Source organism: uncultured Dysosmobacter sp. (assembly GCF_947631165.1).
Classification (GTDB): Bacteria; Bacillota; Clostridia; order Oscillospirales; family Oscillospiraceae; genus Oscillibacter.
On the sequence record NZ_CANRKH010000006.1, the window covers coordinates 1 to 55,774 of the forward strand.

Below are 55,774 nucleotides of genomic sequence, written 5' to 3' on the forward strand. Positions count from 1 at the left end.
TGGGGTGGGAGATGGGACTCGAACCCACGACACCCGGAACCACAATCCGGTGCTCTAACCAACTGAGCTACACCCACCACATATCAACATCGTGGAAAGTCCGCTGACGCTCGCTCCAAGAGAGAGCTGGTACGCCAGAAGGGACTCGAACCCCTGGCCTACTGCTTAGAAGGCAGTTGCTCTATCCAGCTGAGCTACTGGCGCGAATAAAATGGAGCAGGTGACGGGAATCGAACCCGCATCCCCAGCTTGGAAGGCTGGTGCCCTGACCATTGTGCTACACCTGCGCATGCCCTCCGGGGGAACTTGTCAGCTTTGATATGATAGCATGGAAAGGCAGCTATGTCAAGCATTTGACAGAAAGTTTTTCTTGTATTTTAAAAGATTTCTTTACTTGGTAAACTATTAGCTAAACTTATTCCGATGGAAATTGTTATAAGCTGCTGATCAGCTTTTGGGCGCAAGTGTTTGTCAAGATGGCTTTTGGAAGCCTGACACTGTACTTCGACGCCCTCACCACACTGATAAAGCCCATACTCTTTGATAAGGACTGCTTGACGGGAAATACAACTTAAAACAACTTGTCACCGCTTAAAGGAAGTTCACATTTTGCGGGCCTCTCAGCCTGCAAGATGTTCCGGCACTATGTTTGTACCGGTCATTCTTTCTGAAAAATAGAAAAGAAGATTATCCAGTGCCCAGACAGACCGCCAAAAATGCTTCAAAAAGCCGATCTCCGGTCGGACGCAGCCGCTCGGGGTGCCACTGAACGCCCCATATCGGAAGCGCACGGTGGCGAAGTGCCTCCACCGTGCCGTCGCCCGTCCATTGCAGCGCTTCCAGGCCGCTGCCCAATCGGTCCACCGCCTGGTGGTGGGCGCTGTTCACCATGCATCGTTCACCGTAAAGGTCTCGCAGGAAGCTGGACGCCGTTCGAACCTCATGGCGCCGGTCCTTACCATCTACCGCATTGTGTCCCGGCAGATCCTGGAGCAGGGTGCCTCCGAAAAAGACGTTGAGGACCTGATGCCCCCGGCAGATGCCCAGCACAGGCTTTTCGACTGCTGTGAATGCGTCCACCAGCTCCAGCTCCAGATGGTCCCGCTCTGGCTCCAGATCTCGGGAAGCGGTGTTTACTTGGCCGTAGCGCCACGGCTCCATGTCTCCGCCGCCAGGCAGCAGCAGGCCGCCGCAGGCCAGCGGATCACCGTCAAATCGGGCTTCACCCCCGGCGGCGGCTATGGCTCGCCGGTAATTTTCATGACGCCGCGGATCTCCGCAGATGTAGATGTCCGTCATCTGATCGCCTCCCGCATCATTTTATGCCGCCGGATACGGGTTTGCTCTTGCATCAGGGGAAAAAATGTGGCATAATGTTGTCTCGGAAAAATACACATGGAGATGTACCCAAGCGGTTGAAGGGTCCGCACTCGAAATGCGGTAGGCGCCTCAAAAGCGCGCGAGAGTTCGAATCTCTCCATCTCCGCCACGTCGGAGCAAGCGACATATCGCTTGCTCCGACTTTTTATAAAAGTCAGAGCGCGCTCATTCTGCTGCTCCTCCTCTCCAAACCGAACCCGCTGCGCTGGGCTTCGGTTTGGTTCTGGCAAGTCCTTTGGCTGGAAAAGTATTTTTATTGCCTTGATACATCATCCTGCAGTGCTTTGCGCTGCAGGATTTTCTTTTGCCCGTTGGAACAATGACCCCATTACCACAGCAGATTCTTCTTGAGCAGAATAGTCCAATAGTTGGGGCGAAGGGGCTGTCCACACTGGTCGACACAGATTGAATCAAGATAATCTTTACAGTATGACTTTTTGAAGAGCCTGTGGAACAACTCTTGTTTTTCCTCCAGCAGGAGCTTTTCAACCGCCGGGATAAGTGGCAGAGTCCGAAAACTGGATTTGGTTTTTAAGAAACCGGTGATTCAGTTGTGACACACATATTGACGGTATATTTTCTGCTTGGACTTAGTCAGAAACTGTTTTGATTGGCTCCTGGCGGTGGCTCCGTGGAAACCATTGAAATCCGCCAGGATTCCTGTATTTTTCCCCTGCCAAGCAAAAAATCTGTCTGCTAATCTGCACATCCTGATTGAATTAGGGATTCCTAAAAAGGCGGATATCATCTGGGAATAGAGCGAAGGAGCGTTCGAAAGCGGGAAAAGGACATTCGTGACATGTTGTAGAACAGCAAGAGCCACATAGTGGCCAGCTATCAAAGACAAGGAAAGAACTGAAAAAGTAGTATGCCCCGGTGGAATGGAACAGCACCTCCATTTGTTATTCCAGTATACCATACTGTCTAACGAAAGGGGGTGCTGTTCAGGCTGGCTGTACTTTTTATGGTTGTTGTACGGTACTGTCTTGACTGTATTCTGTCCACCCAAATGATCATTGAAAATTTCAGATTCAATGATCAGCAGAAAAACTCAACGGCTGATGACCTGAGTCAGAACATTAACAGAGGTGGCAACGCCGGCCTCTGTACTCATGGTGAGATCTTCCATTTCAAGGGAAACATCACCATCATAGCCCATCATATGGACAACGGAGAAGAATTCCTTCCACCAATTCAGGTCATGGCCGCAGCCCACAGCCACATAATTCCAAACACGCTCTGCGCTGTCAGTGACAGGCCGCGGCTCCAGGATGCCGTCCACATCGGAGAGCAGACGTTCAATGCGGGCATCCTTTCCATGAACGTGATAGATACAGCCCTTCAATGCCCGGGCAGCCGCAATGGGATCCGCGCCTAAAATCATCATATGAATGATACTATTTGATATTCCGTCACTGGGAACCCCTGTATACTGCTTGTGGTGTTCAGCATTCATAACCTTGATATCCAGAAGTGCAAGATCTACATGCGGGAAAACCAAATCGACAACATCTCTCGAAGCAAACCCGCACGATTCTACAGCTGTGTGGAAACCTTTTTCATGTGCGCCGCGCAGAAGTTCTGCAGTAAACGCTGGATGATACAGGCATTCACCACCGCTTACTGTAACTCCGCCGCCAGAGGACTCAAGAAACATGCGATCACGTTCGACCTGGTTGAGGACTTCTTGAACGCACATGACCTTACCAGAGATTTCGCGGGCCTTTCTTTTACAGACTGCAACACACGCTCCACAGGTTGTACAACGTGTACGGTTCGTTACCGATAGGACTTTGCCACTCTGCTCTTGCATACAGATCGCATTAGCATTGCAGGATGGAATGCAGTGACCGCAGCCGATGCATAAGCTGGAATATGTCATAAGCTGCGGAGAAGGGAAATTGGATTCTGGATTTGCACACCAAACACAGCGCAATGGGCATCCCTTTTCAAAAACAGTTGTCCGGATCCCCGGACCGTCATGGATAGAATAGCTTTGGATGTTGAAGATTGGAGCAGTTAGATCTGGGTTGTGTATCGCCCTCCCTATGTTGCAGTTTGCCTTTCGCAGTAATGCTGAATAATGATATTTTTTACAGTCTTAGCTTGCAAGCTGAGCCTTTGTTTTTTGCGCCAGTAAATTTTTAAAACAGCAGGGGGGCTACCGCACAGCCTACAGATTCCAACTTCAGGAGGAATCTTTTCCTGCGTCATGCGCTTGGGGACAACTGCGCAGCATATTCCGGTGTTGACAGCTTGCATGAGATCATTGGCAGAGGTTGCTTCGAATATGATTTTCGGAGAAAAACCAACCGCTTCACATGAGCGTTCAAAGATTCCGCGAATGATATCTTTTTCCGGATACCCAGCGAATATCTCATTAGAAAGCTCGGAAATTGACACAGTTTTGCGTCCATAGAAGCAACTATCTGCATGTACAGCCAGGACGAACTCGTCACGGTCAACTATGTCACTGTAGCATTCCACAATGGAAGGTTCCTGAGCTTGAATCAGGAAGTCAGCCTCCCCATTATAAAAACGGGAAAGGGCGGTTACATCAATAATCCGGCTGATTTGGAGAGAAATCTGACAGTCAGAGGCAGCAATTTTTTTTATAATGTCGGATGTAATTACATGAGGCGGAGAGACGATCTCTACTACGGGCTTACTTTGCGCTCTGCACGAACGGATGATTCTCTGAAGTTCCTGCTGTTCGGCAAGAACGCGTCTGACGCTGTCATAGACCGTTTTTCCTTCTTTTGTCAGAACGATGCTCCTGCCCTTGCGGGTGAACAAAGGAAAACCGCACTCATCCTCAATGCGCCGTATGGTTGCTGTCAGGGTTGGCTGGGAGATAAACAGTTCTTTTGCAGCGTTGGAGATATGCCCTGGCTCTGCAACTTTGCAAAAATACTGCATCTGTGTTTCGTTCATGCCTTTGACCGCCTTTATATTTTCTATACGAATACTATATCAGTTGTTTTCGGGAAAATAAAGAACCAGCTCTGACTATTCATGTATGGCATGCTGGAAAAACCAACATGCCATACATGAAGACATTATACAACGGCAGCGCTAGCCATGAACAGGTTGCACAGAAGAGGAATCAGAATCGTTAGAATGATGACGCTTGCAGCAGATACGATTAGGCCCTGTTTGACATAATCCTGTGCCTCAAAATGACCATAGGAATGCCCCATCGCAGGCAACGCATCAATTGGCAGAATTGGCGCCCAGTCACACCAGAATGTGCCAATCATGAGTCCGATGGCGGGATTGATATCAAGTGAGACACACAGGGAAGTAAACGGAATGATCACAAGCGTAAGAACAGGCAGGCCATTCGGAATCAGGGCATGAAGGACGGCGGCGATAATGGACATAAAGATGATTGCAACAATGGGCGAGAAACCGCCGACCGAATCCAACATAAGTCCGACCAGCCAATCAGATGCGCCGGTAGACTGAACGAAAGAGACAATACCGAGAATTGCACCACACATCAGGACACAGTCCCATCCGATGGTGTCATTGAACTCTTTCCAGGAGAAAACTTCAATACCAGGCATCATGAACAGCGCGGTGCCGATGAGAGCAACGGCTGCCGTGTTGCACCAGGAAATCCAAGAACCCGCAAACCAGCCGGCTAGCATCAGAGCGAGAATACAAAGAGTCTTGGTCTCACGGGCATCGAGATTTCCAAGATCATGGCTGTTAATATTTGCAAGGTTACCGGTGATGGGGGGGGAAAAGAAGCATTAGGACGCCCCAGGTCAAAATGACGGTGACAAACATCACTGGGTAACCTACGGCGGTCCATTGCGCAAAGTTGACACTTTTCCCGGTAGCGCTTTCCATCATACTGATAGCGGACATATTAGAGGCAACGCCGATGGGGGTACCAAAACCGCCCACACCAGCACCGGCAGCAATCATAATCATCAGATCACGTGCCGGGTTAGATTTATCACCCTTCTTGACACCCTGCGCTTCAATGACCTTCAGCACGACACCAACGAAGATGCCCATAAGGGCGTGGCTGTGTAAGAAGTATTTTTCTTTCCTTGGCCCTTGGCACCAGAAAAGCGACAGGCCAAAACCTGTCGCTTTTCTGGCCTTTGGCACAGAGGAGCGTATCTCATGGCCTGCCGGCTTAAAACATTGGATCTCCGCCGTTATTTAAAAGTGCGCCTCAAACAACGGAGGACTGAGGCGGAGATGGCGGCTGTTTATCCCTGTTTCTCTGCGAAGGGCGATCCATGCTCCGGCAGCTCCCGCAGGGAGGCAAAGGTGAAGCCCATTTCTTCCCAGCGGGTCAGCAGATCATCCAGAATCTCCGCATTGGTGCGGGAGGTGGAGTGCAGCAGCACAATGGCCCCGTTGTGGATGCGGGGCAGCAGCTTGGCATAGGCCTGTTCCGCTGTGGGCTGGTCGTCCACATACCAGTCTACATAGGCCAGGCTCCAGAATACCGTCCGATAGCCCAGCGCCTGAGCCTGCCGCAGATTCTCCTGGCTGTACTTTCCCTGAGGCGGGCGATAGAACATGGGCAGCGCCTGACCGGTGGTCTCTTGATACAGGTTTGAGAGGCTGTCCAGTTCCTTCTGAAAGGCTGCCTGATCGGATATGGCAGACATATCCGGGTGGTGATAGGTGTGATTGCCCACGATATGGCCCTCTGCCGCCATGCGGCGGATAACGTCCGGAGCGGTCTCGATCATGTTGCCCACCACAAAGAAGGCCGCCGGAGCGTTGTGCTTTTTCAGGGCGTCCAGGATCGTTTCCGTGTAGCCGTTCTCATAGCCGCAGTCAAAGGTGAGGTAGATGACCTTTTTTTCGGTATCGCCCAGATAATAGGCATCATACTGTGCCAGCTCCTCCACGGTGGCGTTGCCCACAGGGGAAGCGCCCTCGGTGGGGAAAGACAGCCCCCAGTTCCCGGCGGAGGCCGGAACAGCGGCGAGAGCGGCGGCGGGCTGGGAGCGTTGGCCCTGGAGCCAGAGCATCCCGGCCAGGAACAGGCAGGGAGCGGCCAGCAGCAAAAGCGCGCGGGATCGGTGAGACATGGATAGGACCTCCTGTCAGCAGTGATGGCCCTAGTTTTGCCCACCGGCGGCAAAATCATGCGGGCGTTGAAAAAAATGGGAAAGGCTGGTATAATCAAACAGAAAACGATGTTTCACGTCGGAAGGAGGGAGCTTATGATCGTTGCGGTCTGTATCGGCGAGGACGGCGGGATGCTGTTCAACCGCCGCCGGGTCAGCCGGGACCGTGCCCAGCGGGCGGACCTGCTGGCTCTCTGCGGCGGAAAGGCGCTGCGAATGAACGATTATTCTGCGGCCCTGTTCCGGGATGCGGCTGACCAGATCATCGTGGACAAGGCTTTTTTGGAAACGGCGGGACCGGGGGATGTTTGTTTTGTAGAGGACCGGCCGCTGTCGCCATGGATGGCGGAGATCGAGGCGGTGGTGCTGTACCGCTGGAACCGGGCCTATCCGGCGGACGTCCGGTTGGATCTGGATCTGTCCGCCTTTGAGCGGGTCCGGCAGACGGAATTTCCCGGCAGCTCCCACGAGCGCGTGACCCGGGAGATCTATCGCGGAAAAGAGAGGTGACCATGAAGAGGCGAAGAAGGAAAAAGAAGAAGCATGTGTTCCGGACGCTGCTCCTGCTGGCGGCCGGCGCGGTGATGGCCCTGGCAGGATGGTATCTGACTCCCACGACGGCGCTGGAAGATATCCCTGTCTATCAGGGGACGGCCTATGTGGAGTTGGACCGCAACCAGCCCGATTTTTCGGCGGAGGAAAAAATCGCCGGGGCCTTTGAGGATTACGCGCCCCTGGACTATCTGGGGCGCTGCGGCGCGGCTTACGCCAATGTGTGCCAGGAGCTGATGCCGACATCCCCCCGGGAGGATATCAGCGCCGTGAAGCCCAGCGGCTGGAAACAGCATTTTTACGATTTTGTGGACGGCGGGGCGCTGTGGAACCGCTGTCATCTCATCGGCTTTCAGCTGACGGGGGAGAATGCCAATGAGCGCAACCTTATCACCGGGACCCGTTACATGAACACGGAGGGGATGCTGCCTTTTGAGAATATGGTGGCGGACTACGTGCGGGAGACCGGCAACCATGTGCTTTACCGGGTCACGCCCCTTTTTGCTGGCATGGAGCTGGTGGCCCGAGGCGTGCAGATGGAGGCTTGGTCGGTGGAGGACGGCGGCGACGGTATATGCTTCAACGTATTCGTATTCAATGTGCAGCCGGGGATCGAGATCGACTACGCCACCGGTGAAAACTGGCTGGCAGAGGAGGGCGCGGCATGATGGAAGCGATTTGGCGGCAATTTGACCGCGTCGTGATCTTTGACACGGAGACCACCGGCATCGAATTCAGCAGAGACCGGATCATCGAATTGGGAGCTGTGGCCCTGGAGAACGGCAGGGAGACGAACAGCCTTGACGTGCTGGTCCGCCTGCCGGAGGGAAAGGTATTGCCGCCCTTCATCACTGAGTTGACCGGGATCACCGATGCGCAGCTTTTGGCGGAGGGTGTGCCGGAGGCGGAGGCGGCGGAAGATTTCTGCCGCCTGCTGAATGGTTCAGAGCGCCCGCTTCTGGCGGCATATAACGCCCAGTTCGATTTGAATTTTCTTTACTGGTTCCTGCGGCCCCACGGGCGGGCCGGGGCGCTGCAAAAGCCGCATTTTCTGGACGCGCTGACAGTTTACCGGGATCGGAGGGACTATCCCCACAAGCTGTGTAATGCTATCGACGCATATGGCCTGACTGGCGCGGCGGTGAACAGCCACCGGGCGGTAGACGATGCCCGGGCCACGGTGCTGCTGCTGGAGGCCATGGCGGCGGAGCGGGATGACCTGGACCGGTACATCGACCTGTTCGGGACCCATCCCAAATACGGCCTGTCAGGGCGGCGGATCGCCTCCGTTACCTACCGCCCCCAGCCCTACCAGCGGACTGTACCGTTGTATGAGTTGACATAATACATACATGCCTCCACGGCGAGAAGGGCAGCTCCTGGGATGGAGACTGCCCGAGGCGGCGCTGGGGCGCACTGTTTTCGTGTGGCCATGGAACAGATATTTCCTGCCGGAGCGGGCAGTCCTTACAAGGACTGCCCGCTTTTTGCGCTATCGGAATCTTGCGAAACTGTAAGATCATCGAAAGATTTTTGAAAGATTCATCTGTTAGGATGGTATTTACAGCGGAAAGCACCTTGGATCTTTGATCGCCGCCTGAAATTTTTCTTGACCTTCCATCAAGTGGAAGGTGTAGTCTTGCGGCAGCGGTGAAAAAAATTACAACTTTCATCTTGACAAATTGTATATATGTGCTATTGTATTAGGAGCTTAGTATAATAGAACGCAAAAGAGTTTACGGCTTGAAGAAATCCCGCTGTTCATTTCGTAATAGGCTTATCAAGGAAAGACAAGGAGAGATGCGTTATGCAGGAGACGATCATTCACGAGGAACTGGCCCCGGCGCAGCCGCCCAAGAAGAGAAAGCTGCCCCACCTGGGAAAAAAGGGCCGGATCATCACCGGCGTTCTGATTTTGGCGGTGCTGGCCGCCGCCGTGCTGCCCCGGCTGGGAGGAAACGCCGTGGCGGCGGTACCTTATCAGGCGGTCCCGGTGGCCCGGCAGGACCTGAGCGTCACCGTCAGCGGCTCCGCGACACTGGAGCCGGCGGACTCCTATCAGGTTCGGACGCTGATCTCCGGCGGCATTCAGGAAGCGCCCTTTGAGGAGGACGACACCGTGGAACAGGGAGCGCTGCTGTACGTCCTGGACAGCAGCGCAGCCCAGGACTCCGTGGAGCGGGCGGGTATTTCTGCCCAACAGGCGCAGCTGAGCTATCAGCAGGCGCGGGAGGCGTTGCACCCCACGGCGCCCATCAGCGGCACCATCAGCGACGTGCTGGTCCACAACGGCGACGATGTGACCGCCGGGACGGCCATGGCCAAGATCGTGGCCGGCACGGAGCTGACCATTGACTTCCTGTTTCCCTATGTGGATGCGGGACAGTTTTACGTGGGGCAGCCCGCCTCTGTGTTCATCGGCAATTTTGAAGGCGCTGTGCAGGGCAGCGTGTCCGCTGTGTCCGACGGGGACAGCGTCACCAGCAACGGCCTGACTGTCAGCAGCGTCCGGGTCAAGCTGAACAACCCCGGCATCGTGTCTGAGACTTACACGGCTTCCGCCGTCATCGGCAGCTATTGCAGCTATGGCCAGGCGTCCATCAACATCCCCGGCTCCGCTACGGTGTATGCCGCCGGAAGCGGCACGGTCAGCAATTTTGACAAGCTGGTGGGCAGCACCGTGAAAAAAGGGGAGATCCTCTGTACCGTGGACTCCGAGGCCATCCGGAACCAGCTGGAGAGCGCCCGTCTGAGTGTGGAGAGCGCCCAGCTGTCCGCTTCCTCCGCGTCAGGGGACCTGGAGGACTATCGCATTACCTCCCCGATCTCCGGCACCGTTATTGAAAAGAATTTCAAGGCCGGGGACAAGGTGGACGGCGCCAGTTCCGGCGCGCTGGCTACAATTTTTGATCTGAGCTGCCTGAAGATGGAAATGAGTGTGGATGAGCTGAACATCGGCAAGGTCAAGGCGGGACAGACGGTGACCGTCACCGCCAGCGCCCTGCCGGGGCAGATCTTCACCGGCACCGTGGAGCGGGTCAGCGTCAACGGCACCACCACCAACGGCTTCACCACCTATCCGGTGACCATCGTGCTGCGGGAATACGGGGACTTGAAGCCCGGCATGAACGTTTCCGCCGAGATCCAGGGGGAGACGGCGGCGGGTGCTCTGTGTGTGCCGGTATCCGCTGTCAGTCGAGGCAACACGGTGCAGGTGGCCCTGCCCGGCGCTCTGGGTGAGGACGGCGTCACCGTGGTGGACCCCACGCAGGTGGAGGAGCGGCCGGTGATGCTGGGCATCAACGACAGCGCGTACATCGAGGTCACCTCCGGCCTGGAGGAGGGCGAGACCGTGCTGCTGCCTATACAGACCGGGAATATGGAGGGCTGAGCCTGGTGGAGCATTTGATCGAACTGCGGGATATCTATAAGATCTATCCCATGGGGACGGAGGCGGTCCACGCCCTGGACGGCGTCAGCCTGACCATCGACCGGGGGGAGTTTGTGGCCATTGTGGGCCAGTCCGGCTCCGGCAAGTCCACCGCCATGAACATCATTGGCTGCCTGGACGTTCCTACCTCCGGCAGCTACCGCCTGGGGGGCGTGGATGTGTCCACCATGGATGATGACCGGCAGGCGGAGATCCGCAACAAAATGCTTGGCTTCATCTTCCAGCAGTACAATCTGATCCCCAAGCTGACAGTGCTGGAAAATGTGGAGCTGCCCCTGCTGTACGGCGGCGTTGCTCCAGAGGAACGGCGGGAGCGGGCCGTCCGCTCCCTGGAGCGGGTGGGCCTTGCTGACAAGCAGAAAAATCTGCCCAGCCAGCTCTCCGGCGGCCAGCAGCAGCGGGTATCTATTGCCCGGGCGCTGGCGGGGGAGCCGTCGGTGATCCTGGCCGACGAACCTACCGGCGCCCTGGATTCCCGGACGGGCCGGGAGGTGCTGAGCTTTTTGCAGAAGCTGAACGCCGAGGGGGACACGGTGGTTTTGATAACCCATGACAACTCCATCGCCGTGCGGGCAAAGCGCATCGTCCGGCTCCAGGACGGCCGGGTCATCTACGACGGCGACGCGAAAGATCCCCAGGCGGTGGTCCGGCCTGCGGAGAGCGGAGAGGAGGCGGCTTCCCTATGAATTTCACCCAATCCTTCAAGCTGGCCATCAACTCCCTGCGGACCAGCAAGATGCGGGCATTTTTGACCATGCTGGGCATCATCATCGGCGTGGGGGCTGTCATCGTCATCATCTCTCTGGGCAACGGCCTTACCGGCATGGTGGAGCAGCAGGTGGAGAAGGTGGGGGTCACCCAGATCTATGCCTACACCTGGGGGCGAGGCGACGGCACCACCAGCAACATCACGCCCGACGAGATGTATGCCTTTGTGGACGCGCATCCTGACCTGTTCAACGGCATCAGTCCCTGGGTCAGCGGCGGCAGCGGTATCCGCAGCGGCAGCGAGGAGTATAAAAAGACCAGTATTTTCGGCGTCAGCGAGGCCATGTACGATCCACACACCGGCAACACCCTGGACGGCGACCGGCTGGTCAAGGGCCGCTACCTCCAATATGTGGATATCGTGACCCGGAACAATGTGTGCGTGGTGGGGGCCTATGTGGAGCAAGTGATCCTGGGGGGTGACGCGGTAGGCAAGACCATCTCCATCGGCGGCGTGCCTTATACCGTGGTGGGCGTGCTGGACCAGGCGCTGGAGGAGCTGCGGGAGGGGGCCAACGACGACCAGGTGTTCATCCCTTATCCCAACGCCATGCGCCTCTCCGGCACCAGCTACGTTTCCCTGTACCAGCTCACCGCCACATCTCGAGATACGGTGACGGAGGCACAGGCGATGCTGCTGAGATTTCTCCAGGACTTCTATCAGGACGAGACCGGTGAGTACAATTACCAATACTATCACACGGAGTCCATGCTGGACCAGGTGAACATGATCAACGCCATGATGGGTGTCGCTATGGCGGTGCTGGTAGCCATCGCCGCCATCAGCCTGCTGGTAGGCGGCATCGGCATCATGAACATCATGCTGGTCTCCGTTACGGAGCGGACCCGGGAGATCGGCATCCGCAAATCTCTGGGGGCCAAGCGGCGGGACATCCGGCGGCAGTTCATCATTGAGGCGGGCACTACCTCCGCCATCGGCGGATTGCTGGGCATCGCCTTCGGCTGTTTGCTTGCCGTGGGCATCGGGACCCTATTCGGCGGGATGTTGGTGAGCAGCCTGGGGGCCAGCGGCATCACCTTCAACGCCACACCGACCCTGGGCGCTATTCTGGTGAGCTTCGGCGTGTCCGTGGGCATCGGCATCCTGTTCGGGTATCTCCCCGCCAACAAGGCGGCCAAGCTGAATCCCATCGACGCTCTGCGATACGATTGACGGATATTCCGAAAAAAATCCCGGCAAATTTTTGCCGGGATTTTTTCGGCGTATGCAAACTTTTTTCAAGTTCGTACCGTCTAATAGACAGAATGCATTCAGCCCTTTGTTCACTGAGGGTAGGAAAGGACCATACAGATGCCGCAGATCAGGGAAGAGCGATTGACTTCATTTCTCATAGAAGAACAGGCGAGGGCATACCGCCTGGCATACAGCTATCTGAACGACCGGGAGGAAGCGCTGGACGCGGTGCAGACCGCCGTCTGCCGCGCCCTGGAGAAGCGGGACGGCCTGCGGGAGCCGGATGCCGTCCGTACTTGGTTTTTCCGTATCCTGGTCAATGTGTGCACAGACCAGCTGCGCCAGCGGAAGCGGGTGACTTTCGTACCGCCCGAGATCCTGGACCAGGGGACTTACGAGGACCCGCTGCCATTTGACGGGACCCTGGCGGAGCGGGTGGACGCCCTGCCGGCGGAGGTGGCTTCCATCATCCGGCTGCGCTTTTACGAGGAGCTGTCCCTGAAGGAGATCAGCCAGATCCAGGGCCTTCCCCTGAGCACGGTAAAGACCCGCCTGTATGGGGGCTTGAAAAAATTACGGGTATCGCTGGAAGGAGCGGAATGTTTATGAACGAGTTTGAACAGGCAAAGAGAGAGTATCTGGATATGGAGGTGCCAGCCGAGCTGAGTAGCCGGGTGGAGGCAGGCGTCCGCCAGGGAAAAGCCAATTATCACCGGAACAGACTGCGCCGGACCCTGCGGCGGAGCGCCGGTACAGTGGCTGCCTGTTTCGTGGTGATGGCGGGCGTTTTGAACCTGTCGCCCACCGTGGCGGCGGCCGCCGCCGAAGTACCGGTGCTGGGCGGATTGTTCCGGGTCATGACCCTTATCAGCTACAACGCCTCTGACGGCGGCATCAACTATGCCGTCTCCGTTCCCCGGTTGGAGACAGCGGGCGGCAGCGGCTTGGCCCAGCAGGTGAACGCGGTGATCCAGGAAAAGGTGGACATCCATCTGAAAAAGGCCCAGCAGGACTGGAAAGACTATCAGGACGCGTTTTTTGCCACCGGCGGCACGCAGGAGGAGTGGGGCGACCGGGATATGGATGTTTTTGTGAACTATGAGATCAAGAGCCAGACCGGCGACCGGGTCTCCTTTACGGTGACGCTGGCCGAGGGCTGGGTGACAGCCACGGAGGAGATTTATTGCTACAACCTGGACTTGGCGGTGGACCGGGACATCATCTTAGCGGATCTGCTGGGCGAGGACTGGAAAGCCGTTTGCGACGGGGCAGTCAGGGCATATATCCAGGCCAACACCGACGCGGATGGCTTCAGCTACTTCTTTAGCCCCGAAGAGGGAGGCTTCACCGGCGTGGATGAGGCCACGGCCTTCTATATCAGCGAGGCCGGCACGCCTGTGCTGGTGTTCCCCGAATATACCATCGCCGCCGGCGCGGCAGGCATCGTCGAGATCCCTGTTCAGTAAAAGAATCCGGGCCGGAAATCTTCGTTTCCGGCCCGGATTTTTATGGATGTAACGGAAATGCGGCAGGGGGAAATCAAAAATTTCGCCCTGCTGCCATAAATGTCAAAAAAGTTAGCAAGGCGCACCTTGAAATTGCGGCGCTTTTCTGACATGTAAACAAAAGAGGACGGGGAGCAACTGCTTGTTGCCCCCTGTCCGTTTTCAAATAGGAGATGTGGTTTCCCTTGGAGATCAGATCAGGCCCTGGGCCAGCATGACGTCGGCCACCTTCTTGAAGCCCGCGATATTGGCGCCCACCACCAGGTCGCCGGGCGCGCCGCACTCCACGGAGGCGTCGTAGGCGTTGTGGAAGATGTTCACCATGATACCCTTCAGCCGTGCGTCCACTTCCTCAAAGGTCCAGGAGTAGCGCATGGAGTTCTGGCTCATTTCCAGGCCGCTGGTGGCCACGCCGCCGGCATTGGCCGCCTTGGCAGGGGCGAACAGCAGCCCGGCCTCCTGGAACTCCCGGATGGCCTCGGGACGGCAGGGCATGTTGGCACCCTCGGATACGGCGATGGCGCCGTTCTTCACAATGATCTTGGCGATGTCGCCGTCGATCTCATTCTGAGTCGCGCAGGGCAGGGCGATGTCGCAGGGAGTGTTCCAGATATTTCGGAAGCCCTCGGTGTAAACGCTGCCGGGCACCTCGGCGGCATACTCCTTGATGCGGCCCCGGCGGTTCAGCTTGATATCCTTCACCACATCCAGCTTGATGCCGTCAGGATCGTAAACATAGCCGTTGGAGTCGCTCATGGCCACCACCTTGCCGCCCAGCTCGGTGGCCTTCTGGCAGGCGAAGATAGCCACGTTGCCGGAGCCGGAGATCACGATGGTCTTGCCCTGGAAGCTGTCGTTCTTCATGCATTTCAGCATTTCTTCAGTAAGGTAGCACAGGCCGTAGCCGGTGGCCTCGGTGCGGACCAGGGAGCCGCCGAATTCCAGACCCTTGCCGGTGAGGACGCCGGCGTCATAGCTGCCGCGGATGCGGCGGTATTGGCCGAACAGATAGCCGATCTCCCGGCCGCCCACACCGATGTCGCCGGCGGGTACGTCCACGAACTGGCCGATGTGGCGGTTCAGCTCCGTCATGAAGCTCTGGCAGAAGCGCATGACCTCGGCGTCGCTCTTGCCCTTGGGGTCGAAGTCGCTGCCGCCCTTGGCACCGCCCATGGGCAGGCCGGTGAGACTGTTCTTCAAGATCTGCTCAAAGCCTAGGAACTTCAGAATGGACAGGTTGACGGTGGGATGGAACCGCAGGCCGCCCTTGTAAGGACCGATGGCAGAACTGAACTGGATGCGGTATCCCCGGTTGACGTGGACCTTGCCCTTGTCATCGACCCAGGGGACCCGGAAGCAGATCATGCGCTCCGGCTCCACAAAGGTTTCAATGATGCCCTTCTTTTCGTATTCGGGATGCTGATCCACAATGAGATCCAGGCTTTCCAGGACCTCCAGGACCGCCTGATGGAATTCCTTTTGGTCCGGGTCCCTGGTGACTACCTGGGTGTAAACACGCTGCAGGTATTCGCTCTTCAACATGGTATGATAGCCTCTTTTCTTTGCAAGTTTACAGTGCTAAATTTCTTGCTTTTAGAATATAGGAAAAAACACATTTCACACAAGATAGAAATTCCCTAAAATATAAAAGTCATGAACAAACGTTTTTCTGCAATTTTTACAAAAAAATCAGCACCTTTTCCGTATGCGGACAAAGGCGCTGATTTTTGTTTTTGAGAGAGATACTACCTTTTGGCGGGTTCCATGGCCTGGCGCAGGGTGTCGGTGACGGCTCCCTCGAAAATGCGGGTTCCGTGGCCGTGGAGGGTTTCCAGTCCGGCGGCGGCCAGAGTGCAGGGGGTATTGCCGCTCATAGACAGGTCCAGGTCGAGGATGAATTTGACCTCCGGGTCCTGGGCCCCGCCCTTGCTCTGGATCCGGCCCGGTCCGGCGTGGATCTTGGCCTGACAGCTGGAATCCAGCTTCAGCAGCAGATCACAGCCGCAGTTGAGACAGTCCTCCTCCCGTACGTCCGGCTCCTGGAGCGGGCCGGTGTAGGCAGGGGCGAACAGTTCCGCCCAGGAAGCACCTTCCAGCCCCAGGCGCTGACGGGAGAAAATATTTACATAACGCAGGCCGACCCGTTGGAAGTAGGCGGGCTTATACAGCTGGATGAAGGCAGCCAGCGGTTTGTCCAGCTGCCGGGCGAAGGCGCCCCAACCGGGGTAGCGGAGGGTCGACAGGGCGATGAAGTCCTTGGTCAGGTTCAGCTTCCAAGCGCCGTCGGCGGAGAGAAAGTGGTAGTTAGTGACAGGCGGCTGCCGCTCCACCTGGACGTTGGGCCCGCCCAGGCCGGAGAGCCTGGGGGCGGGCACATCCTGCCGTCGGGCGTACTGGGGAAACTCCTCCCGAATAGCCTCCTGAAAGTCGGCCGGCTCCACATTGTTGATGGTGAGGATGGTGGGAAAGCGGAGCTGGCAGATGACCTCATGGGCGGGCGCGTTTTGATAGTGGGCTCTGGGACGATCAGAAAACAGCATAGAAATGCTCCTTTGCAAGTTCATCTGCCCTTATTCTAGCCATCCGCCGGGAAAAAGTCAACAGAGAGACTGCCGGGAAAGAGTGGAGATTGGAGATCAAAGCGATCTCTGCCCCGCCTTATCTTCACTCTTCACGCTCTCACAGGTAGAATCTGTGGCACCCGATGGTCTGGGAATACGTCCGGTTGGCGTTGATCCATACCCCCTGAGACAGGGCGGGAGCGTAAAAATATAGTGCTTTTCCAATAACGTTCTCGCCGTCCAGCGCCCGCTGAGCGGCGTCCACCGATTGGGCTGTAGGCGTCCGGTACACAGTCCCGTTTTCCACCGGCTCAAACTGGACAGCGTGACGCTGATCGAAGATGACCTCCGGGATGGTATCGGGGAATTCGTCGCTGCGGACTCGGTTCAGCACCACATTGCCCACGGCAATCTGGCCCCGCAGAGGTTCGCCGCCGCTCTCAGCACTGATGATCCGGGCCATCCAGTACAGATCCGCCGCGTCATAGTCCGCTCCGGCAGAGGTCACCGCCGCGCCGCCCAAGTAGGGGTCCCACTCCGCCGCGCCGCCCAGGGCCTCTGCCACCAGCCGCAGGGGAACATAGGTCCGGCCCTCCGTCACCGTGATCCGGCCGGAGATGGTTTTGCCGTCCACTGTCACGGTGTTGGCGGCGGGGCTGGCTGTCAGGCGGGCGGAGCCGGAGGCGGCCACTGCCGCCTTGGCCTGGCTGTCCCAGTGGATCTCCCAGCCGCCCAGGGCGTTCAGCAGGTGCCGGAGCGGCACGTATGTAACGCCGTCCTCCAGGTAGGAGGTGCCGGACAGCAGCTTTCCGTCCACCTGAACAGGCACCGTTCTGGCTGCCTGTGCGTTGATGGAGAGGGCGGCGGCAGTCAGCAGGCCGCACAGCGCCGCTTTTCCGGTCCTCCGTCTCACGGACTGAAGGCCGCGGGACCGCAGCCTGTTTGCAGGTCGTTTCATGTTGATTCTTCCTTTCTGTGGTGATTACTCCTAAAAATCATACAGGAAACCAACGGGAGGAAGCAACCCTCAAAACCTGACAGAACAGGAGGAAATTCCCTTTCCCGCAAATATGTATTGACAATATCGTAAAACGATATTATAGTGTAGACATAGAATATCGTGTTTCGATATTGGAAGGTGGAGCATATGGCGAAGGAAGCTTTGAAGATCCTGACGGAGAGCATGTTTTACGTGCTGCTGAGCCTGCTGCGGCAGGAGCGCTGCGGCACGGAGATCGTGCAGTTCGTGGATGACATGACGGCGGGCCGGGTCCCCCTGGGGCCGGGGACGCTGTATACCATTCTGGCCAAGTTCCAGGAGGAGGGGCTGATCCGGGAGACGGCGGTGGAGGGCCGCAAGCGGACCTACGCCATTACGGATCGGGGCAGGGCGCTGTTCCGCCAGGAGCTGAGCCGGCTGAAGCTGTGCGTCGCCGACGGCGACAGGGAGGAGCAGATATGAAAAAGAAGTGGACGCCGCGGCCCTATGAGCTGTGGGACAGCGCGCTGGTGGAACGCTGGCTGGAGGACGAGGCCGCCAAGGGCTGGTGGATCACAGGCTGCAACAACTGGTGGTACGCTTCCTTCCGGCGGACGGAGCCGGCCGTCTGCCGGGTCCGTATCCGGCCTCAGGAGCCGGAGGCCCGGGAGGCCCGCCGGGAGCGGGGAGAGCTGTATCGGGAATTTGGCTGGGAGCTTGGCGCGGTGATCACCGACGGCGGCTGCGACTATGAGGTGTGGTACTGTTCGGACCCGGAGGCCCGGGAGCTGGACACCGACCCGGTGGCTATGGGCTGGGCATGGGAGAAGAGTCTGCGCCATGCGTGGATCGTGGGCTGGCTGATGCTGACGCTGATCCCAGCCATTTGGACGGGACTGTTTTTTGTTTTTCCCGACGGGCCATTGGAGATGATTTTGGATTTCAACCTCTTTCACATCCTGTTCAGCGTCGTGATCCTGCCGCTGTTCATAGTCTGGCAGGTATGGAGGCTGTGGAAGATCCAAAAGGCCCGCCGCAGGGTCCGGGCGGGGATCGCTCCGGCCTCCGGGGGAGACTGGCGGCGGCGGAAACGGGGCTGGACGGTCCTGTGGCTGCTGGTCATCCTGCTCTGGATATCCCTGATGGTCAACAACGCCGGTTTTCGGATGGACTGGGGAACGGGAGAGATGCCGCCCAGCATCCAGGCGAAGGAACTGGCCCCTGAGGAGACCTGGGAGCCGGAGCTGCCCTTTGTGGACAAGAGCAGCCCTCTGCGGCCCTGCCGCCGGATGTGGCGGATGCGGGGAAGCGGGGGAGAGCTGGTGGAGAACAGCTATGACCGGGTCCGCTTTGCCTGCTTCACGGAGCCGCTGTATGAAAAGCGGCTGGCGGCTTACCGGGAGGCCATGCCCGGCGCTGAGATGACGGTTCTGGACCGGGAGGGCTTCGACAGGGCCGTGCTGCTGCGGGACAGGGATGGAACCGCCCTGGCAGTGTGCCGGGGGCGGGCCGTGTACGTGCTGTGGACAGACCTGCCGGTGGAACTGACGGACTATTTGGACCGGGCCGCCGCCGTGCTGGCGCAGCAGCCGTGAAAGGAGAGGCTTATGCGGATCGCGCCCATTTCGATCTATGATGTGCCCGCCCAGCAGGCGTGGCTGGAGGATATGGCTGCCAGGGGCCGCTTCCTCTCGGCGTATTGGAGCGGCATCTTTGCCCTGGCATGGTTTACCAAAGGCGAGCCGAAGGCCATCCGCTACCGGCTGGAGCCGATGGCGGTCAAGGCTGAGTACCCGGACGCGGCACAAAGAGAGGTGTACCGCTCCCTGGGATGGGAGTATGTGACCACCGCCGGAAAGACCATGTACGTCTGGCGGTGCGATGACCCCGCCGCCCCGGAGCTGCACACGGAGCCGGAGACTGAGGCCAGGGCCTATGACCGGCTGCGCCGCGCACTGCGGCGGGTCAATATTCTGGCGCTTCTGGTCTCTCTGGCGCTCCTGGTGCTGCTGGCGGCCCTGCCGCTGCTGAGCGGCCCGGACTACTTCCGGCAGCAGGTGGAGAGCTGGAGGCCCGCCGCCATCACGGCGGCAGTCGGATTCGCCTTTTTCTTCCTCCTGTGGCAGACATTCCGGCAGGCGTGGGCGCTGCGGCGGTTCCTTCGCACACTGCGGGCAGGGGTCCCGGTGGAGCACCGGGGGCCGTATCGGTTTTCCAGGGCCTTGAGCTGCGTCATGGCGGTGAGCTACATATGCTTTTTGGCGGCACAGATCGCCGACATCGCCCAGCCCAATTCCTGGACGCCGCAGCCGCTGGACAGCTTCGCGGAGCCGGTACCCTGCGTGGCGCTGCTGGAGCCAGAGGATATGCGGGCCATCCGCTGGAAGAACTGGCTGACGGCGGAGCAGTGGTGGACTTTTGAGGATGGGAGGTATTCCCAGGAGGTACTGGAAGCGGCGGAGATGGAGGAGTACCCCTTCAGCGAGGGGCGGTATTACCGCCTGCGGCTGCCCTGGCACGCCCCGCGGCTGGTGGACAGCATCCTGGCAGGCTACCGGGACCAGGGCTGGGCCGTCACCATGCTGGAAGCGCCGGACCTGGATGGGTGCTGGCTGACGGACACCGGGGACGGATGGCAGCTATTGACGCTGCGGCTGGGTCCCCAGGTGTGGGATATCTCCGCCCGGAACTGCGGGGACCTGCGGGACCGTGTGGCGGAATACGCCGCCGTGCTGGCGGAGTTTCAATAGGGAGGCAAGAGACCATGGACGAACTGTTTGAGATCACCGAGTGCAAAGAGGTCTGGCCCGTCAACACCTACGACGTGGCCGCCAACGAGACCTGGCTGGAGGACATGGCCCGTGAGGGCTGGTTCCTCACCGGCTCCACCGGCTGGAAAGGCTGCTTCAAAAAGGGGGAACCCCGAGAGTGCCGCTACCGCATGGAGCCTATGCCCCGCAGGGAAAAGAAGCCAACCCCGGAGCGGATCGAGGCCTACGCCGCCCTGGGCTGGGACTATGTGACGACCTGCGCTGACATCTTCTGCGTCTGGCGGTGCGACGACCCTGCCGCCCCGGAGCTGGACACGGACCCGGTGGTCCAGGCGGAGGGCTGGCGCTGTGTCCGGCGGCGGATGGGCCGCAGCTTTTTGGGATCGCTGGCGCTTCTGGCGGTGCTGATCGGCCTTCTGCTGTGGGGCAACTCCGTGGACCGCACGCCGCTGCTGGATACGATAGCCCGGCGTGCGCCGGGAGAAGGGCTCCTCTATATCTTGCTGTTTCTGGGTTCGGCGGTTTTGGCGGTTCAGGAATGGCGGACCATGCGCCGCCTGCTCCACCGCCTGCGGACCGGCATCCCCCTGGAGCGGCCCGCGCCCTACCGGGCCCAGCGGCGGCTGGGGCAGGTCATGTTTGCCATGGTGGTCTGCCTGATCGTGATCTGGATTTTCGGCGGCCTCTTCGGCTGGGATGAGGGCAGGGACATCCAAAAGCACAGCGATTCCGTCAGGTCCGATGTGGTCTATGTGGACCTGCGGGAGACGGAGGGGGCGGCGGACACGGAGTTCTGGGGCTGCCGCACCAAGATCCACGAGCTGTGCCCCCGGATGTATGAGACCCGGCAGCTAGCCCTTGGACCGTGGCGGGGAAGCTCCCGGGATGTGGAGGCCGGGATGGTGACCACCTATTACCGGATGCTGACCCAGGGCTTGGCCCGGCAGCTGGCGAAGGAACTGGTCCAGGGCCGGTCCGGTTCCCTGGGGGTCTCCCCCTATGGGGCCATGGAACAGGTGCCGTCTGAGGCGCTGGATGGATTCTGGTGGGTCCGGGAGGACTACGAGACCCAATACGCCGTGGCCCGCCTGGGCCGGGAGGTGCTGCTCTTGCAGTACGAGGGTCCCACGGACCTGCGGAACCATGCGGAGGCATACGCCGCCGTGCTGGCGGCGCGGCCATGAAAGGAGGGTGCGTATGCGGCGCAGAGACGACCCGGTCAGAGAAGCCGAATATAAGGAGATGCAGCCCGTCGGGATTTATGATGCGGCGGTCATCGAGAGCTGGCTGGAAACGCGGGGCCGGGAGGGCTACCGCCTGGTGGGCTTCCGGGGACATTACGGGCACTTCGACAGGGAAGCGCCGTCCCCCGGGGTCCGCTACCGGCTGAAGCCCCTGCTGAAGCGGGAAAAAGCGCCGGACCAGGAGTGGGTCCAGATCTATCACGACCTGGGCTGGGAGTATGTGACCACGCTGGGGAAGCTCTACCACGTCTGGCGGTGCGACGACCCATCGGCCCCGGAGCTGGAAACGGACCCGATCGTCCAGGGAGAGGGCTGTCGTTATCTGAAGCGGCGTATGCTTGTGGAAGCGTTGGTTATCCTGATGCTCGTGCTGCTTGCGGCGGTCGTGCTGACTCGTGAGGAGTGGAACTCGCTGTGGGAGACGCTGGCAATACGGCCGGCGCTGATGCTGCTGACCGTCTGCCTGCTGTATCTTCTGGCCCTGGCCGTAGAGGTACTGGACATCCACGCTGCGTGGATACAGCTGCGGGCCCTGAAAACCGGGATACCGGTGAAGCGGTCCCGGCGCTTCCTTTGGAAGAAGCGGATGAGCCAGGTCATTTGCGGCCTGTTCGCGGCTTGGATGCTTATGAGACTTATCTGCATCATTGCCTGGGGCAGCGTATTCATAGGGACCGACCCCGTTTTTGCATGGAGTGCGTGCGGCGAGGACGGCGTTCCCAAGCCGGGGGTGGTCTATGTGGACCTGCGGGCCTTGGACGGTGTTCCTGAGGAGCGCGTGGAGTATATAACGGTCAAGACCAAGATCCACGAGCTGGCGCCCCGGATGTACTGGTGTACCCAGATATCGGAACCTCTGGCCGGCTCACAGGAGGAGAGCTATGCGGAGACCGCTTATTTTCGCCTGCTGGTCCCCGGGCTGGCTCCTGTTCTGGAGCGGGACATGCTGGAGTGGTGCGGACACTTGGGCAAGACAGAGACGGATGTGAAAACGCCGATGACGGAGCAGGCGTCGGATGTGCTGGACAGCTTCTGGCTGCGGCAGGCTGAGGATGGCTGGCAGACCGTCATAGCGGTCCGGGGGCGGTGCGTTCTATATCTGAAATACAGCGGCCCCACGGACCTGCGGACGGCGGAGGGGTATCTGGCGTCTTTGCTGGGAAAATAAAAGCTCCCCCAGCCTCATAGAGTGGAAGGAGGGGGGGAGATGCCATGGACGCCATCGAGTGGACTACCGGCGTACACGCCGCCGCAGTGGCCATAGCCCAGAGTTTGACTCCGGAGGAGTTGAATCGAGTGGCTCTGCTCTTCACCCAGCTGGGAACCACGCTGTCGGTGATCTCGGCCCTTCAGAACCTGGACCAGAATACCGCCGCTGGTGATGCGGCCGCCGCTGACCTGACGGCTCTTTAGGGGGAGAGTGAAGCGTGGAGCGCGAAAATCGCGCAATCCACGGAGCGTTTGTTGCGGGATAGGGGCGGTTTTGGTATACTGCTTCCCGGGTGATGCGAAATGAACAGAGAAAAGACGGGCGGATTGATCGCCTCCGCTCGAAGGGAAAAGGGGCTGACCCAGAAGGAGCTGGCCCGGGCGCTCCACGTGTCTGACCGGGCGGTGAGCAAGTGGGAGCGTGGCGCGGGCTTTCCCGATGTGAGTTTGCTGGAGCCTCTGGCGGACGCGCTGGGCCTGACGGTTTTGGACCTGCTGCGGGGCGAGCGAAGGCCGGAGGAGGATACCGACACAGCCGTGCGGGAGGCGCTGGACGCCTTCCAGGAGAAACAGAGGCTGAATCAAAAAGAGGAACGGCAGGCGAAATGGCTGCTCTGCGGATTGCTTGCCGTAATGGTCGCCGTCCTGTTTCTCGTGGGCTTTCTGCGGATCCCGATCAAGCACACGGCGTTGGCCGGCATCTATGAAAACGGCGTGCAGACTTCCGCCACGGAGGTCCAGGTGGAGGGCAGCATCCGCCTCAGCCTGTCCGGTCCATCCTATTGGGGAAAATTTCATCTTCCGCTGGACAGGATCTCCATGGAGCCGGAACGGAGACTGCGGTTCAAGATCCCCATCACGTCCGAAGGACTGGCCCATGCCGCGTCGAGAAGATGGACGGACAATATTTTTAAAACGGACCGGCCTTTCATCGGCAATAATTTTTGCCTGACGTTTTTCATGAGGGAATTTGCGTTCAATATGACGGATGGCCGGATCGTCGCAACATCGCCGGCCATGTATGAGCGGTATGTGGAGACGTATGATGGCACGCCGCTCCCAAACGCAAAATAGCCGAAACCGCCCTGCATGGGGACCGCTCTGAGATGCTTTTTTAGGGAGATCAACGATGGATAGAGAAAAGACAGGCGAATTGATCGCTTCCGCCCGAAGGGAAAAGGGGCTGACCCAGAAGGAGCTGGCCCGGACGCTCCATGTGTCTGACCGGGCCGTCTCAAAATGGGAGCGTGGCGCGGGCTTTCCCGATGTGAGCCTGCTGGAGCCTCTGGCGGACGCGCTGGGCCTGACGGTTTTGAACCTGCTGCGGGGAGAGGAGCAGGAGACGGCGGAGCCGGAGCTGACCGTGCGAAGGGCGGTCGCCCTGCTGGCCCGGCAGGCCAGGGAAAAGACCCGCCGGCGGTGGGGGCAGATCCTTGGGACCCTGACAGCCCTGGCGCTGGCCGGATTTGTGCTGTTCGGCATCCTGGACCGAGCCGGAGTATTTCTGCGTCCGGTCTCCCTGACGATGACAGCCACGGTCTATACCCCAGAGGGCGAACCGGCGGGGGAGACCGAGATCACCATCGACGGTACCCGGCAGATCCTGGGAGACAAGTCCTTCGTGGGCCGGTTCGCCATCGGCTGTGTGGAAGCCACCTGCCGGGAAAGGGTGGAGGCCCGCATCCGCTGGGATGCCATGGAGGTTGGGGGCTATCAGGATATTCTGTATTACCGGCCGGGGGAATTCTGTGCCTTAGGCGTGGAGCGGATGCTCTACATCACGGAGAGCATGCAGTCCTTTGGTCTGCGGCTGGAGGACGGTACCGTCATCGCCACTGATGCAGCCTATGTGCCGCTGCTGCTGTCTGGCTATTACTATTCCATCCGCCCGGTGTTCTCCAACCAATTTTGAAAGAAAGAGGCCGCGCATCCTTGGGATGCGCGGCCTCTTTGGTTTTCATATGGGTCATGCCAGTTTATCGGCCAGCCTTTCGGCGATGGCATCCAAAAATTCCTCACTGTCCACGCCGGTGGCCCGGAAGCCCGGTTCCACCAGGCCGACGAGGTCCTTGGTCATTACGCCGCTCTCCAGGGTTTCCAGCGACGCTGCCTCCAGGGCCTGGCCGAATTTCACCAGGTCCGGAAGGCCGTCCAGCTCCCCCCGGCGCTTGAGGGCGCCGGACCAGGCGAAGATGGTGGCGATGGGATTGGTGGAGGTCTTTTCGCCCTTTTGCCAGCGGTAATAGTGGCGGGTTACGGTGCCGTGGCTGGCCTCGAACTCCATGGTGCCGTCGGGGGACACCAGCACGCTGGTCATCATGGCAAGACTGCCGAAGGCCGTGGCCACCATGTCGCTCATCACGTCGCCGTCATAGTTTTTCAGCGCCCAGATGAAGCCGCCTTTGGAGCGGATGACGCGGGCCACCGCGTCATCGATGAGGGTGTAGAAATAGGTGATGCCCAGCTTTTCAAATTCCGGTTTGTAGGTTGTCTCGTATTCCGCCTCAAAGATCCGCTTGAACTCCCCGTCATAGACCTTGGAGATGGTATCCTTGGTGGAGAACCACAGGTCCTGCTTCGTATCGATGGCGTACTGGAAGCAGCTCTTGGCAAAGGCCCGAATGCTGGACTCCTTGTTGTGCTGGCCCTGCCACACGGCGGGGCCGTCCACGGTCTGGACCGTCAGCGTTTTTTCGGCGCCGCTCTCGCCCTGGAAGGTGAGAGTGGCCGTTCCCGGCTCCTCCGTGGTCATGTCCACGGCCTTGTACATGTCGCCGTAGGCGTGGCGGGCGATGGTGATGGGGGCCTCCCAGTTTTTCACTACCGGCTTGATACAGCTGAGGACGATGGGCGCCCGGAAAGCGGTGCCGTCCAGAATGGCCCGGATGGTGCCGTTGGGGGACTTCCACATCTCTGTCAGCTCCGGATACTCCTCCATTCGCTGCCGGTTTGGTGTGATGGTGGCGCACTTTACAGCAACGCCCAGCCGCTTCGTGGCGTTGGCCGCGTCGATGGTCACCTGGTCTTTTGTTTCATTGCGGTGGAGCAGCCCTAGGTCGTAGTACTCCGTTTTCAGGTCCACGAAGGGGAGGATCAGCTTTTCCTTGATCCAGCCCCACAGGACCCGGGTCATCTCGTCGCCGTCCATCTCGACAAGCGGCGTGGTCATGCGAATTTTTTCCATCATAAAACCTCGTTTTCAGATTGGAGACATCATATTAAGAACGCTTTGCATAATAGTTCATCAGGCAGCCGTCCAGGATGATCTCCTTTTCGTCCGCTGTCAGACCCTTGACATGGAGCAGGATGTCCTCCATGGTGCCGTCCGTCCGAATGACCTTGGCCGGGATGTCCTCTGTGCCGGTCTCAATGGCGGTGCGGATGTTGGGGACAAACACGCAGTCACCGGGAACATATGTAAAGGAAACTTCCTTGTCAATAGTGAAGGGCAGGATGCCCCAGTTGATGCAGTTGGAGCGGTAGCGCTTCGTAGCGTATTCGTAGCAGATATTGGCGAAGCCGCCCAGCACCTTCTGGCAGGAGGCGGCCTGCTCCCGGGCGGAGCCGTCACCGGGCTTGTTGGCAAACACGCAGGAGCCGAACTGGGTGCTGCCCAGCAGCGCGTCCGCGTCACCGACCTTGGAAAGCACAGCCTTCAGCTTTTCCGGAGCCTGGCCCGCCAGCCGCTCTGCCTCCATGGCGGCCACGGCCTTGGCCCTGCCCACATAGGCCGGTTCCCGGCGGGAGAGGGTGAACTCCGCCAGCCGCAGGGGATTGGAGCGGTAGCTGGAGGTCTCGCCGGAGGGAATCAGCTCGTCGGTGGTGGTGACGGGATCGTGGAGCACCGCCGCCAGCTCCACCAGCAGGTTTTCCGCCAGGGGCCGCATCTTCGGCCAGTCAGTGATGTTGGGCCCCATGATCAGCTCTTCCTCCGGGTGGGGGCTGCCGAAGCCGTTGTAGACCCGCCGGTCATATACGCTCCTGTCGTAGTGATAGGGACACCGGGCGGCCTCATAGCCCAGCTCATCGGCAGGGGTGATCCTGCCCCCGTTGGCGGCGGTAGCGGCAATGGACCGGGCGTCCATCAGGCACACGGCGGCAAACTGGCCCTCGCCGGGCTTGGAGCCCTCCCGGTTGGGGAAGTTGCGGGTGGTGTGCCGCAGGGAGAGGCCATTGTGGGCGGGCACGTCCCCCGCACCGAAGCAGGGGCCGCAGAAGCTGGGCTTGATGATGGCGCCGCTTCGCAGAAGATCCTCCGTGGCTCCGATCTTCGTCAGCTCCAGGCTGACGGGCACGCTGGTGGGGTACACATCCAAAGTAAAGTAACCATTGCCGCAGCTCTGGCAGCGGAGAATGTCCGCCGCCTCGACGATGTTGTCAAAAAGCCCCCCGGCGCATCCGGCGATGACGCCCTGGTCCGCCCAGACGCCGCCGTCGCGGATCTTCTGTGTCAGATGGACGTCCGCCTTGGGATAGCGGTTCCGGGCGTCGGCTTCCACCTTCGCCAGCAGCTCCGGGGCATTGTCCAAAAACTCCCGGATGGTCCAGGCGTTGGAGGGGTGGAAGGGCAGGGCGATCATCGGCTCTACCTGAGAGAGGTCGATCTCGATGTACTTATCATACCAGGCGCCGTCGCCGGGATGCAGTTCCTTATAGTCATCCGGGCGCCGATGGGCGTCGTAAAAGCCCTTCGTCTCACCATCGGTCTCCCAAATGGAGGAGAGGCAGGTGGTCTCAGTGGTCATCACGTCAATGCCGTTCCGGAAGTCGATGGGCAGGTTCGCGATGCCGGGACCGGCGAACTCCAGCACGCAGTTGTTGACGAAACCGCCGGCGAAGGTGGCCTTCACCAGAGCGATGGCCACGTCGTGAGGACCCACGCCCTGGCGGGGAGTCCCGGTGAGATACACCAGCACCACCTTGGGATAGTTCACATCCCAGGTGTTTTTCAAAAGCTGCTTGGCCAGCTCCGGACCGCCCTCTCCAACGGCCATGGTGCCAAGAGCCCCGTACCGAGTATGGGAGTCAGAGCCTAAGATCATCTTTCCGCAGCCCGCCATCTGCTCTCTTGCATAGGAGTGGATGACGCTCTGGTTGGCGGGGACGTAAATGCCGCCGTACTTCCTGGCGGCGGAGAGGCCGAATACATGGTCGTCTTCGTTGATAGTGCCGCCCACGGCGCAGAGGCTGTTGTGGCAGTTTGTCAGGGCATAGGGGATGGGGAACTCCTTCATGCCGGAGGCCCGGGCCTGCTGGATGATGCCCACATAGGTGATGTCGTGGGACACCATGGCGTCAAAGCGGATCTTCAGCCGCGCCGGGTCTCCGCTGGTGTTATGGGCCTGAAGAATGGACCAGGCCATGGTCTGGCGGCGGCCTTCCTCTGGGGGGATGGGGGCTTCGGCGCAGGGGACACCGTTGGTCAGAAAGACACTGTGGTCATGCAGAGCGATCATGAAAGTTCCTCCTGTGTGGCGCGGGGACGCCCGCGATTCTTGCAGTTTAATATAGCATACCACGAAAGAATTGAAAAGCAATTTTGCAAGAAAAGAAATATGAACTTGCAGATTTGGCGGACTGAACAAGAAAACACCAAAAAATCAGCAAGTTTTTGCACATGCGCTGTCATGTAAACGGAGCGTTGCTTGCGAAAGAGGAAAAGTTGGGATACACTGTGGGAGAGGTGAGCGATATGGACAACAGACAGACCGGCGCGCTGCTCCGCGCCCTGCGCCAGGAGCGGCGGCTGACCCAGGCCCAAGCGGCGGAGGCGCTGGGGGTCAGCCCTCAGGCGGTGAGCAAGTGGGAGCGGGGACTGGGCGGCCCGGAGGTCAGCCTGCTGCCCGTGCTGGCCCGATTTTTCGGGGTCAGTTTGACGCGGCTGCTGGCCGGAGATCTGATGCCGGACCCTCTGGAGGCTGGAAATATGAAACGACTGAAATTTTATGTGTGTCCGGACTGCGGCAATCTTTTGACCGCGTCCGGCGGCGGAGAGCTGCACTGCTGCGGCCGAAAGCTGGAGCCGCTGGCGGCAAAGCCAGCGGACAAGGACCACGCAGTGCGGGTGACGGAGGTGGAAGAGGACTGGTATATTACCTTTGACCACCCCATGGAAAAAGACCACTTTATCCGCTTCGCAGCCTGTATGACCTTAGACCGTGTTCTTTTGGCGCGGCTGTATCCGGAGCAGGGCGGGGAGCTTCGGATCCCCCAGCTGCGGGGCGGCGGAAAGCTGTATCTATGCTGCAGCCGGGACGGGCTGTTCGAGGTGAAGCTGTGAATGACAAAACGCCTTCGCTGGCATAGCCAGCGAAGGCGTTTTGTCCGGATCACCGCAGCAGGGGCAGGCTGCCGGTCAGCTTGTTGACCTGCTTTTTGCCGCCGCAGATGGCCAGACCCAGATAGCGGAGGTCCGACTCCGGCACGGCCCGCAGGCCGCCGGTGAATTCGTCATAGGTCTTGCAGACCTGGGCGAAATCGGAGAAGTCCGCCACGGTCAAGCCGGCGTAGACCGGGTCATAGAGCCTTTCCCGCAGCGCCTTGATCTGCGCCGCACTGCCCCGCAGGATGGGAACGGGGAAGGCGATGATGCCCAGGTGGCTGTGGCCGCTGCCATCCCGCACGTCGGCTCCCACGGCCTCCGGCAGGTGCTTTCCCAGGGTGATGCCCAGGATGGCGGCGGTGTTGGCGACGAGGCCCAGGGGCAGGGCCTCGTCCAGGATCATGACGCATTTTTCACTCTGAACGTCCATGCTGTTCTCCTTTTCCGCCGCGTTTGCAGATGTCCCGGTACACGCCGGGGGACACGCCGATGGCGGCGGTGAAATGGTTGGTAAAATGGCTTTGGTCGGAAAAGCCTGTTTCCAGGGCGGCTTCCAGAGGAGATGTGCCCTGCTCCAGCAGGCGCTTGGCGGCGTTGACGCGGACGGCCTCCAGATAGCGGTAGGGCGTGATGCCCTGGTCCCGGGTCATGGCCCGCAGCAGGGTCGATCTGCTGAGACTGGCGTGACGGCAGACCTGGTCCAGGGTGACCCGTTCCGCGAAATGCCGGTCCATGTATGCGCAGGCCCGCTGGATCTCCCGGCGGCACTCCGGAGACGGCGGGGGTGAGAGCCGGCCATGCTTTTCCAGCAGCTGGCCCGCCAGCAGCAACAGGGACTCTTCCTTTTCAAATCTGCCGCCGCCGGAGAGCAGGAGTTGGTGAAAGGCCCGGAATTGGCAGGCCAGCTCCGGATCGTTCGCCACGGGCTCGGGAAAGACTGGCAGGATGTGGGTCCCGGCCAGCTCCTTCACCAGATCGGTCATGGTCTCGATGGGGATGGTGACACTGCGGTAGTCCAGGGGCTCGTCACCGCATTGGGCGCAGGCGTGGCTGTCGCCGGGATTCAGTAGGAACAGCTGGCCGGGATGCAGCACTGTCTTTTGTCCCTTGCAGGTGAGGTCCCGTATGCCCCGTTCCACCAGGCCCAGCACATAGTGGGCGTGGAAATGGAGGGAGAATGGCTGGGACAGGCCCTGAAAGCGGTAGGCTTCGATGCGCAGGTCATGGTCCGCCACCACGGCCTTTTCGGCTTTTTCCATGGGATTTTCCTCCTTGCTGTGGGTATATGATGCCACGGAAGCGGGGCGAAAGTCTTGTACAATAACTTCAAAATATCCTTTGTCCACTGAGGGTAGGATGAGCGCGGCATAGAGAGAAAGGACAGACGCGGCGCGTCCGTCCCTTCGGGATATCATGCTTTTTCACGGCGGGCCATGACGAAGATCAGGGCTGCCACGACGGCGCAGACGCCGATCCGCCAGGCTATGCTGCGCAGTCCCAGCACCAGGATGGCCAGGATCAGGATGGGCAGCACGAACTGGAAATAGGGCTTGAAGGCCCGGGGCATTTTCAGGCCGCTGCCGGTGTTGGCCTCTTCCAGATACCGGTCAAAGCCCCAGCCCCATTTGGTCACGCAGAACAGCAGGTAGATGAGGGAGCCCAGAGGCAGCAGCAGATTGCTGACCAGGAAATCCTCGATGTCCAGCACCTGGCCCACGCCGCCGTGGGGCAGCGGCAGCTCAAAGTACCACAGGTTGTAGCCCAGCACGCAGGGGATGCTGGCAATAAGGATCAGCACCAGATTGACGGCCGCCGCCTTTTTCCGGGACCAGCCAAAGTTGTCGATACAGCTGGCCAGCAGGTTCTCGAACACAGCGATGACGGTGGAGAAACTGGCGAAGGTCATGAACAGGAAGAACAGCGTGCCCCACAGCCGTCCCCCGGCCATGTTGACGAATACCTTGGGCAGGGTTATGAAGATCAGCGAGGGGCCGGAGTCCGGCTGCACGCCGAAGCTGAAACAGGCGGGGAAGATGATGAGGCCGCTCATGAGGGCCACGAAGGTGTCCAGCGAGCAGATGCGGATGGCCTCGCCGGTGAGGGTGTTGTCCCGGGACATGTAGCTGCCGAAGATCTCCATGGCGGCGATGCCCAGGCTCAGGGTAAAGAAGGCCTGGTTCATGGCGGCGGTGATGACCTTTCCCAGCCCCATTCCGGCGGCCCGGTCAAAGTCCGGCAGCAGATAGAAGCGGACGCCCTCTGCTGCGCCGGGCAGCAGCAGGCTGTGGACCGCCAGCACCACGATCAATCCAAGCAGGCCCAGCATCATCACCTTGGTGATGCGCTCCAAACCGTTTTGCAGGCCGAAACTGCACACCAGGATGCCCGCCACCACCGTGACCACCATCCACAGGGCCATTTCGCCCGGGTCCCCCAGGGTCGAGAGAAAGAACATGTTGTCGATGGCTTCGCCCTCCAGACCGTTGAAGGACCCTGCGGCAAATTTGAAGAAGTAGCCCAGCATCCAGCCGGAGACGGTGGTGTAGAACATCATCAGCAGGTAGCAGCCGATGACGCAGAACCAGCCGTGGAGGTGCCAGCGGCTGCCCTTTGGCTCCAGGGCCTCGTAGCCCAGCACGGCGCTTTTCCGGCTGGCCCGTCCCACCGCCAGCTCCATGGTCAGCACCGGCACGCCCATGGCGATGAGGAACAGCAGGTAGAACAGCACGAACACGCCGCCGCCGCTCTGCCCGGCGACATAGGGGAACTTCCATACATTGCCGATGCCGATGGCGCACCCGGCGCTCACCAGCAGAAAGCCCAGCCGGGACTTAAAATTTTCACGCTTCATGAAATGTCCTCTCTTTTTTCAAACCGTTCGGGGGATAAAAAGGAGGAACGAACCGTTCCCCCTTCTCAGCTGCCGGACCTTTTCATGGTAACGGAGGCCGGCGGGGAAGTCAACACATTTTCCCCAAAAAGATTGCGTTTTACAGCAGAATATGCGATACTAGTATAAGAAAAAATGATGGAGGTGATTTTCATGGATATTCTGATCGTGGTGGATATGCAGAACGACTTTGTCAGCGGCGCGCTGGGTACGGCGGAGGCCCGGAAGATCGTGCCCTATGTGGTGGGCCGGGTAGTGGATGGACTCAACAGCGGTGAGAAGGTCCTTTTCACCCGGGACACCCACGGGGCGGATTACCTGGATACCCAGGAGGGCCGGAAGCTGCCGGTGGCCCACTGCGTCCAGGGGACCGAGGGCTGGGAGATCATTGAGCAGCTCCGGGAGTACGGGGCGCATCCCATCGACAAGCCCACCTTCGGCAGCCGGTATCTGGGGGCGCTGCTGAAGGCCCAGGACGAGGACCTGAAAAAACAGGGGAAACCTGGCGTGGAAAAGGTGACGCTGGTGGGCCTGTGCACGGATATCTGCGTGATCTCCAATGCCTTGCTCATCAAGGCATTCCTGCCGGAGGCAGAGATCGCGGTGGACGCCGCCTGCTGCGCGGGCGTGAGCCCCGAGAGTCACCGAACCGCGCTGGAAGCCATGAAAATGTGCCAGATCACTGTGGAAAACGAGTGAAACGCTGAAGTTTTGTAACCCATTGTCATGGAATTGTCACTGGTTTGTAACGATTTTTCAGCCGCCGCCTGTTACTATTTAGATAGCAAGGGTATCAAACAGGATCGAAGGAGGCTGAACGATGAAAAAACACAAAATCACGGCACTTTTGGCGGTGGTCTGCCTGCTGGGGCTGCTGGGCGGCTGCGGGCAGACGGGACCGGCGTCTGCGGAACCGGAGGGTCCAGCCACTGTGGAAGGCCCCAACGCCTTGACGGCGGAGGAGATCGAGCGGGTCAATGAGGCATTTGCAGATTTTGTCACCACGGTGGATGGGGTGGAAGTGACCAATTCCCTGCTCTGCCTGCTGTCCTGTTACTATGCAGCCCCAGAGGATATCGACCTGTCTGCCTTTCTGGCCTACTGCTTCGTGACGGAGGAGGTCAGTATGGGACAGGAGCTGGAGCCAGTGGGCCAGACGGAGTTTGAAGCCCTGAAACAGCAGGCGGACTGGCCTTTTCAGAGCGCGTGGGCGGTAGATGAAATGATCGTTCCCATCCACCGCTACCCTCGGGTGGAGGTGGATGCTTTTTTGGAGCGGCATACCGGCGTTGCCACAGCAGATCTGGCCGGACAGTGGGCGGAGAAGCTGTTTTATGTGCCGGAATATGATGCCTATTACAATTACACCAGTGATTTCGGCCCTGGGCGGTTTGAATGTCAGGAGGGCGTCCGGGAGGGGAGCGTTGTCCGGCTGACTGGAAAAGGCAGGCCAGTGCATTATGTTCCGCCTATGGGGACCGCCGGTGTCAGGGTAGAAGCCCAGTTGACAGTGGAGGAGCAGCCCGATGGAACCTGGCGGTTCGTGTCCTACTTGCCTCTGGATGAAACAGGCGCGGTGACCGTGCCGGAGCGTGCGGACCCCAATGCCCTGACAGCGGAGGAGATCCAGCAGGTGAACGAGGCGTTCGCGGCCACTTATACGGTGGATCGTGTGACTTACGCGACCCAGATCAGCTGTTTCTTCACCTCCTATTACGAGAGGCCGGAGGACATCGATTTCCGGGAGTTCATGTATCTCTTTTCGCCAGGGGAGGTCCTGCCCGACGATTCGGAGGAGCTGCAGGCCCTGTCCCGGCTGGAGGACTGGCCCCATACGGGCTATTTTGAGCCTGATGCGCTTCCGTGTCCGACTCACAAATTCAGGCGGGCGGATGTGGATGCGGCGCTGCAAAAATACATGGGCATCACCACGGCGGACCTGACCCATGTGAACGACAACGGCCCGACGCTGCTTTATCTTGAGGAGTACGACGCCTATTACAACTTCACCAGCGACTTTGGGCCGGGGACCTTCCGCTGCGTTTCCGGCCGCAGGGACGGAGACCGGGTGATCCTCACCGGAGACTGGTCAGAGCTGACTTTGGAGCAGCAGCCGGACGGGAGCTGGTATTTTGTCTCCCACCTGCCCCTGGAAAAGGAACAATAAACGGAAGCGGGCCATGGAACTTCCACGGCCCGCTTTACACGAAAGCAAAAACCACCCGTCAGGGTGGTTTTTTATAGTTCAACAGATCGATAAAAGTCGGAGGGCAGGTCACGTTCCGTGACATTCAGAATTGTGCAGAGACAGGCCAGCTCGTAATCTGTGACGAGCCGCTGGTTGTGCTCGATCTTGCTGATCATCTGCTGGTCGATATTCACGTTCATCGTTTGCAGCTTGGCGGCCAGCTGCTCCTGACTGAGCCCACGCAGCTCCCGATAGTGCCGCAGCTGCCGGTGGATGATATTCTTGTTGTCATTGTAGGACAGCTTTTTCATGGGCGACCTTTACGTTAAGACGTATTTGACTTTACTGTGGACACTCAACATCAAGCGTTTCATAAAAGTCGGCGAGCAGATCCCGTTCCGTGACGCTCAGCACCCTGCAAAAACAGACCAGCTCAAAATCCTTCACGAAACGCTCGTTGCGCTCAATCTTACTAATGAGCCGCTGGTTGATGTCCACGCCCAAGAGCTGCATTTGCGCGGCCAGGGCTTCCTGGGACATGCCGCGCTCCCTGCGCAGACGCCGCAGGTTCTGGGAAATCAGATTGGATTGGTCATAAAAATAGGACTTGTTCATGTTTTACTCCAACACGAAGTATTTTCTTGACTTTATCATGAATTGTGTCCTACAATTAGTTCGTCTTAAACTAAAATGGAGGAGCAGATATGGAAACGAACTTGACAATATTGGCCAAGCTGTTGATCGACAACGGCGCCCAGGTGACCATCAGCGGTGGGGGAGAGATGCTGGAGCGGATGATGCGGGAGCGGTGCTGTCAGGCGCTGGGGGAAATTCGGGAGGTCCTGGACGACTGCACCCTGGATGACCCGTCCTGCTTCCAGCGGATCGAACGGATCGTGGAGGTCTATGAAAGGCTGGGGTCGAACGGCGGTTCCCGTCATGATTTCTAAAGAAAGCGGGCCGTGGAACTTCCACGGCCCGGTCTTTTTCTCAGTTGTCACACATAGCTCTGGCTGGTCACGTCGAACACGCCTCTTGTAGTGATGCGAAGAGAGGGGATCACCGGCAGGGCCATGAAGCTCAGGGTCATAAAGGGGTCGATGCCCTGGCCCACACCTAGGCTGTGGGCCACCTCCTTGGCAGTTTCCAGCTTTTCATTGACGGTCACCAGCGGCTCGTCGCTCATGATGCCGGCGATGGCCAGGGGGACCTCCGCCGCAGCCTTGCCGCCGTCCCACACAACGATGCCGCCGTTCAGCGCCACCACCCGGTTCACAGCGGCGGCCATGTCGGCCTCGTTGGTGCCCACTACGATGATGTTGTGGGAGTCGTGGGAGATGGAGGTGGCCACCGCGCCGGACTTCAATCCGTAGCCCTGGATAAAGCCCACGCCGATGTGATGGGTGTTCTTGTGGCGCTCCACTACGGCGATCTTCAGAATGTCATACTCCACGTCGATGCGGTCGGAGTACCCGGCATCCACCGTGGTGATCTCACCGTCCACCATGCCGATGATGCCCCGGGGGCGGTGATCGGTGAAATCCTCGGCGGTGAGGGTCCCCACATGGAAGGTGTCATGGGCGCGGTCAGTGAGGTACTGCTCGATCTGGGGGACAGGGAATTCCTTCACCACGCCGTTTTCCACCAGAAGCTGGCCCTTTTTATAGACCTTCTCGATGTGGAAGTCCTGGAAATTGTCGATGACCACAAAGTCTCCCAGATAGCCCGGCGCGATAGCGCCCCGGTTGTTCAGCAGGAAGTACCGGGCGGCGTTGTGGCAGGCTACCTTCACGGCGGTGATGGGGTCTACGCCCAGACTGATGGCCTTCTTTACGATATAGTCGATGTGGCCTTTTTCCAGCAGGTCATTGGGGTGCTTGTCGTCGGTGCAGAACATGCAGCGCTCAGCATACTTGTCGCACAGCAGGGGGGTCAGGGCCTCCAGGTTCCGGGCGGCGGTACCCTCCCGGATCATGATGAACTGGCCGCGCTCCAGCTTGGCGATGGCGTCGTTCAAGTCATGGCACTCGTGGTCGGAGTAGACACCGGCGGCGATATAGGCGTTCAGGTCGTTGTCCACCAGATCCGGGGCGTGTCCGTCGATCTTCTTGTGGTGGGCCTGGGCCGCCACGATCTTTTCCACCGGCTGGTCGTCTCCGGCGATGATGCCCACGAAGTTCATCATCTCAGCAAGGCCCTGGACCCGGGGATGGTCATAGAAGCTGTCGATGGCCCGGTAATCCAGCACGGCGCCGGACTCGTCCAGGGGCGTAGCCGGGACGCAGGAGGGCAGCATGAACCGCACGTCCACCGGCAGGTCCTCGGTGGCCTGAAGCATGTACTCAATGCCGTCGGTTCCCATGACGTTGGCAATCTCGTGGGGGTCGGTGATGACGGTGGTGGTGCCGTGGGGCAGGACGGCTTTCACAAACTCCGTGGGGGAGACCAGGGAGCTCTCCAGATGGATGTGAGCGTCCAGGAAGCCGGGGAGGACGATCTTTCCGGCGCAGTCGTGCTCCACCTTGCCGGAATACCGGCCCATGCCCACGATGAGCCCCTCTGCCACGGCGATGTCGGCGTGACAGATCTCGTTGGAGAACACATTCACATAGGCGGCATTTTTCAGGACCAGGTCCGCCGGCTCCCGGCCGGCGGCGGCGTTGATGATGCGCCGCTTTTTCAGCAGCTTTCGGTTGATCTTGCCCGCGTAGCTCTCAGACATGGGATCATTCCTCCTTCATTATTTTGACTTATGACAAGCATAAATAAAATTGATAACTTCGTTAGAGCAAGTATACGCTAAAAGCGGGCGTTTGTCTATGGGGAAGGAAAGAAAATTTTGGGAAGCGCCGTTTTCCGCGCAAAGGGCTGCATATGAGTTGACAAAGCCGGGAAAAACGTGTATAGTATGTCTACAAGTTCATGAGTCCGGTAGGTAAGGCTACCACAGGGATATGGATCACTGCCGCAAAATGATGGAGACATCATGCGCTGGTTTGAGCAGGCGATATCGAAACGAAGGTATCATCTAATGTGATTTCACCGCCTTGTGATGCTAAAGCTTGAACGGTGCAGCGCCAGGGCGTTTGGATGTCCGTACTGTCGTTTGAGCGGCGGTACGGGCTTTTTGTTTGGATCATTGAAGGAGGTGAGGGGAATGGATACTGACAGCAGCGCGGCGGGCCGAAGACGGTGGGGAACGGTATCCGTTCCCAATGCCGGCAGATAGATGCGGCCCATTGCGCCTTGCTCCCATAACAAATTTTAGAAATGGAGGAAGGACCAATGACCAACAACATGTTGCTGAATCAGATCTTGAGCACCCTGAAGGAGGAGAAAAAATATCACGCCCTGCGGGATGTGCTGGCGGCGGTAAAACCGGCGGACCTGGCGGAGCTGCTGGAACAGGTGCCGGAGAATCAGATACCCATCCTGTTTCGCCTGCTGGGGCGGGAACAGGCGGCTGAGGTATTTGTGGAGCTGGACAGCCATGGACAGGAGAGGCTGATCCGGGGTCTCAGCGACAAGGAACTGAAAGCTGTGGTGGATGAGCTGGCCGCCGACGATGCGGCGGATCTGGTGGAAGAGATGCCCGCCCCGGTGGTGACGAGGATCCTGCGCCAGGCGGACCCGGAGATCCGCCGGACCATCAACGAGCTGCTGCGCTACCCTGAGGACAGCGCTGGCAGCATCATGACCGTGGAATACATGGCCCTGGGTCCGGAGATGACGGCGGCGGAGGCCATCGACGCCATCCGGGCCACCGGGGTGGGAAAGGAGACAGTGGACCCCTGCTACGTGGTGGATGGGAAGGGGAGGCTGCTGGGCAGCGTGGCGGTCCGGGAGCTGATCGTGTCTCCGGCGGACCGGCCGGTGGCCGCCATGATGGAAGCGGACGGAGTGACCGTTCTGCCCCAGACGGACCAGGAGGCCGTGGCCCAGATGTTCGGCAAATACGACCTGCTGAGCCTGCCGGTGACGGACGGAGACCGGCGGCTCATGGGTATCATCACTGTGGACGATGTGTTGGATGTGCTCCAGGCGGAGGCTACCGAGGACATGGAGAAGATGGCGGCTATTACGCCGTCGGAGCAGCCCTATCTGCACACATCCGTATGGACCCTGTGGAAAAACCGCATCCCATGGCTGCTGCTGTTGATGGTATCGGCCACCTTTACGGGGATGATCATAACCCGGTTCGAGTCGGCCTTGGCGGCCTGTGTCGTGCTGACCGCCTATATCCCCATGCTGATGGATACCGGCGGCAACTGCGGCAGCCAAGCCTCCGTCACGGTGATCCGGGCGCTGTCCCTGGGACAGGTGCAGTTCCGGGACACTCTGCGGGTCGCGTGGAAGGAGATGCGGGTCGCCCTGCTGTGCGGCTTGACGCTGGCGGTGGTGAATATGGGAAAACTCCTGCTTCTGGAGCGTGTGGAGATTCCGGTGGCGCTGGCGGTGAGCTTGACGCTGGTGGTGACAGTGTTTGCGGCAAAGCTGGTGGGATGTACGCTGCCCATCGCAGCCAAGCGGTTAGGATTTGACCCGGCGGTGATGGCCAGCCCCTTTATCACCACCATCGTGGACGCCCTGTCTCTGCTGATCTATTTCCGTTTTGCCGCGCTGTTGCTCCAGCTGTGATCCGTCAGAACAGGCGCTGTGAAAGGTGCACTTCAAAAAGACTTTGTGAAAATGCATACGGGGCAGCTGTCCGCAATGGACAGCTGCCCCGTATGCTGTAAAAGCCCTCCTCAGTTTCTAACAGCGGAAGGGAGCGGGAATATGCGGCTTCCGTGCTTGAAAAACAGCATCCGCCATGATATAATAAACCGCTATGGCAGCGTTTTCCCATTCGGGCTGACTGCCATGATGTGAGAGCCGATCCGCGGGCGGGGGGAAACCCGTTCTGAAGATCGGGCAGCACAGTACATCAAAGAAAAGAGGAGCGCTGTATGTACCTGAAAGCATTGGAGATCCAGGGATTCAAGTCCTTTCCGGATAAGACGGTCCTGAACTTCGGCGAAGACATCACCGCCATTGTAGGTCCCAACGGCTCCGGAAAGTCCAATATCTCCGATGCCATTCGATGGGTCATGGGTGAGCAGAGCGCCAAGGGCCTCCGAGGCGCCAAGATGGAGGACGTCATCTTCGGCGGCACTGAGAAACGGAACCAGGTGGGCTTTGCCCAGGTGACATTGGTGATCGACAACACGGAGCACATCTTCCCCAGCATGGAGGAGAGCGAGGTGGCCGTGACCCGCCGCTATTACCGCAGCGGCGAATCTGAGTACTACATCAACCGTCAGTCCGTCCGCCTGCGGGACGTGACGGAGCTGTTCATGGACACTGGTATGGGCAGGGAGGGCTACTCCATCATCGGCCAGGGCAAGATCGACGAGATCCTGTCCGCCAAGAGCGGCGAGCGGCGGGAGATCTTCGAGGAGGCGGCCGGCATCTCCAAGTTCCGCCACCGGAAGGAGGAGTCCGAGCGGAAGCTGGAGCGTACGGAGGAGAACCTGGTCCGCATCAACGATAAGATCGGAGAGCTGGAGCTGCAGGTGGAGCCGCTGCGGGAGCAGTCCGAAAAGGCGAAAAAATATCTGGTCCTGCGGGATGAGCTGCGTCTGCTGGAAATTTCCGTGTGGCTGGAAAACCTGGACAATCTGAAGGTGGGAGCCAGAAAGCTGGAAGCCGACTTCCACGCCGCCGAGAGCCAGCGGGATGAAGCCCGCGCCGCCCTGGACGCGCTGTATGCTGAGGGCGAACAGTACGGCGAAAAAATGCGGGAGAAGGACATGGAGGCCGAGCGCATCCGGGCCGAGGCCGCGGAGCTGGACGGCCAGGTGAAGGATCAGGAGTCCGCCATCGCCGTGCTGGAGAGCGGTATCGCCCACAATGAGGAGAATATTGCCCGTGCACAGGCGGAGCTGGAGGAGACCGACAGCCGTGCCGGCGGATTGGAAAAACAGGCGGCGGAGCAGGAGCGCCGCGCCGCGGAGATCGACGAGGAGCTTGCCGGGGTGGACGCCGCTCTGAACGGCCTGCTGGAACAGGCCCGCGCCGCCGCCGAGCAGGCGGGCGGCGCCCAGAGTGAGGCGGAGGCCCTGCGGGGCCAGGAGGCCATTGCCGTGGCAGCCGCCGCCGACGCCCGGGCGGAGGCTGCCGCCATCGCGGCGGAGGACGGCCAGATCCAGAAGCGCAAGACCGCCGTGGAGGCCGACCGGGCCGCCGCAGAGGAACAGTTGGCTTCTGCGGAGCGGGAGGCCAAGGCCAACCGCCGCGCGCTGGAGGATGCCCGGGACGAGGCCACCGCCGCAGCCAATATCATCGCGGGCCACAGCCTGCGGATGGAGGAGCGGAAGAAGAAGGCCGCCGCCGCGTCGGAGCAGCGGGTGAAGCTGACCATGGACGTGGGAGCGCTGGACGACCGTATCCGCCTGCTGACGGAGATGAAGAAGGACTACGAGGGCTTCTCCAAGGCCGTGAAGGTGGTGATGCAGGCGAAAAACAGCCTGCGGGGCATCCACGGGCCTGTGGCGGACCTGATGAAAACGGAGCAGAAGTATTCCCTGGCCATCGAGATCGCTTTGGGCGCGGGCCTTCAGAACGTCGTGGTGGACCGGGAAGAGGACGCCAAAAGCGCCATCAATTTCTTGAAGCAGCGGGACGGCGGCCGCGCTACCTTTCTGCCGCTCACCGCCATCCGGGGCGACGAGCTGCGGGAAAAAGGCATAGAGAACGAGTTCGGCTTTGTGGGCGTAGCCTCCCGGCTGGTGCGGTTCGACCAGCGGTATCAAAGCATTTTCAACAGCCTGCTGGGCCGCACCGTGGTGGTGGAGGATCTGGACTGCGGCATCGCCATGGCCCGGAAGTATCATAATGCCTTCCGCATCGTGACCCTGGACGGTCAGGTCATCAACCGGGGCGGCTCTATGACCGGCGGCTCCACCAGCCGGGGGACCGGTGTGCTGAGCCGTGCCGCCGAGCTGGAAAAGCTCAACAGCCAGGCCGCCGCCATGCATGAAAAGCTGGCCGCCGCCCAGAACGCGGAAGAGGCTGCGAACCGGGAGCTGAACGCCGCCCAGTATGAATTGGAGACCGCAGAGAGCCAGCGCCGTCAGGCCGAGGACGAGGTTTTGCGGCTGGAGGGCGCCAAGAGCCACTTCGATATCCTGCTGCGCTCCCTGCGGGAAAACCTGGAAAACCTGGCGGGAGAGCATGAGAGCCTGTCCGGCCGCCTGGATGACAACGCCCAGCGGTCCGCCGCCGCACGGAAGCGGATGGAGGAGCAGGAGAAGCTGGCGGAGGAATACCGGACCAGGGCCGAGGCGGCTCTCTCCGGGCAGTCGGAGCTGCTGGCTCAGTCCGGCGCTTTGACAGAGGAAATCACCGACAAAAAGAGCCGGCTGGCCTCGCTCAGCGCTCAGCGGGAGGCCGCTGCCCGCCGGTCCGCCGACCTGCGGCAGCTGGCGGCGGACCTGACCGGCGACCGCGCTCAAAAGGAGGAGACCATCCGGACATATCAACGGAACATCGACACGGCCCGGGAGGACATCCATCAGCGCCGGGCGGCCTTGGAGACCCTGTCCGCCCAGGGCGAGACCTTCCAGGCCCGCCTGAAGGCCCTCAGCGAGGAGAAGATCGCGCTGGAGGCGGAGCGCACCGCCAAAAACCGGGCGGGGCAGGAGATGAACGAGAACCTGCTGAACCTGGAGCGGGCGGCCAGCAGGCTGGAGCAGAAGATCGCCACCAGCGCCATGGAGGAAAAGCAGATCCTGGACCGGCTGTGGGAGCATTATGAGCTCAGCCACTCCGACGCGCAGGCCCAGCGCATTGAGCTGGAGAGCGTACCCAAGGCCAGCCGCCGCATCGGCGAACTGAAACGGGACATCTCTGCGCTGGGGACCCCCAACATCGGCGCCATTGAGGAATACGAGCGGGTCAATGGCCGTTACACCTATCTCACCAGCCAGCGGGACGACGTGGAAAAGGCCAAGGAGGAGCTGAACGGCATCATTGAGGAGATCACCAACCAGATGACCGTGATTTTTGCGGAGCAGTTCAAGCTGCTCTCCGAGAGCTTCCAGACCACCTTTGTGGAGCTGTTCGGCGGCGGAACGGCGAAGCTGGAATTGGAGGATGAGAGCGACATTCTGGGCTGCGGCATTGAGATCAAGGCCCAGCCGCCGGGGAAGACGCTGAAAACCATCTCCCTGCTGTCCGGCGGCGAGAAGGCCTTTGTGGCTATCGCCCTGTACTTTGCCATTTTGAAGGTCCACCCCACGCCCTTCTGTGTGATGGACGAGATCGAGGCCGCTCTGGACGACGCCAACGTGACCCGTTACGCCCGCTACATGCGAACCCTGGCGGGAAAGACCCAGTTCATCGTCATCACCCACCGCCGCGGCACCATGGAGGAGGCCGACGTTCTCTACGGCGTCACCATGCAGGAGCAGGGTGTGAGTAAGATCTTGACCATCAATCTAAACGACATGGCGAAGGAATTGAAGATCAAGTGAGCATGGTTACGCCCCGGCAGGGCTCCCGCTGAAACACAGCGTCAGCGGTTTTGGAAGGAAAAGGAGGAACACATGAATATTCAGAATTGTCCGTTATGTGGAAAACTATTCGACCGGCGCGGAGTCACCAGGGTCTGCCCGAGCTGTACTGAAGCGCTCAGAGAAGATCTGAAGACGGTGCAGGCGTACATGGATGCCAATCCTTCCGCGAAGATCAGGGAGGCCGCCCAGGGTACCGGCGTGGATATTGACCGACTGCGGATCCTGGCGCGTCAAGGGTGGATTACCTTTCCACAGGACTGAACCATATGGGAGGAGCGAACTGCGTTGGGCTTTTTTGACAAACTGAAAAAAATCACCACCAATCTGTTCTCCGGCTTTACAGAGGCTGACGAGGCGTTTTTCGAGGAACTGGAGGAGACCCTGATCCTGGCAGACCTGGGTATGGACACCGCCCTGGACGCCGTGGAGAAGCTGCGGACGCGGGTCCGCCGGGAGAAGCTCCACGACCAGGAGGAGGTCCGGGCCGCCCTGCGGGACATTTTGACGGAGGAGATGACCGTGGGCGATACTGCCCTGGACATTTCTGCTCAGCCAGCCGTAGTGCTGTTTATCGGCGTCAACGGCGTGGGCAAGACCACGTCCATCGGCAAGCTGGGCCACCAGCTGAAGGAGCAGGGCAAGCGGGTCCTGCTGTGCGCGGCGGACACCTTCCGGGCTGCCGCTGCCGACCAGCTGGAGATCTGGGCGGAGCGGGCCGGCTGCGAGATCGTCCGCCAGCACGAGGGGGCGGATCCTGGCGCGGTACTGTTCGACGCACTGCAGGCTGCCAAGGCCCGAAATGTGGACGTGGTGCTGTGCGATACCGCCGGACGGCTCCACAACAAGGCCAACCTGATGGCGGAGCTGGCCAAGCTCAGCAAGATCATTGACCGGGAATGCCCCGGCTGCGCCCGGGAGACGCTGCTGGTGCTGGACGCCACCACCGGGCAGAACGGCCTGATCCAGGCACGGACCTTCAAGGAGACGGCGGGCCTCACCGGCATTGTGCTGACCAAGCTGGACGGCACCGCCAAGGGCGGCATCGTGGTGGCCATTGCCCGGGAGCTGGGCGTGCCTGTGAAATTCGCCGGCGTGGGTGAGGGCATCGACGACCTGCGGCCCTTTGACGCGAGGGCCTATGCCGAGGCCATTATATGATGAATATCACAAGGACCTGCCCCTGCTGCGGCGGGACAGCTGTACTCTGGCCTGCGGGCTGATCTTACTGCCACAAAAAGAGGATGGATGACAATGATTCGAAAAGACGGACGGGCGTTTGACCAGCTGCGCCCCATCAAGATCACCACGGATTTCGTGAAATTCGCGGAGGGCAGCTGCCTTATCGAGTGCGGCGACACCAAGGTCCTCTGCTGCGCCAGTGTGGAGGACCGCACTCCGCCCCACGTGCCGGAGGGCCGGGGCTGGGTCACCGCTGAGTACTCCATGCTGCCCCGGGCCAACCGGGAGCGGAGCAGGCGGGACGTGGCCAAGCTGAAGCTCAGCCCCCGCAGCGCGGAGATCCAGAGGCTGGTGGGCCGGAGCCTGCGGGCCGCCGTGGATATGGAAAAGCTGGGGGAGCATACCATCACCATCGACTGCGACGTGCTCCAGGGTGACGGCGGGACCCGGACGGCCTCCGTCACCGGCGGCTTCATCGCCCTGGCCCTGGCCTGCCGGAAGCTGGTGGAGGACGGCGTTCTTGCCGCCAGCCCCATTCGCCACTATGTCACCGGCATTTCCGCCGGCATTGTGGACGATACGGCCCTGCTGGACCTGCAGTACAGCGAGGACAGCCGCGCTCAGGTGGACCTGAACTGCGTGATGAACGAGCAGGGGGAGATCATTGAGGTCCAGGGCACCGGCGAGGGCCGGGCTTTCACCCTGGCGGAGCAGCAGGAGCTGGTGCGCCTGTGCGCCAAGGGGAACCGGGAGCTTCTGGCCATTCAGAAAAAAGCGCTGGGAGGAAAGGCTTGATGGCTGAAAAATTTGTACTTGCGACCCACAATCCGGGGAAGCTGAGGGAGATGCGCGAGATCCTGGGCAAACTGGGGATCGAAGTGGTCGGCCCCAAAGACCTGGGGATCGACGCGGAGGTGGAGGAGACCGGCACCACCTTTGCCGAAAATGCCATGCTGAAGGCCAAGGCCGTCTGCAGGGCGGCGAAGCTGCCTGCCATCGCTGACGATTCCGGCCTCTGTGTGGACGCACTGAACGGCGGTCCCGGGGTCTACTCCGCCCGCTACGGCGGCGAGGGCCTGGACGACAAAGGCCGTTATATGCTGCTGCTGAACAGCCTGCGGGGCCAGTCCAGCCGGAAGGCCCACTTTGCCTGCGCCATCGCCTGTGTGTTCCCAAATGGAAAGACGCTGACCGCCGAGGGCCGCTGTGACGGCACCATCGCCTTTGCTCCCATGGGGGAGGGCGGCTTCGGCTACGACCCGGTGTTCTTCGTGCCGGAGAAGGCCAAGACCTTCGCGCAGCTGACGGACGGGGAGAAGAACGAGATCTCTCACCGGGGGAAAGCACTGACGGAATTTTCAGAAAAACTTGCAACTTATTTGAAGAAATAAACGTCTTATACTTTAAAAGAGAGAAATCATGAAAAACTCGAGGAAATGCCCCAAGTGCGGCAGTACGGACATCGTGTGCTGCAAGGCCGTGGTCAAAGGGGCGTATGACCGCATCCAGAGAGGCATTGTCGCACAAGCTGACACAGACCGCTGGGTCTGCTGTGCCTGCGGCTACTGTGAACTGTGGGTTGACCAGGAGGCGCTGAAGGACCTGAGGGAATATTGGGGAGTCCCTGAAGATAACGGAACAGAAAGGTGAGGCGGAGAGATTATCCGCCGGAAGAGATATGGAACTGACAAGCAAACAGCGGGCCCAGCTGCGGGGATTGGCCAACACCATCGACACCATCATCCACATCGGCAAGGACGGCATTGGCGACAATCTCATCAAGCAGGCTGATGACGCATTGGAGGCCCGGGAACTCATCAAGGGCCGGGTCCTGGACAATAATATCGAGTATGACGCCCGCCTTGCGGCGGCGGAGCTGGCCAAGGCAACCCGCAGCGAGGTGGTCCAGGTGATAGGGACCAAGTTTGTGCTGTACCGGGAGAGCCACAGCAAGCCCAGGGAGAAGCGCATCCAGCTGGCGAAGAGAAAAACAATGAAGAATGAGAAATTTTAGTGTCCGGCGAAGCCGGACAAATCAAACGATTCTGCCTGCGGCGGAATACAGCAATTCTGAACTCCTAATTTCTAATTCCTGATTCGAGAAGAGGAACTGCGATGAAAATTGGCGTTTACGGCGGGACGTTCAATCCGCCGCATCTGGGGCATATTACCGCCGCCCGGGCGGTGATGGAGCTGCTGAAGCTGGACCGGCTGCTGTTGGTGCCGGCGGGACTGCCGCCCCACAAGGCGCTGCCTGCCGGCAGTCCTACACCGGAGCAGCGGCTGGAGATGACCCGGCTGGCGGGAGAGCAGCTGGCCCTGGGCGACCAGGTCAGGACGCTGGATATAGAGGTATACCGCCAGGGAAAGAGCTTTACCTCCGACACACTGGCACAGATGAAGGCCCAGTATCCGGAGGACGAGCTGTGGCTGCTGATGGGTACGGACATGTTCCTGACCCTTCAGGCCTGGCACGAACCGGAAAAGATCCTCTCCCTGGCCGGCATTGCCGCTTTCGGCCGCACGGAGGCGGACACCGAGGAGCTGTTCGCCGTTCAGCGGGACTATCTTTACAGGACCTATCCTCAGGCGCGGCTCTTCACATTGACCATCCCCGGCGTGGTGGATGTTTCCTCCACGGAGCTGCGGGAGAAACTGGCGGCGGGGAAGGGGGCCAATCTGCTGGCCCCGGCGGTGTACGGCTACATCCTGCGCCACGGGCTGTACGGGACCCATGCGGATCTGAAGCGCCTGTCCCTCAGCCAGCTCCGGCCAGTGGCTCTCAGCTATCTGAAGCACCAGCGCATCCCCCATGTGCTGGGAGCGGAGCAGGAGGCCATCCGCCTGGCGGAGCGCTACGGCGCCGACGTGGAGAAGGCCCGCAGGGCGGCGCTGCTCCACGACTGCACCAAGAAGCTGGACATGGACCAGCAGCTTGCGTTATGTAAACAATACGGCATCCAGCTGGATGAGCTGGAGCGGCAGGCTTTGAAGCTGCTCCATGCCAAGACCGGCGCCGCTATTGCCAGGGACGTGTTCGGGATGGACGCGGAGATCTGCGAAGCCATCCGATGGCACACTACGGGCCGCGCCGATATGACCAAGCTGGAAAAAATTATTTATCTGGCGGACTATATCGAGCCGTCCCGGGATTTTCCGGGGGTGGACAAGCTCCGCGAAGTGTGTTATGAAGATCTGGACAAGGGCCTGCTGATGGGCCTGGAGATGACCATCGAGGAAATGACGGGTATGGGAAACCCGGTACACCGCGCCACCGTGGAAGCGCGGGACTGGCTGAAAGGATAGAGATACAGTGAACCAGAGAGAAGAAAAGGGCGGGAGCCGCCTCCAAAAACCGAAAAAAGAAAAAAAACCGAAAAAGCCCAGCCGTCTGACCCGCCAGCAGAAGGTATTGATGGTGATAGCGGTGATCCTGGCGGTGGTGCTGGTGGCAGTGGTGGCCTGCCAGAGCCTGTTCGTCCGGCCGGACCTGGAGCACAAAAAGAAACCCAATACCGTGACGAAGGACGACGGCACCGTGGAGGAGATCGACTACGGCGAGGGCGTCCGCCCCAGGGCCGACGGCGAGCGGAAGAGCAAGGACTACTACACGGTGCTGATCCTTGGCCGGGACACGGGGGGCGGCGGCAACACGGACACCATGCTGCTGGCCAGTTACGATGTGACCAATCAAAAGGCCACCGTTATGTCCATCCCCCGGGACACCATGGTGAATGTGCCATGGGACATCAAGCGCATCAACTCCGTTTATAATTATTACGGCGGCGGAGAGAAGGGCATCCAGCATCTCTACAAGGAGATTTCCCAGCTGGTGGGCTTTGAGCCGGACTTCCAGGTCATCGTGGAGTGGGAGGCCGTGGGCAAGATCGTGGAGGCCATGGGCGGCGTGTGGTTCGACGTGCCCCGGGACATGAATTACGAGGACCCCTATCAGGACCTGAAGATCCACCAGACCAAGGGCTATCGCCTGCTCTCTGGTGAGGACGCCATGCAGGTGCTTCGCTACCGCCATGACAATGTGAAGAACGGCATAATGCTGGGCTATCCCGACGGCGACCTGGGCCGCATCAAGACCCAGCAGGCGCTGCTGAAAGCTATGGTGGAGCAGCTTTTGAAGCTGGAGAACATCACCAAGGTCAACCAGTTCGTCAAGGTGTTTCAGGAGTGCGTGGAGACGGATATGAGCTTCCAGAACATCCTGTGGTTTGCCCAGTCGGCGTACCTGGGCGGATTGAAAATGGAAAATGTGAACTTTGTCACCATGCCCAATAAGGGGGCCTATTGCTGGAGCCGCAGCGTAGGCAACAACCAGTCCTATGTGGTCCCCATCGCCAAGGAACTGCTGGAGCTGGTGAACAACGAGCTCAGCCCCTTTGTGGAGACCTTTACCATGAGCGACCTGGACATCATGTCCGTCAATTCCGACGGCAGCGTCAGTTCCTCCACCGGCTATGTAGAGGACAAGAAGGCCGCGTCGCCGCCGGTGAAGCCCACCAAGCCCGTGGAGACGGAGGACCCCGATGTGGATGAAAACGGCGATCCCATCGACCCTAACGGCGGCGGGACCATCGTGGTGGACCCCACTGCCGATCCCAATACCGGCACAGTCACCGATCCTGGCACGATTACCGATCCTGGCGCCGTGACAGACCCGACCACCAGCACGGACCCCAATGTCCCCGGCGGCGGGCTGGACGTCAATGATCCCGGCATCGTAGACCCCGGGGCCGTCGATCCCACCGCTGGCTATCCTGGCACGACTCCGCCGGATGGCGGCGGAGAGGCTCCGGCGGAGCCGGACGTCCCGGATTTTTCCGTGATCGAGCCGCCGCCGGCGGCGTAAGGAGACGATATGCCGGATACAGAGAGACGCCCTGAGGCCCAGGAAAACGGCAGATGTGTGCGGAAAAAGAAAGACCGCCTGACCAGGGGCCAAAGGCTGCTGATGGCCTTGGCCGTCCTGTTGGCGGCGGCGCTGGCGGTCACGCTGGCGCACCGAAAGCTGGTGGCACGGCCGGATATTGAAAAAACGCCTCTGGTGGATGGGCTGGTGTCCGCCAATGAGGCGGATACGGATGCAGGCATCCGTCCCAAGGTAGACGGCCAGCGGAAAAGTGCGGACTATTATACGGTGCTGATCCTTGGCCGGGACACGGGGGGCGGCGGCAATACGGATACCATGCTGCTGGCCAGTTATGATGTGACCAACCAGAAGGCCACCGTCATGTCCATCCCCCGGGATACCATGGTCAACGTTTCCTGGGACGTGAAAAAGATCAACTCCGTATACAACAGCTGCGGCGGAGGAGAAGAGGGTATCCAGGGCCTGTACAGGGAGATCTCCCAGCTGGTGGGCTTTGAGCCGGATTTTCGGGTCGTGCTGGAATGGGAGGCCGTGGGCGCTTTGGTGGAGGCCATCGGCGGTGTAGAGTTCGATGTTCCCTACGACATGGACTATGACGACGATGTGCAGGACCTGCATATCCACCAGGCGGCGGGAGTCCGCAGGCTGTCCGGCGAGGACGCTATGCAGGTCATCCGCTGGCGGGAGAACAACAACGACAGCCCATACGGCTACCGCAAACGGGACGGCGGCATCGGGGATTCCGGCCGAATGAAGGTCCAGCAGGCGTTTTTGAAGGCGGTCATCCAGCAGACCCTGACGATCCAGAATGCCCTCAATATCCGCAAGATCGCCAAGGTGTTTCAGGAACATGTGGATACCGACCTGGCGTTCTCCAACATCTGCTGGTTCGCGGAGCAGGCGGTGCTGGGCGGCCTGCAAACGGAGGATGTGGAATTCCTCACCATGCCCTATCGGGGCGCCAACGCTTACAGCCGCTATTACACCAAGCTCAACGGAAGCTATTCGGAGCTGGCTTATGTGACCCCGGTAGCCGATGAGCTGCTGGAGCTTGTGAATGAGAAGCTGAGCCCCTTTGCGGAGATCTTTACTCTGGCGGATCTGGATATTATGTCTGTCAATGCCGACGGGTCTATCAGCTCCACCACCGGTCATGTGGAGGACAGTCAGGCGGCCGGGCCGCCGGTGAAGTCCGCCGCGAAGCCGTCGGAGACCCCATCGGAGGAAGCGCCCGCCGCCGCCCCGCCGGATGTTTCAGCAGAGACGCCGTCAATGCCGGAAGAGGAAGCAACCGCGCCCCCGGAAGAGTCGCCGGCCGCGGAGCCGCCTGTTATAGAGGATCCCGCGGAGCCGCCGGAGGTCTCCGCACCAGATGAAGAGGAAATATTCAGTACCATTGAGCCGCCTCCGGCGGCCTAGATTGGAATAGAAAGGAATGACCATATGATACCAAAAGAATTGGCGATCATTGCCGCCAAGGCCCTGGACGAGAAAAAGGGCAGAGAGATCAGCGCCATTCAGGTGACGGAACAGACGACTCTGGCGGATTACTTCGTCATTGCCACTGGCAGTTCCAACACGCAGATCAACGCCTTGTCCGGCGCTGTGGAAAAAGCCATGAAGGAGCAGGCGGGGGAGGACCCCCTGCGCCGGGAAGGCTACCGGGAGGGAACCTGGGTCTTGCTGGACTACGGCTGCGTGGTGGTCCATATCTTCTCCGAAGAGGCCCGGGAGTTTTACGCCCTGGAGAGATTGTGGCACGACGGTACGCCCCTGGACCTGAGCGGCGTGCTGACGAGAGACTGAGGGCCTCCCGCGCCGAGTGGCGCGTCCAAGCGTTTTGCCGCAGGCAAAACCTTGAAATGGGCGGGCTTTGCCTGCCGATTTGAGTCTGATCACGGGGTCCCCGCAAAATTGAAAATTTTGTGGGGCTGCCCGGGAGTTTTACGCCCTGGAGAGATTGTGGCACGACGGTACGCCCCTGGACCTGAGCGGCGTGCTGACGAGAGACTGAAGGCCCCTTGTAACTTTTGTTACAGATCTGTCATCAAATTGTAGTAGACATAAAATCGTCCCACCCTTATACTGATATCAAAATCAGATAAGGGTGGGATCTTTTTGAAAAAACAGTGGATCTTGGGCGGCGCGGGCCTGCTGGCGGCGGCAGTGCTGGTGGGTTGCCTGTGGCTGGCGCGGCAGCCGGTGGAGACGGCCCCAGAAACAGGCATGAAGAAGTTGGAGACCGTGGAGAAGATCGCGGCAGAAGAGCCGCGGAAAAATATGCTGCCGGGCCTGGACACGGACGCCGTGACGGCAGCCATGCCGGAGGCGGACCAAGCGGCTTTTACACTGTTTCTGCCTGTTTTGAGAGGGGAGGCAGCCTTCCAATGGGTAGCTGGGCCGTATGATGGCAATGAAAGCACATGGGAACCTATTGACGCAACCCTGGCGGACTTTCATGACCAGCTTTGGGACGGCTTTGCCATCGAAGATCCGCCAGAGACCCTGACCCTGGACCGGTTGGCTGTCCAGGATGTGGACGGCGACGGGGAACTGGAGCTGGTACTGCTGTTCCAGGACGGGGCCTACCAGTACCTGATCCTCCGCCGGGAGGGCGAGACAGTCTATGGCACCAGTATGGGGGTGCGATGGTTTGAGGAGCTCCAGACCAGTGGCGTTTACATCGGTTCCGGCGGAGCCGGAGACCACACCTACCATCGGATGACCTTTGAGGACGGCCGCTTTGCGGACCGGGAGCTGGCCCGCAAGGTCGAGGGAGCCAGCGGCGCCGTCTATACATTGGACGGTCAGGAGACGACTAAGGAGGCCTTCGACGGCTGGTACGCGGAGAACATGCCGGGCGGCGTTATCTGGTACGCTCCCGACGGCACTCCGTTTCAGGACGGCATGTGAACACTGTTTATATGAAAAACAAAATCCCTCCGATCCATCGGAGGGATTTTGTGATGTCAGCCATTGATGAAAAACGCTGCCGCAATAGCGCCGGGGCCGGCGTGGGTACCAATGGTGCTGCCGATGGCGGAGATGGGGAGCCGCTCCGTATGTCCGGCGTAGAGGGGGGCGCTGTCGGCGATGTATTTTTGCAGCAGCGCGTCGCTGAGGCCGCTGTATGCCAGGCAGTAGGGCTTTTCAAAATTGATGCCGCCGCACTTCCGCACTAGCTCCGTAAGCATGTTGCTGCCATTTTTGGAGCCGCGGGCCTTGCCCAGAATGGCCACTTCACCGTGTTCGATGGCGATGACCGGCTTGATGGAGAGGAGGGAACCGGCCAGGGCCACGGCGGGGGAGATACGGCCGCCCTTTTTCAGGTATTCCAGGGTGTCCAGTAGGGCGATAAGGCGGATATTTTTCTTCTCCCGCTCCAGCGTTTCGGCGATCTGGGCGGCGGTCAGCCCCTGGTCCCGCAGCCGCACAGCCAGCTCCACCAGGATGCGCTGGCCGATGCAGACGTTTTCACTGTCTACCACCGCGGCAGGGACCTCCTCTGCCGCGATGCGGGCGCTCTGGCAGCAGCCGGAGAGCTTGGAGGATAGGGTCACGCACAGCGCCTCATCTCCCGCATCCACGGCGGAGCGGAAGGCCTGCTCGTATTCGTAAGGGGTCATTTGGCTGGTGGTGGGCAGAGTGTCGGACTCCACCAGCCGCTGAAAGAACTGGCGGTTGTCCATGGTGACGCCGTCCAGAAATTCCTGGCCGTCGAAAATGGTACGGAGCGGCAGCACACGGATGCCCCTGGCCGCTGCCTCTGCTTGGGTGATGTCGCTGGCGGAATCGGTGATGATCTGAACAGACATATGGTTTACTCCTTCAGGTTTTGATATTGGGCCACCGCGCCGGTGGCTTGGGTCAGCAGGTCGGTCAGCTGGCGGATGCCCTCCGGCCCCAGCTGGGCGCAGACGGCCTCCACGATGGACATGACGCTGCCATGCTCCGTCTCATAGAGAGGCAGGGCTTCCTCACGGAGCTGGATGTGGATGCTCCGCCGGTCGGTCTCGCTGCGTACCCGCCGGATCAGGTCCCGGTGTTCCATGCCGGTGAGGATGTGGTTGATCTGGGATTTCAAAAGCCGGGTACGGCGGCATAGCTCCGTGGCCGTCACCGGCCCGCCGCCGGTCTGCCGCTGCCGGTACAGCACGTTGCACACAAGCATCTCATTCATGGACAGACCCTTCAGCAGCCGGTTGCCCCGGATGACGGCAGTCATGGACATCCAGGCCTCCAGCAGCGCTTCCCGCTGTTCCAACTGGTCCATAGGCGACCCCTTTTCAAATAGTTTATTTTATGAACTAAATACCAGGTACAGTATACAATCCATTCTCAGAAAAAGCAAGCATTTTTTCAAAAAGCTGAGGGAAGAAACACGCCCTTTTTCTCTAAGTGTCGCTGGAATATAGCTTCAGCAATTTCGCCAACCGAAGATTGATATTGAAGTTTGAAATTTACCATGCTATACTTCATGGCGAAAATCGGTATTCAAGGAGTTGTTGTAATGGAGATAAGATACATCGCTAAAGATGATGATCCTCTTGAAATAAGCAAAATATATGAAAGCAGTTGGAAATACGCATATAAGGGCATGCTTCCTCAAGATTATCTTGACAGTATTCCAACAGGACAATGGGCCAATCGTATCAACAAAGCCGGTCTGAACAGCCTTGTCCTGATAGAATGTGGGAGGATGATAGGCACCGCAAGTTTTTGTAAATCCAGATGGGAAAAGTATAGCGGTTACGGAGAAATTGTTTCCATATATTTTCTGCCCAGCTACATTGGAAAAGGATACGGTAAGGTATTGCTTAACAAATGTATTGAGGAATTAAAGCAATGCGGATTTAATCAAGTGATCTTATGGGTTTTGGAGGATAATCATAGGGCAAGAAAGTTTTATGAAAAAAACGGATTTATTTGTTCGGAAGTATTTATGGATGATAACATCGGCGGAAAAGATATAAGAGAGGTATTGTATTTTCTTGATTGACAGCTTTTCATCGACAGTGGCCGTTACCCACGATGAATAATGGCTCCTTTTGTCATTTTGACGAATGATTTGATAAATTGGGCAGCAATACCAAAGGTAAAAGGGAAAAGAAACAACGGGGCTTGACAAATGGAGCGATTGTCCGTAAAATACATCTGTTACGAACGAAGAAGGGAAGAAAGCCCAGGCGTCCCGCCTGAAGAGAGCCGGCGGACGGTGCGAGCCGGTGGGGGAGCCTGCGGTATACTGGTCCCAGAGTTTTCCGCCTGAAGGACCCAGTAGGGCGGAACGGCAGGCCCCGTTATAGGCTGAGAGGGCCGCCTCAAGGCGGCTGAACAGGGTGGTACCGCGTTCAAAAACGCCCCTGGCCTTTGGCCGGGGGCGTTTTTCTTCGAAATTAGAAATTGTCATTTGACAGCAAAGACATTTACAAGATTCCAAAACTCCGCTCCCCATAGGGGAGCCGCCGCCCGCAGGCGGCTGGGGGGAATTCCTCATTCCTAATTTGTCAAAACGACTTCCATCAGAAGAGAAGGAGAAGAAATATGAAGTACGATTTTACCGCCATTGAGAAAAAATGGCAGGACAAGTGGCTGGAGGAGAAGCCCTTCGCCGCTGTCACCGGAGACAAGGCCCGGGAGAAATTTTTCGGCCTGATCGAGTTTCCCTATCCCTCCGGCCAGGGCCTCCACGTGGGCCACGCCCGCCCCTTTACCGCTATGGACATCATCTGCCGCAAAAAGCGGATGCAGGGCTACAACGTCCTGTTCCCCATCGGCTACGACGCCTTCGGCCTGCCCACGGAGAACTACGCCGTCCAGCATCACATCCATCCGGCCAAGGTGACCCATGACAATGTGGAGAATTTCCGCAAGCAGCTCCATATGCTGGGCTACTCCTTCGACTGGGACCGGGAGGTCAACACTACCGACCCCGACTACTACAAATGGACCCAGTGGATCTTCCTGCAGATGTTCAAGCACGGCCTGGCCTATAAGGCGTCCATGCCCGTGAACTGGTGCACCAGCTGCAAGATCGTGCTGGCCAACGAGGAGGTCGTGGACGGCGTCTGCGAGCGCTGCGGCGGCGAGGTCATCCGCAAGGAGAAGAGCCAGTGGATGCTGGCCATCACCAAGTATGCTGACCGGCTGATCGACGATCTGGACGACGTGGATTTCATCAACCGGGTCAAGATCCAGCAGCGCAACTGGATCGGCCGCAGCGAAGGCACCGAGGTGGACTTCACCGCAACCAACGGCGACAAGCTGACAGTCTACACGACCCGCTGCGATACCCTGTTCGGCGTGACCTATATGGTCATCTCCCCAGAGCATCCCTACCTGGAGCAGTGGAAGGACCAGATCCAGAACTGGGACGAGGTGGAGGCCTACCGGCAGGAGGCCGCCCACAAGTCCGACTTTGAGCGGGGCGAGCTGAACAAGGACAAGACCGGCGTCCGGCTGAAGGGTATCGAGGCTGTCAACCCTGCCAGCGGCAAGCATGTGCCGCTGTTCGTCTCCGACTATGTGCTGATGGGCTACGGAACCGGCATCGTCATGGGCGTGCCTGGACACGACCAGCGCGACTGGGAGTTCGCCACCAAGTTCGGCCTGCCCATCATCGAGGTGGTCAAGGGCGGCGATATCACGAAAGAAGCCTTCACCCTGAAGGATGACACCGGCATTATGGTGAACTCCGGCTTCCTGGACGGCATGACCGTGAAGGACGCCATCCCCGCCATGAAGAAGTGGGTCACGGAGCAGGGCATCGGCCGTCCCAAGACCAACTTCAAGCTCCGGGACTGGGTGTTCAGCCGCCAGCGGTACTGGGGTGAGCCGATCCCTCTGGTGAACTGCCCCAAGTGCGGCTGGGTGCCTCTGGACGAGAGCGAGCTGCCGCTGCTGCTGCCGGAGGTGGACAGCTACGAGGTCACAGACACCGGCGAATCCCCCTTGGCCAAGATGACCGACTGGGTGAACACCACCTGCCCCAAGTGCGGCGGCCCCGCTCAGCGGGAGACCGACACCATGCCC

General features: G+C 59.6%; 55 protein-coding genes, 4 tRNA genes, 1 riboswitch and 1 other annotated feature (1 of these 61 cut by a window edge). Of the genes, 36 read left to right on the top strand and 23 right to left on the bottom strand.

Annotated elements, in window-relative coordinates:
* From Q0Z69_RS04455 to Q0Z69_RS04470, 4 genes are all read right to left on the bottom strand, one after another.
* A tRNA-His gene (locus Q0Z69_RS04455) sits at positions 1 to 77 on the bottom strand.
* 50 nt (positions 78 to 127) lie between these two features.
* Positions 128 to 204, bottom strand: a tRNA-Arg gene (locus Q0Z69_RS04460).
* 8 nt (positions 205 to 212) lie between these two features.
* Positions 213 to 287: transfer RNA gene (locus Q0Z69_RS04465), tRNA-Gly, on the bottom strand.
* A gap of 400 nt (positions 288 to 687) precedes the next feature.
* Positions 688 to 1,299, bottom strand: coding sequence for a gamma-glutamyl-gamma-aminobutyrate hydrolase family protein (locus tag Q0Z69_RS04470; protein ID WP_298030072.1), 612 nt, complete (start codon positions 1,297 to 1,299; stop codon positions 688 to 690).
* 98 nt (positions 1,300 to 1,397) lie between these two features.
* Between Q0Z69_RS04470 and Q0Z69_RS04475 the strand changes: the two genes are divergently transcribed.
* A tRNA-Ser gene (locus Q0Z69_RS04475) sits at positions 1,398 to 1,489 on the top strand.
* 942 nt (positions 1,490 to 2,431) lie between these two features.
* On the opposite strand, the gene Q0Z69_RS04480 is transcribed toward Q0Z69_RS04475, so the two are convergent.
* The 5 genes from Q0Z69_RS04480 to Q0Z69_RS04500 form a co-directional block, all read right to left on the bottom strand.
* On the bottom strand, positions 2,432 to 3,451 hold the full coding sequence (locus Q0Z69_RS04480) for a glycyl-radical enzyme activating protein (protein ID WP_367272234.1): 1,020 nt from the start codon (positions 3,449 to 3,451) through the stop codon (positions 2,432 to 2,434).
* Positions 3,427 to 4,314, bottom strand: a complete 888-nt coding sequence (locus Q0Z69_RS04485; protein ID WP_298030074.1) for a LysR family transcriptional regulator — start codon at positions 4,312 to 4,314, stop codon at positions 3,427 to 3,429. The genes Q0Z69_RS04480 and Q0Z69_RS04485 overlap by 25 nt, the downstream gene beginning before the upstream one ends.
* Positions 4,315 to 4,439: 125 nt before the next feature.
* A complete protein-coding gene (locus tag Q0Z69_RS04490; RefSeq protein ID WP_367272235.1) occupies positions 4,440 to 5,120 on the bottom strand; it encodes an SLC13 family permease in 681 nt (226 codons plus the stop codon).
* On the bottom strand, positions 5,110 to 5,505 hold the full coding sequence (locus Q0Z69_RS04495) for an anion permease (protein ID WP_298030075.1): 396 nt from the start codon (positions 5,503 to 5,505) through the stop codon (positions 5,110 to 5,112). The genes Q0Z69_RS04490 and Q0Z69_RS04495 overlap by 11 nt, the downstream gene beginning before the upstream one ends.
* 104 nt (positions 5,506 to 5,609) lie before the next feature.
* Positions 5,610 to 6,386, bottom strand: coding sequence for a polysaccharide deacetylase family protein (locus Q0Z69_RS04500; protein ID WP_298030316.1), 777 nt, complete (start codon positions 6,384 to 6,386; stop codon positions 5,610 to 5,612).
* A gap of 195 nt (positions 6,387 to 6,581) precedes the next feature.
* On the opposite strand from Q0Z69_RS04500, the gene Q0Z69_RS04505 reads away from it, so the two are divergent.
* The 8 genes from Q0Z69_RS04505 (at position 6,582) to Q0Z69_RS04540 (ending at position 13,917) form a co-directional block, all read left to right on the top strand.
* Complete coding sequence (locus Q0Z69_RS04505) at positions 6,582 to 6,995, top strand: ribonuclease Z (RefSeq protein ID WP_298030076.1); 414 nt, start codon at positions 6,582 to 6,584, stop codon at positions 6,993 to 6,995.
* A gap of 2 nt (positions 6,996 to 6,997) precedes the next feature.
* Positions 6,998 to 7,705: a DNA/RNA non-specific endonuclease gene (locus Q0Z69_RS04510; protein ID WP_367272231.1), complete on the top strand. Its 708-nt coding sequence runs from the start codon at positions 6,998 to 7,000 to the stop codon at positions 7,703 to 7,705.
* The gene (locus Q0Z69_RS04515) at positions 7,702 to 8,382 is read left to right on the top strand and encodes a PolC-type DNA polymerase III (RefSeq protein ID WP_298030077.1); all 681 of its coding nucleotides are present in this window, start codon (positions 7,702 to 7,704) and stop codon (positions 8,380 to 8,382) included. The genes Q0Z69_RS04510 and Q0Z69_RS04515 overlap by 4 nt, the downstream gene beginning before the upstream one ends.
* A 462-nt stretch (positions 8,383 to 8,844) precedes the next feature.
* A complete protein-coding gene (locus Q0Z69_RS04520; protein WP_298030079.1) occupies positions 8,845 to 10,428 on the top strand; it encodes an efflux RND transporter periplasmic adaptor subunit in 1,584 nt (527 codons plus the stop codon).
* 5 nt (positions 10,429 to 10,433) lie between these two features.
* Positions 10,434 to 11,174, top strand: a complete 741-nt coding sequence (locus Q0Z69_RS04525) for an ABC transporter ATP-binding protein (RefSeq protein WP_367272232.1) — start codon at positions 10,434 to 10,436, stop codon at positions 11,172 to 11,174.
* Entirely contained in the window at positions 11,171 to 12,430 is a 1,260-nt protein-coding gene (locus tag Q0Z69_RS04530) for an ABC transporter permease (RefSeq protein WP_298030080.1), read from the top strand. Before Q0Z69_RS04525 ends, Q0Z69_RS04530 begins: the two co-directional genes overlap by 4 nt.
* Positions 12,431 to 12,592: 162 nt before the next feature.
* Positions 12,593 to 13,060 carry an RNA polymerase sigma factor gene (locus tag Q0Z69_RS04535; protein WP_298030082.1) on the top strand — a complete coding sequence of 156 codons (468 nt, stop codon included), beginning with the start codon at positions 12,593 to 12,595 and terminating at the stop codon, positions 13,058 to 13,060.
* A complete protein-coding gene (locus Q0Z69_RS04540; RefSeq protein ID WP_298030083.1) occupies positions 13,057 to 13,917 on the top strand; it encodes an RsiV family protein in 861 nt (286 codons plus the stop codon). The genes Q0Z69_RS04535 and Q0Z69_RS04540 overlap by 4 nt, the downstream gene beginning before the upstream one ends.
* A gap of 231 nt (positions 13,918 to 14,148) precedes the next feature.
* Here Q0Z69_RS04540 and gdhA read toward each other — a convergent pair whose 3' ends face one another.
* The 3 genes from gdhA to Q0Z69_RS04555 form a co-directional block, all read right to left on the bottom strand.
* Positions 14,149 to 15,498, bottom strand: coding sequence for an NADP-specific glutamate dehydrogenase (gdhA, locus tag Q0Z69_RS04545; RefSeq protein WP_298030084.1), 1,350 nt, complete (start codon positions 15,496 to 15,498; stop codon positions 14,149 to 14,151).
* Positions 15,499 to 15,701: 203 nt separating this feature from the next.
* Positions 15,702 to 16,496, bottom strand: coding sequence for a TIGR04255 family protein (locus Q0Z69_RS04550; RefSeq protein ID WP_298030086.1), 795 nt, complete (start codon positions 16,494 to 16,496; stop codon positions 15,702 to 15,704).
* Positions 16,497 to 16,635: 139 nt separating this feature from the next.
* On the bottom strand, positions 16,636 to 17,475 hold the full coding sequence (locus Q0Z69_RS04555) for a cell wall hydrolase (protein ID WP_298030088.1): 840 nt from the start codon (positions 17,473 to 17,475) through the stop codon (positions 16,636 to 16,638).
* 189 nt (positions 17,476 to 17,664) lie between these two features.
* On the opposite strand from Q0Z69_RS04555, the gene Q0Z69_RS04560 reads away from it, so the two are divergent.
* The 8 genes from Q0Z69_RS04560 to Q0Z69_RS04595 all read left to right on the top strand — a co-directional run bounded on the left by Q0Z69_RS04560 (position 17,665) and on the right by Q0Z69_RS04595 (position 24,632).
* Positions 17,665 to 17,979: a PadR family transcriptional regulator gene (locus tag Q0Z69_RS04560; RefSeq protein ID WP_298030091.1), complete on the top strand. Its 315-nt coding sequence runs from the start codon at positions 17,665 to 17,667 to the stop codon at positions 17,977 to 17,979.
* The gene (locus Q0Z69_RS04565; protein WP_298030093.1) at positions 17,976 to 19,091 is read left to right on the top strand and encodes a DUF2812 domain-containing protein; all 1,116 of its coding nucleotides are present in this window, start codon (positions 17,976 to 17,978) and stop codon (positions 19,089 to 19,091) included. The genes Q0Z69_RS04560 and Q0Z69_RS04565 overlap by 4 nt, the downstream gene beginning before the upstream one ends.
* A 12-nt stretch (positions 19,092 to 19,103) precedes the next feature.
* Positions 19,104 to 20,246 (top strand): DUF2812 domain-containing protein, encoded by a 1,143-nt coding sequence (locus Q0Z69_RS04570; protein WP_298030095.1) that lies wholly within the window; start codon positions 19,104 to 19,106, stop codon positions 20,244 to 20,246.
* Between the two features lie 14 nt (positions 20,247 to 20,260).
* The gene (locus Q0Z69_RS04575) at positions 20,261 to 21,451 is read left to right on the top strand and encodes a DUF2812 domain-containing protein (protein WP_298030096.1); all 1,191 of its coding nucleotides are present in this window, start codon (positions 20,261 to 20,263) and stop codon (positions 21,449 to 21,451) included.
* Between the two features lie 13 nt (positions 21,452 to 21,464).
* Complete coding sequence (locus tag Q0Z69_RS04580) at positions 21,465 to 22,679, top strand: DUF2812 domain-containing protein (protein WP_298030098.1); 1,215 nt, start codon at positions 21,465 to 21,467, stop codon at positions 22,677 to 22,679.
* A 44-nt stretch (positions 22,680 to 22,723) separates the two neighbouring features.
* Entirely contained in the window at positions 22,724 to 22,924 is a 201-nt protein-coding gene (locus tag Q0Z69_RS04585) for a DUF6774 domain-containing protein (protein WP_298030099.1), read from the top strand.
* 99 nt (positions 22,925 to 23,023) lie between these two features.
* Positions 23,024 to 23,794, top strand: coding sequence for a helix-turn-helix domain-containing protein (locus Q0Z69_RS04590; protein ID WP_298030101.1), 771 nt, complete (start codon positions 23,024 to 23,026; stop codon positions 23,792 to 23,794).
* Between the two features lie 55 nt (positions 23,795 to 23,849).
* Complete coding sequence (locus Q0Z69_RS04595; protein WP_298030103.1) at positions 23,850 to 24,632, top strand: helix-turn-helix domain-containing protein; 783 nt, start codon at positions 23,850 to 23,852, stop codon at positions 24,630 to 24,632.
* A gap of 54 nt (positions 24,633 to 24,686) precedes the next feature.
* Here the strand turns inward: Q0Z69_RS04595 and Q0Z69_RS04600 are convergent, their stop codons facing one another.
* Positions 24,687 to 25,904: an NADP-dependent isocitrate dehydrogenase gene (locus Q0Z69_RS04600; RefSeq protein ID WP_298030326.1), complete on the bottom strand. Its 1,218-nt coding sequence runs from the start codon at positions 25,902 to 25,904 to the stop codon at positions 24,687 to 24,689.
* A 34-nt stretch (positions 25,905 to 25,938) separates the two neighbouring features.
* Positions 25,939 to 28,176, bottom strand: a complete 2,238-nt coding sequence (locus tag Q0Z69_RS04605; RefSeq protein ID WP_298030104.1) for a hydratase — start codon at positions 28,174 to 28,176, stop codon at positions 25,939 to 25,941.
* Between the two features lie 236 nt (positions 28,177 to 28,412).
* Between Q0Z69_RS04605 and Q0Z69_RS04610 the strand changes: the two genes are divergently transcribed.
* Positions 28,413 to 29,000 (top strand): helix-turn-helix domain-containing protein, encoded by a 588-nt coding sequence (locus Q0Z69_RS04610; protein ID WP_298030106.1) that lies wholly within the window; start codon positions 28,413 to 28,415, stop codon positions 28,998 to 29,000.
* A gap of 49 nt (positions 29,001 to 29,049) precedes the next feature.
* On the opposite strand, the gene Q0Z69_RS04615 is transcribed toward Q0Z69_RS04610, so the two are convergent.
* From Q0Z69_RS04615 to Q0Z69_RS04625, 3 genes are all read right to left on the bottom strand, one after another.
* Entirely contained in the window at positions 29,050 to 29,472 is a 423-nt protein-coding gene (locus tag Q0Z69_RS04615) for a DUF2000 domain-containing protein (RefSeq protein ID WP_298030108.1), read from the bottom strand.
* Entirely contained in the window at positions 29,456 to 30,301 is an 846-nt protein-coding gene (locus Q0Z69_RS04620) for an AraC family transcriptional regulator (RefSeq protein WP_298030109.1), read from the bottom strand. Before Q0Z69_RS04620 ends, Q0Z69_RS04615 begins: the two co-directional genes overlap by 17 nt.
* A gap of 152 nt (positions 30,302 to 30,453) precedes the next feature.
* Positions 30,454 to 31,893, bottom strand: coding sequence for a sodium-dependent transporter (locus tag Q0Z69_RS04625; RefSeq protein ID WP_298030110.1), 1,440 nt, complete (start codon positions 31,891 to 31,893; stop codon positions 30,454 to 30,456).
* A 192-nt stretch (positions 31,894 to 32,085) separates the two neighbouring features.
* On the opposite strand from Q0Z69_RS04625, the gene Q0Z69_RS04630 reads away from it, so the two are divergent.
* Together Q0Z69_RS04630 and Q0Z69_RS04635 are read left to right on the top strand one after the other, a co-directional pair.
* Positions 32,086 to 32,631: a cysteine hydrolase family protein gene (locus Q0Z69_RS04630; RefSeq protein WP_298030111.1), complete on the top strand. Its 546-nt coding sequence runs from the start codon at positions 32,086 to 32,088 to the stop codon at positions 32,629 to 32,631.
* 121 nt (positions 32,632 to 32,752) lie between these two features.
* On the top strand, positions 32,753 to 34,099 hold the full coding sequence (locus tag Q0Z69_RS04635; protein WP_298030112.1) for a hypothetical protein: 1,347 nt from the start codon (positions 32,753 to 32,755) through the stop codon (positions 34,097 to 34,099).
* Positions 34,100 to 34,170: 71 nt separating this feature from the next.
* Here Q0Z69_RS04635 and Q0Z69_RS04640 read toward each other — a convergent pair whose 3' ends face one another.
* Together Q0Z69_RS04640 and Q0Z69_RS04645 are read right to left on the bottom strand one after the other, a co-directional pair.
* Positions 34,171 to 34,431 carry a helix-turn-helix domain-containing protein gene (locus Q0Z69_RS04640; RefSeq protein ID WP_298030113.1) on the bottom strand — a complete coding sequence of 87 codons (261 nt, stop codon included), beginning with the start codon at positions 34,429 to 34,431 and terminating at the stop codon, positions 34,171 to 34,173.
* 31 nt (positions 34,432 to 34,462) lie between these two features.
* On the bottom strand, positions 34,463 to 34,735 hold the full coding sequence (locus Q0Z69_RS04645) for a helix-turn-helix domain-containing protein (RefSeq protein ID WP_298030114.1): 273 nt from the start codon (positions 34,733 to 34,735) through the stop codon (positions 34,463 to 34,465).
* 89 nt (positions 34,736 to 34,824) lie between these two features.
* On the opposite strand from Q0Z69_RS04645, the gene Q0Z69_RS04650 reads away from it, so the two are divergent.
* Positions 34,825 to 35,070 (top strand): hypothetical protein, encoded by a 246-nt coding sequence (locus tag Q0Z69_RS04650; RefSeq protein WP_298030116.1) that lies wholly within the window; start codon positions 34,825 to 34,827, stop codon positions 35,068 to 35,070.
* A 47-nt stretch (positions 35,071 to 35,117) separates the two neighbouring features.
* On the opposite strand, the gene ade is transcribed toward Q0Z69_RS04650, so the two are convergent.
* A complete protein-coding gene (gene ade / locus Q0Z69_RS04655; protein WP_298030117.1) occupies positions 35,118 to 36,842 on the bottom strand; it encodes an adenine deaminase in 1,725 nt (574 codons plus the stop codon).
* 198 nt (positions 36,843 to 37,040) lie between these two features.
* A riboswitch (M-box (ykoK) riboswitch) is annotated at positions 37,041 to 37,202 on the top strand.
* Positions 37,160 to 37,360 (bottom strand): hypothetical protein, encoded by a 201-nt coding sequence (locus tag Q0Z69_RS04660; protein ID WP_298030119.1) that lies wholly within the window; start codon positions 37,358 to 37,360, stop codon positions 37,160 to 37,162. Its footprint overlaps the riboswitch before it by 43 nt.
* A 45-nt stretch (positions 37,361 to 37,405) precedes the next feature.
* On the opposite strand from Q0Z69_RS04660, the gene mgtE reads away from it, so the two are divergent.
* The 13 genes from mgtE (at position 37,406) to Q0Z69_RS04725 (ending at position 51,655) form a co-directional block, all read left to right on the top strand.
* Entirely contained in the window at positions 37,406 to 38,758 is a 1,353-nt protein-coding gene (gene mgtE, locus Q0Z69_RS04665; RefSeq protein WP_298030121.1) for a magnesium transporter, read from the top strand.
* A gap of 311 nt (positions 38,759 to 39,069) precedes the next feature.
* On the top strand, positions 39,070 to 42,636 hold the full coding sequence (smc, locus tag Q0Z69_RS04670; RefSeq protein WP_298030124.1) for a chromosome segregation protein SMC: 3,567 nt from the start codon (positions 39,070 to 39,072) through the stop codon (positions 42,634 to 42,636).
* 72 nt (positions 42,637 to 42,708) lie between these two features.
* Positions 42,709 to 42,939: a hypothetical protein gene (locus Q0Z69_RS04675; protein WP_298030126.1), complete on the top strand. Its 231-nt coding sequence runs from the start codon at positions 42,709 to 42,711 to the stop codon at positions 42,937 to 42,939.
* Between the two features lie 24 nt (positions 42,940 to 42,963).
* Positions 42,964 to 43,836: a signal recognition particle-docking protein FtsY gene (gene ftsY, locus Q0Z69_RS04680; RefSeq protein WP_298030127.1), complete on the top strand. Its 873-nt coding sequence runs from the start codon at positions 42,964 to 42,966 to the stop codon at positions 43,834 to 43,836.
* A 93-nt stretch (positions 43,837 to 43,929) separates the two neighbouring features.
* Positions 43,930 to 44,652: a ribonuclease PH gene (gene rph / locus Q0Z69_RS04685; protein ID WP_298030129.1), complete on the top strand. Its 723-nt coding sequence runs from the start codon at positions 43,930 to 43,932 to the stop codon at positions 44,650 to 44,652.
* The gene (locus tag Q0Z69_RS04690) at positions 44,652 to 45,248 is read left to right on the top strand and encodes an XTP/dITP diphosphatase (RefSeq protein WP_298030132.1); all 597 of its coding nucleotides are present in this window, start codon (positions 44,652 to 44,654) and stop codon (positions 45,246 to 45,248) included. The genes rph and Q0Z69_RS04690 overlap by 1 nt, the downstream gene beginning before the upstream one ends.
* A 28-nt stretch (positions 45,249 to 45,276) precedes the next feature.
* On the top strand, positions 45,277 to 45,507 hold the full coding sequence (locus tag Q0Z69_RS04695) for a hypothetical protein (RefSeq protein WP_298030134.1): 231 nt from the start codon (positions 45,277 to 45,279) through the stop codon (positions 45,505 to 45,507).
* A 28-nt stretch (positions 45,508 to 45,535) separates the two neighbouring features.
* On the top strand, positions 45,536 to 45,871 hold the full coding sequence (yhbY, locus tag Q0Z69_RS04700; protein WP_298030136.1) for a ribosome assembly RNA-binding protein YhbY: 336 nt from the start codon (positions 45,536 to 45,538) through the stop codon (positions 45,869 to 45,871).
* 101 nt (positions 45,872 to 45,972) lie between these two features.
* On the top strand, positions 45,973 to 47,163 hold the full coding sequence (yqeK, locus tag Q0Z69_RS04705) for a bis(5'-nucleosyl)-tetraphosphatase (symmetrical) YqeK (RefSeq protein WP_298030137.1): 1,191 nt from the start codon (positions 45,973 to 45,975) through the stop codon (positions 47,161 to 47,163).
* A gap of 7 nt (positions 47,164 to 47,170) precedes the next feature.
* Positions 47,171 to 48,721: an LCP family protein gene (locus Q0Z69_RS04710; RefSeq protein ID WP_298030139.1), complete on the top strand. Its 1,551-nt coding sequence runs from the start codon at positions 47,171 to 47,173 to the stop codon at positions 48,719 to 48,721.
* 9 nt (positions 48,722 to 48,730) lie between these two features.
* Positions 48,731 to 50,161 (top strand): LCP family protein, encoded by a 1,431-nt coding sequence (locus tag Q0Z69_RS04715; RefSeq protein ID WP_298030142.1) that lies wholly within the window; start codon positions 48,731 to 48,733, stop codon positions 50,159 to 50,161.
* A gap of 24 nt (positions 50,162 to 50,185) precedes the next feature.
* A complete protein-coding gene (rsfS, locus tag Q0Z69_RS04720) occupies positions 50,186 to 50,548 on the top strand; it encodes a ribosome silencing factor (RefSeq protein ID WP_298030144.1) in 363 nt (120 codons plus the stop codon).
* Positions 50,549 to 50,860: 312 nt separating this feature from the next.
* Positions 50,861 to 51,655, top strand: coding sequence for a hypothetical protein (locus tag Q0Z69_RS04725; protein ID WP_298030147.1), 795 nt, complete (start codon positions 50,861 to 50,863; stop codon positions 51,653 to 51,655).
* A 56-nt stretch (positions 51,656 to 51,711) separates the two neighbouring features.
* On the opposite strand, the gene Q0Z69_RS04730 is transcribed toward Q0Z69_RS04725, so the two are convergent.
* Positions 51,712 to 52,557: a DegV family protein gene (locus Q0Z69_RS04730; protein ID WP_298030150.1), complete on the bottom strand. Its 846-nt coding sequence runs from the start codon at positions 52,555 to 52,557 to the stop codon at positions 51,712 to 51,714.
* 5 nt (positions 52,558 to 52,562) lie between these two features.
* A complete protein-coding gene (locus Q0Z69_RS04735) occupies positions 52,563 to 53,015 on the bottom strand; it encodes a MarR family winged helix-turn-helix transcriptional regulator (protein ID WP_298030152.1) in 453 nt (150 codons plus the stop codon).
* Between the two features lie 237 nt (positions 53,016 to 53,252).
* Between Q0Z69_RS04735 and Q0Z69_RS04740 the strand changes: the two genes are divergently transcribed.
* Both Q0Z69_RS04740 and leuS read left to right on the top strand, forming a co-directional pair.
* On the top strand, positions 53,253 to 53,741 hold the full coding sequence (locus tag Q0Z69_RS04740) for a GNAT family N-acetyltransferase (protein ID WP_298030156.1): 489 nt from the start codon (positions 53,253 to 53,255) through the stop codon (positions 53,739 to 53,741).
* A 158-nt stretch (positions 53,742 to 53,899) separates the two neighbouring features.
* Positions 53,900 to 54,110: a binding site (T-box leader), on the top strand.
* Between the two features lie 176 nt (positions 54,111 to 54,286).
* On the top strand, positions 54,287 to 55,774 hold the 5' portion of the coding sequence (gene leuS / locus Q0Z69_RS04745; RefSeq protein WP_298030159.1) for a leucine--tRNA ligase. 939 nt of this gene lie beyond the right edge of the window; only the first 1,488 of its 2,427 coding nucleotides appear in the window; its start codon is at positions 54,287 to 54,289; its stop codon lies off the right edge, out of view.

Excerpts from the sequence above, each read along its gene's own strand:
- Q0Z69_RS04470 (WP_298030072.1), bottom strand. The coding sequence starts at position 1,299 with ATGACGGACATCTACATCTGCGGAGATCCGCGGCGTCATGAAAATTAC.
- Q0Z69_RS04485 (WP_298030074.1), bottom strand. The coding sequence starts at position 4,314 with ATGAACGAAACACAGATGCAGTATTTTTGCAAAGTTGCAGAGCCAGGG.
- Q0Z69_RS04500 (WP_298030316.1), bottom strand. The coding sequence starts at position 6,386 with ATGCTCTGGCTCCAGGGCCAACGCTCCCAGCCCGCCGCCGCTCTCGCC.
- Q0Z69_RS04505 (WP_298030076.1), top strand. The coding sequence starts at position 6,582 with ATGATCGTTGCGGTCTGTATCGGCGAGGACGGCGGGATGCTGTTCAAC.
- Q0Z69_RS04510 (WP_367272231.1), top strand. The coding sequence starts at position 6,998 with ATGAAGAGGCGAAGAAGGAAAAAGAAGAAGCATGTGTTCCGGACGCTG.
- Q0Z69_RS04515 (WP_298030077.1), top strand. The coding sequence starts at position 7,702 with ATGATGGAAGCGATTTGGCGGCAATTTGACCGCGTCGTGATCTTTGAC.
- Q0Z69_RS04520 (WP_298030079.1), top strand. The coding sequence starts at position 8,845 with ATGCAGGAGACGATCATTCACGAGGAACTGGCCCCGGCGCAGCCGCCC.
- Q0Z69_RS04530 (WP_298030080.1), top strand. The coding sequence starts at position 11,171 with ATGAATTTCACCCAATCCTTCAAGCTGGCCATCAACTCCCTGCGGACC.
- Q0Z69_RS04540 (WP_298030083.1), top strand. The coding sequence starts at position 13,057 with ATGAACGAGTTTGAACAGGCAAAGAGAGAGTATCTGGATATGGAGGTG.
- gdhA (WP_298030084.1), bottom strand. The coding sequence starts at position 15,498 with ATGTTGAAGAGCGAATACCTGCAGCGTGTTTACACCCAGGTAGTCACC.
- Q0Z69_RS04550 (WP_298030086.1), bottom strand. The coding sequence starts at position 16,496 with ATGCTGTTTTCTGATCGTCCCAGAGCCCACTATCAAAACGCGCCCGCC.
- Q0Z69_RS04555 (WP_298030088.1), bottom strand. The coding sequence starts at position 17,475 with ATGAAACGACCTGCAAACAGGCTGCGGTCCCGCGGCCTTCAGTCCGTG.
- Q0Z69_RS04560 (WP_298030091.1), top strand. The coding sequence starts at position 17,665 with ATGGCGAAGGAAGCTTTGAAGATCCTGACGGAGAGCATGTTTTACGTG.
- Q0Z69_RS04565 (WP_298030093.1), top strand. The coding sequence starts at position 17,976 with ATGAAAAAGAAGTGGACGCCGCGGCCCTATGAGCTGTGGGACAGCGCG.
- Q0Z69_RS04570 (WP_298030095.1), top strand. The coding sequence starts at position 19,104 with ATGCGGATCGCGCCCATTTCGATCTATGATGTGCCCGCCCAGCAGGCG.
- Q0Z69_RS04575 (WP_298030096.1), top strand. The coding sequence starts at position 20,261 with ATGGACGAACTGTTTGAGATCACCGAGTGCAAAGAGGTCTGGCCCGTC.
- Q0Z69_RS04580 (WP_298030098.1), top strand. The coding sequence starts at position 21,465 with ATGCGGCGCAGAGACGACCCGGTCAGAGAAGCCGAATATAAGGAGATG.
- Q0Z69_RS04585 (WP_298030099.1), top strand. The coding sequence starts at position 22,724 with ATGGACGCCATCGAGTGGACTACCGGCGTACACGCCGCCGCAGTGGCC.
- Q0Z69_RS04590 (WP_298030101.1), top strand. The coding sequence starts at position 23,024 with ATGAACAGAGAAAAGACGGGCGGATTGATCGCCTCCGCTCGAAGGGAA.
- Q0Z69_RS04595 (WP_298030103.1), top strand. The coding sequence starts at position 23,850 with ATGGATAGAGAAAAGACAGGCGAATTGATCGCTTCCGCCCGAAGGGAA.
- Q0Z69_RS04600 (WP_298030326.1), bottom strand. The coding sequence starts at position 25,904 with ATGGAAAAAATTCGCATGACCACGCCGCTTGTCGAGATGGACGGCGAC.
- Q0Z69_RS04605 (WP_298030104.1), bottom strand. The coding sequence starts at position 28,176 with ATGATCGCTCTGCATGACCACAGTGTCTTTCTGACCAACGGTGTCCCC.
- Q0Z69_RS04610 (WP_298030106.1), top strand. The coding sequence starts at position 28,413 with ATGGACAACAGACAGACCGGCGCGCTGCTCCGCGCCCTGCGCCAGGAG.
- Q0Z69_RS04615 (WP_298030108.1), bottom strand. The coding sequence starts at position 29,472 with ATGGACGTTCAGAGTGAAAAATGCGTCATGATCCTGGACGAGGCCCTG.
- Q0Z69_RS04620 (WP_298030109.1), bottom strand. The coding sequence starts at position 30,301 with ATGGAAAAAGCCGAAAAGGCCGTGGTGGCGGACCATGACCTGCGCATC.
- Q0Z69_RS04625 (WP_298030110.1), bottom strand. The coding sequence starts at position 31,893 with ATGAAGCGTGAAAATTTTAAGTCCCGGCTGGGCTTTCTGCTGGTGAGC.
- Q0Z69_RS04630 (WP_298030111.1), top strand. The coding sequence starts at position 32,086 with ATGGATATTCTGATCGTGGTGGATATGCAGAACGACTTTGTCAGCGGC.
- Q0Z69_RS04635 (WP_298030112.1), top strand. The coding sequence starts at position 32,753 with ATGAAAAAACACAAAATCACGGCACTTTTGGCGGTGGTCTGCCTGCTG.
- Q0Z69_RS04640 (WP_298030113.1), bottom strand. The coding sequence starts at position 34,431 with ATGAAAAAGCTGTCCTACAATGACAACAAGAATATCATCCACCGGCAG.
- Q0Z69_RS04645 (WP_298030114.1), bottom strand. The coding sequence starts at position 34,735 with ATGAACAAGTCCTATTTTTATGACCAATCCAATCTGATTTCCCAGAAC.
- Q0Z69_RS04650 (WP_298030116.1), top strand. The coding sequence starts at position 34,825 with ATGGAAACGAACTTGACAATATTGGCCAAGCTGTTGATCGACAACGGC.
- ade (WP_298030117.1), bottom strand. The coding sequence starts at position 36,842 with ATGTCTGAGAGCTACGCGGGCAAGATCAACCGAAAGCTGCTGAAAAAG.
- Q0Z69_RS04660 (WP_298030119.1), bottom strand. The coding sequence starts at position 37,360 with ATGGGCCGCATCTATCTGCCGGCATTGGGAACGGATACCGTTCCCCAC.
- mgtE (WP_298030121.1), top strand. The coding sequence starts at position 37,406 with ATGACCAACAACATGTTGCTGAATCAGATCTTGAGCACCCTGAAGGAG.
- smc (WP_298030124.1), top strand. The coding sequence starts at position 39,070 with ATGTACCTGAAAGCATTGGAGATCCAGGGATTCAAGTCCTTTCCGGAT.
- Q0Z69_RS04675 (WP_298030126.1), top strand. The coding sequence starts at position 42,709 with ATGAATATTCAGAATTGTCCGTTATGTGGAAAACTATTCGACCGGCGC.
- rph (WP_298030129.1), top strand. The coding sequence starts at position 43,930 with ATGATTCGAAAAGACGGACGGGCGTTTGACCAGCTGCGCCCCATCAAG.
- Q0Z69_RS04690 (WP_298030132.1), top strand. The coding sequence starts at position 44,652 with ATGGCTGAAAAATTTGTACTTGCGACCCACAATCCGGGGAAGCTGAGG.
- Q0Z69_RS04695 (WP_298030134.1), top strand. The coding sequence starts at position 45,277 with ATGAAAAACTCGAGGAAATGCCCCAAGTGCGGCAGTACGGACATCGTG.
- yhbY (WP_298030136.1), top strand. The coding sequence starts at position 45,536 with ATGGAACTGACAAGCAAACAGCGGGCCCAGCTGCGGGGATTGGCCAAC.
- yqeK (WP_298030137.1), top strand. The coding sequence starts at position 45,973 with ATGAAAATTGGCGTTTACGGCGGGACGTTCAATCCGCCGCATCTGGGG.
- Q0Z69_RS04715 (WP_298030142.1), top strand. The coding sequence starts at position 48,731 with ATGCCGGATACAGAGAGACGCCCTGAGGCCCAGGAAAACGGCAGATGT.
- rsfS (WP_298030144.1), top strand. The coding sequence starts at position 50,186 with ATGATACCAAAAGAATTGGCGATCATTGCCGCCAAGGCCCTGGACGAG.
- Q0Z69_RS04730 (WP_298030150.1), bottom strand. The coding sequence starts at position 52,557 with ATGTCTGTTCAGATCATCACCGATTCCGCCAGCGACATCACCCAAGCA.
- Q0Z69_RS04735 (WP_298030152.1), bottom strand. The coding sequence starts at position 53,015 with ATGGACCAGTTGGAACAGCGGGAAGCGCTGCTGGAGGCCTGGATGTCC.
- Q0Z69_RS04740 (WP_298030156.1), top strand. The coding sequence starts at position 53,253 with ATGGAGATAAGATACATCGCTAAAGATGATGATCCTCTTGAAATAAGC.